Below are 57,671 nucleotides of genomic sequence, written 5' to 3' on the forward strand. Positions count from 1 at the left end.
AAGATGTAATTGAATTTCAATGCCACGGGGGATATGTGGTAAGCAGACTTATATTGGAAGAAGTTTTAAAAGCAGGTGCCAGATTGGCAAATCCGGGAGAATTTAGCAAAAGGGCTTTTTTAAACGGGAAAATTGATGCAACCCAGGCTGAAGCTATAGCCAAATTAATTGAAACAAGAAGTGTTGAGGGGGCGAGGGTTCTTTCACGTCAGTTAGAAGGCGAACTTAAAGAATTTGTGGAGGATATCAGAAACAGGCTTGTGGAAATTATGGCTTATTCTGAGGTGTTTATAGATTATGCCGAAGAGGATTTGCCTGAAAGTCTTGGAGGAGAGATTAGAAAAAAACTAAATGAAATAAAAAATGTTCTGGAAAAAACACTTGAAGCGAGCCAGAGACGCCAAGGTGTCATTAACGGATATAAAGTGTCAATTGTCGGTAAACCAAATGTAGGTAAAAGCTCTATTTTAAATGCTCTTTTAAATAAAAACAGGGCGATAGTAAGCTCCCTCGCAGGGACTACGCGCGATACAATTGAAGAAGATATACAAATAGGTTCACATTTAATTAAAATCATAGACACTGCCGGAATAAGGGTTGCCAAAGACGAAATAGAAAAAATAGGTGTTGAGAGGAGTAAAAAAGCAATTAACGAAAGCGATATTATTTTGGGTGTTTTTGAAGCCAATAATTTCAATAAAGAAGATGAAAAAATATTTGATTTAATTAAAAATTCAAAAAAAGAGGCTATTATAGTGATAAACAAAGTTGATCTGGGTATAAATATAGATTTAAACAGGTTTAAAAACTTTGAAATTGTAAAAATTTCAGCAAAAAAAGATATAAATGAATTAATTGAAGCCATAAAAAAACTTTTGGACAATAAAGAGGGTGAAAATGAGCATATACTCACATCTTTAAGGCAAATTGAAATGATAAAAAAATCACTCAAAGCAATAAATGAAGCGGAAGAATTTTTAGATACCGGCGAACTTGAGCTTTTCAGTTATAATATCCAGGATGCCATAAAAGCTGTAAGTGAAATAACAAGACCTTTTGAATATGACGAAATGCTTGATAAAATGTTTGGAAGTTTTTGTGTCGGAAAATAAATCAAAGGAGAAAAAATGACAATAATTGAACTTAAAAAAATGATGATTAAAGCAAAAAAAGAAGATAAAACAAAAGCCAATGCATTAATGATGCTTGTAGACACTGCCCAAAAACTTGCATAATGAAAAAATGAAGAGATAAGTGAAAAACATATAATTGAAGCTGCCAGGAAACTTGCCAAAATGGCAAAAGAAAGTATCGATGCAGGAATGGAAGAAGCCAAAAAAGAACTTTCAATATACGAGGAATTTTTGCCTAAAATGTTAAGTGAAGAAGAGAGCAAAAAAATTATAGAAGAAATTATTAATGAAATAGGCGGAAAAAATATAGGCGAAATTATGAAAAGATTAAAACAAAGAGGGGATATAGATTTAGGCTTAGCCAATAAAATCATCAAATCTATTTAATAGGTATAGGTTTATTTATATCCTCTTCCAATTTTTCATGCTGACGTTTTAATTTTGAAAAATATTCTGAAACAGGTGTAAAGTAAGAGCTGAGTTTGTTTATGGCGCTTTGTGCTCCGTAAACCAAAACTTCATCGTTTTCTTTTAAACATTCTATTTCGCTTGGATGATACCACTCACCGTTTCTGAATATATATAAAACCCTTAAATCTTTAAATTTTTTAATATATCCTTCTTTTTTTAGTTCTGCATTTTTGTTTATTTTTCCAAAAAACAGATATTTGTTGTTTGGGAGTTTTATAGGAGCTCCGCTTTCAAGCAGTTCAACAATTTCTTCTTTTTCAATTTCAGAAGGATTTAGCTGTAATAAGTCCTGATAGCAAAACAGTATATTTTTTAATGTTTTTATTTGATAAAAAATAGAATAATTTTTATTTAATAACTGTGCTTCATACAAGCTTATGTATTTTACATTAAATACAGAACATATTAATTTATGTGTAATAGAAGAAAAAAATACTGCTAAAATAGTAGCAGGCAACAGTGAATATCCACCAGCCATTTCAACCACTATTACTATTGCGGCAAGTGGTGTTCTTGCCGCCGCTCCAAAAACAGCCGCCATTGCAATAACACTGAAAATTGCACTTGTATTGTGAAAAATTATGGCCAGGAATGTTCCAAGTGTAGCACCTATAAATAATGTAGGTGCAAATACACCACCGGAACCGCCGGAACCGATAGTTAAGGAAAAAGCCAATATTTTACCAGCAAATAATATTATTAAAATTTTTTCAGTAAAATTTCCGTTTATCGCCTGTTGAATCCATCCATATCCACCCCCTAAAACCTGGGGTATGTAAATTCCTATTACTCCTACAAATAATGCTCCGAGCGCAGGTTTAAAATGAGGTTTTATAGGTAAGTTTCTAAAAAAATCTCTTGTATAATAAAATATATTCGGCAGTATTACCGATACTATTCCGCTTATAATTCCAAGAAGAATAATTTCTATATAGGTTTTAATATCCGTTATCTGCAAATTGGAAGGCATTGTGAAAATAGGCTGCCATCCGAAAATATAACCGGAAAATATATAAGCTATTAAAGGCCCGAAAAAAACAAACAACAGTTCTCTTGTTTCATATTCCAGTTCGCTGTAAAGAACTTCTATTGAAAATATTGCCGTTCCCATAGGAGCTTTAAATACTGCAGAAAGTCCCGCAGCCATTCCAATAATCGCAAAAAGTCTTCTTTTTTCAATAGAAGCATGTCTAATATTGGCATAAATGGAACCTATACCCGCGCTAAAAAGTGCTGTAGGACCTTCTCTTCCGGCTGCTCCACCTGTTCCTATGGTTATAGCTGAGGCGATAATTTTAATAGGTGTTACAATAGGCCGCAAATATCCACCAGCCCTATGGTAAGCTCTGATAACAGTGTCTGTTCCATGTCCTTCTGCTTCGGGTGCAAATGTGTAGACTAAAAATCCTGAAATCAATCCCCCTGTTACAATTACAATAATCAAATTTACAGGACTAAAAGGATGATTAATATGCGAGCTGATTATATTTATGGTGTCTGCGGGAATATAACCGGCAATATAACCCAGTGTAAATTTGCTTATTAAATCCAGTAAAAAAATAAATATACTTGCGCAAATTGTCCCTATAAGCCCTATAACAAAGGTGTCTAAAAGTAAAATTAAATATTTTTTAATTTGATTTTGAGTATTCATAATGTTATTTTAGCATATTCAATATAAGAATGTTACTTATATGAGAAATTTCCAGTAACGATTTGCTGTGTTCTTTGCATAGTTCATCAGTTTCATTTATCATATGCTTGTATTCTTCTTTTTTTATTTCTAAAAAACTATTTATTGATTTATTAATTTTGTTTTCATTAAAGCCGGTTTTTAAAATTTCTTCGTTAAATGTTATTACAAAATATTCTATCATTGATTCTATTTCTTCTTTTAAATTTTTTTCTATTCTGCTTTTTGGCTTTATGTGCTTTATGCTGTGTAATAATTTGTTTATTTGGAATTTTTTTATTGTAATTTCAAAAAGTTTCAAAATATTTTCCAGTTTAAAAGAATATTTATGGTTAAAATAAATAATTGCCGGAAGAAATTTAAACAGTTCTTTCCATTCAAGAAAAATACCTATATTTTTTTTATTTTTAAAATTTTTATACTTTTTTGAAAAAATATTTTTAAGTTTTTCTTTGTATGTGATAAGCATCAAAGGCTTGATATTTTCGTTTTCTAATTCTTTAATAAGCCATCTGGAGGCAAATTTTATCGTTTCCTCCAACTCTATAAGCATATCGTATATTTTTTGATATTCGATTTGAAAATTAAGGGAATATATTTCTTCCCTTATGCTGTTTGCATTAATTAAATCGTTTAATATTATATAGGCTGTAATTTTATAAGGAAATTCTTTTTCTTTGAAATTATTTATAAAAGAAATGCCGTAATTGTTTATTATTTCATTAGTTATTTGTGTTGCTATGATTTGATTTTTTAGCAAATGTGAATTTACATATTCGCTGTAAGAGCTGTAAACAGAAGACGGAAAATAGTGTTTTAAAAATGTAGAAGCATATTTGCATTTATAAAAATTTTTTAAAATATAATTTTTTAAGAAAATTTTTGAATATAATAACAATATAGCCAAAACCGGCTTAATTACCCTGTTTTTATAAAAAATTATTTCTATTTCAGAGTTTTTGGGGATAGAAAAATTTTCTCGTTTAAATATTTCGATATGCTTTTCCAATGTTTCTATTATATTTATTAATTTTTCTTTATATATTTTTATTTCATCAAGACTGATTCTTAAAGGCTGTAAATAATTGTTTTTTAAGACTTTGTTTACAACTTCTTCTGTAAGATTTATTAATATTTCATTTTTTTCTTTTTTGGAAATTATATTTTTTTCCACCAAATCGTTTAATAAAATTTTCAGATTTACTTCATAATCACTTATATTTACCCCTGCAGAATTGTCAATACTGTCAAGATGTATTTTGCCCCCGTTTAAAGCGTATTCATATCTGGCTTTTAAAGTCATAGCCAAATTTGCACCTTCACAAATAACTTTTGCCTTTATTTCATCAGCATTAATTCTTATATTTTCATTTTGTTTGTCACTGATATAGATATTGTTTTCTTCGCTTGATTTTATGTAAGTTCCTATTCCTCCGAAATAGAGCATATCGACGTTTGCTTTTAAAAGATATTTTATTAATTCTTCACTTGATAAATAATTTTCGTTTATAGAAAACACCTTTTTCATTTCCGGGGAAATTTTAATTTTTTTTAAACCTTTTTTAAAAACACCCCCGCCTTTTGAAATTAAATTTTTATTATATTCATCCCAGTTTTTTCCCTCTAAAAAAAGTCTTTTTCTTTCGTTATATGAAATTTTTGAATCAGGGGTCGGGTCGATAAAAATTTCATTATGAGAAATAGCCGCAAGAAGTAGGAAGTTTTTATTAAGAAGCATTCCGTTGCCGAATACGTCACCTCTCATACTGCCTATTCCCACTACACTTATTTCATCTTTTAAAACATTTTTGCCCAATTCCAAAAAATGTCTTCCGGCTGAGGTAAGTGCACCTTTTGCTGTAATGCCAAGTTTTTTATGTGAATATCCGTTTTTGCCTCCGCTTGCAAAGGCATCTTTTAAATTAAAATTTCTTTTTAGCGATATTTCATTTGCAATATCACTCATATTGGCCGTACCTCTGTCAGCCGCCACTACGAAATAATTGTCCGTTTCATCATATTTAATTAAATTTGTTGTATCCGCGGTGTCTACTAAATCAAGCAGTGCATCTATAAAAAGTGTATAAATTTTTTTAAATTCAGTTTTTGTCGGATTAAAAAAAATATAAAATCCACCTTTTGCCCCGTCAGGGACAATAATTGCGTTTTTTGCAACTTGCGCTTTCATTAAATCTTTGATTTCTTCCCTGAAATCCTCCCTGTTTGAATATCTTATCCCCCCTCGTGAAATTTTACTCATTCTTAAATGGATTCCGTTAAATTGTTCGTGATAAACAAAACTTTCAATATTGGGTTGAACAGAAAACAGATAAGGTTTTAATTTGGAAGTGTCAATTTTAAAAGAAATTGTTTTTTTATTAAGAAAATAATTTGTCCGAAGTATATTTTTTATAATTAAATAAAATATTTTTAAAATTTTATATTCACTTAATTCATTGACGGTGTTTAATTTTTCTTCAAGTCTGTTCTCAAGATATGAATAATCATCTTTTTTTGAAAATTTTTGAAGAAAATAATTGATAACCGATTCCACCACATCAGAATTTTTAATAAAAGTTTTAATAATTGCACTTTCATTAAATTCATAAAAAAGCTGTTTTTGATATTTTAAAACAGCTCTTAATAAAGCGATTTTTCTTAAATCAAACCCGACCCATGCAAAATAATATAATTTACAGTTGTAAGTTATTTGTTTGTTAATAGCTTTTTTTATAATATCAAAGAAAATTTTTTTATATTTTTCAAAAAAATCCTGATGTGTTATATTAATCTTTAAAATCAGGGTATCGTTATTTTCTTTTACATTGACAATTTCAATATTGAAATTATCAAGAAGCTTTGAAAGAAAAGTTATTGAAGTGTTTAAATTTTTGGATATTAACAGTTCATTTTTTAATTTATCAAATTTTATCACATTTTTTCTCTTTCGAAAAGAAGAATTATCTGGAATATAAAACTCTTCTTCTTTTCCTCTTCATTTTAAATTTACCCTTTGCCATTAACCCTCCTTTTTAAGAAGTGTTAAACTTGTAAATTATAACAAAAAATTATTAGCTTTTTATAAATAAGGCGCTCATATATCCGACAACCTGGCTTTCATCGCCGCTTACATCGGCGCTTGTCCTGTAATCTACAATAAAAGGTGTTAATTTTTCTTCCCTTGCTGCTTCAATAATGGCTGCTATACCTATTTTACCACAGGCTTCACATTTTTCAAGTTCCAATAAATCCAAATCATTAACGGCCTGCAAACAGTGTGAATCAAGTGCATTTGCCGTTTTTATATCATAATAATGACTTAAATCGCTTGAAATTACAATTAAAGAATTCTCATCAATTGCGAATTCTATTATTTCTTTTAATTTATTTGGCGAATAGTTTCCGTAAATTAATTCAACTACAGGAATTTCCCCAAAATAATGATAAATAAAAGGCATTTGAACTTCTGTCGAATGTTCTACATGGACATATTCAAGATTAGCTACATCAAATTTTTCCATAAGTTCAATTGAAAAATTCTTATCTATAGGCAGTATGCCGCAAGGGGTTTCATATGATTCTTCCAATGTTACACTTATTCCTTCAATCGGAAATTTGTGGCTCGGGCCTATTACCAGGATTCTTTTAGGCTTGGTGTTGCTTGCGATTCTATAAGCAAAATTTGCGCTAAATCCGCTGTAAACCCATCCTGCATGCGGAACTATTATAGCTTTTGGTTTTAAGGAAAATATCTCTTTTGCTTTAATTTTATCCACATTTTCATCTATAATTTTATTAAAATGGTTTATATAACCCTCAATTCCTTCGCATGTCACTCCATACCATTCTTTTACTACCGCATTTCTCATAATCACTCCTTTTAATTTTGACTTTTATCACCCCGCCGCTTTTCAAGCGGCCGGGCAAACTCACAATTCACTATTCACTACTTACTATTTATTTCCATATTCCTTCGATAATTTCACCACATTTCGGACAGTGTCCGATTCCATTTTCATCTATTTTTAAAATATTTTTTTCAATTTTGTAAATACTTCTTACAATAAGCTCTTCGCCGCATTTTGGACAGTATGTAATTACAGGCATTGCCACATTACCGAGATATACATATTTTAACCCCGCTTTTTTACCTATTTCATAGGCTTTAAGCATTGTTTCAATAGGAGTAGGGCCTTTGTCTTGGACTTTGTAATCCGGATGGAATCTTGTAATATGCCAGGGAATTTCCACTCCAACTCCGGCAATAAACTCGGCGATTTGTGTTAATTCTTTTTCGCTGTCATTGTCTCCCGGGACTATTAAAGTGGTAATCTCCTGCCAAATTCCGACATCTTTTAATCTTTTGATTGTATCGAGTACATAATCAAGATCGCCTTTTAAAACTTTTTTGTAATAATCTTTTTTAAAACTTTTTAAATCTACATTACATGCATCCACCCAGCTTTTCATATCTTCTATTTCATACACACTTTCAAAACCGTTTGTAACAAAAATATTTTTAAGTCCCTTTTCTTTTGCCAATATACCCACATCTCTTGCATACGGATAAAAAACACTCGGTTCATTATATGTATACGCAATAGAATTGCATTTATATTCAATAGCAAGATTTACCATTTCCTGCGGTGATACGTAAATTTTATCATTTACTTTACTTGTATGGGCAATTTGCCAGTTTTGACAAAACGGGCATTTAAAATTACATCCCACTGTTCCGAAACTTAAAACCGCACTTCCCGGTAAAAAATGAAAAAGCGGTTTTTTCTCAACCGGGTCTACATTTACAGAGGACGGATGCCCGTATACTAAATTTACAAGTTCTCCGTTTTTATTCATATTTATGCCGCAGATTCCAACCTGGCCTTCTTTTAAAATGCAGTGATGTCTGCATAAAAGACATTTTATTTTAGTATTATCTATTTTTTCAAAAAATTTCAATTTCCCCTCCTTAATTTAAGATTAATATATTATATCAAAAAATAGGGGAAAAGTAAAGAAATTTTAGTCTTATTTACTCAACTATTTTGTAATTAATCTTTTTATATGGGCAATTTTTCCCTTTGCTTGCAAAATTTTCGGTATTTATTTCAAATTCGCCTTTTTCAAGGGTAATGTAATCATTTATTTGTATATTAAATAATTTTGCAGGATTAGTGGATATTAAATTTGTGACAGTCTCCTTTTTTAAAGGAAGAGAATAGACAAGCTGGGTAAAAATATCAAGTTTGCTTATTCCGTATTCCGCTTCCTCAATGGGAAGGTCTTTATTGTTTGCAGCGATATGATTTGAAGATATAAAATCTATTATCCCTTTTTCACATGCTTTTAAAAGGGCGTTTTTATCTTCTTCGCTTCTGAGGGGCGGAAAAGTCTTATATACGGTGTTGAATTCTTTTAACATTTCGTCCGTAAAATATAAATTGTCTATTGCCACGTCTATATAAATATTTTTGTTTTTATTTTTTAATATTTCAAGCGATTCTTTTGCTGTTATTGACAAAAACACTATTTTAGCGTCAAAATGACGGGAAAGTTCGTATATTTTAGCGACTTCCGCACTTTCCGCATAATTCGGGATTCCGCTTATACCAAGGGAATATGCTGTTTCACTGTCATTCATAATACCGCTGAGGGACTTGCTGTTACAGTTTACAAAAACAGGTATATCCAGAAATTGTGCATATTCAAAGACTCTTTTTATTAAATTCATATCCTCATCCGAATTTATATAAATTGCACTTGCACCCCTTTTTTTTAGAATTGAAATGTTAGAAAGTCTGTTTTCATGTATTCCCTCAATAGCTATCAAAAGATTAAAATCGGATTCATGTGCCCTTTTTAAATTATAAGCCAAATGAAGTTTGTCAAAAATAGGCTTGTGGGAAGGTATCATCACTGCCGCCGTTATCCCGCCGTTTTTTGCCGCAAAAGAGAGTCTGCTTACACTTTCGGAATTTTTTATGTTGATATCTATTGCTTTTGGGACCTTTATTTTCATTTATGTCCTTTTTTAATTATAATTTTACTAAAAAAAGGCAATATTTATGAAAAATAAATATTTGGAAATTTTAAAAAAGAGTTATTATCACCTTAATGAAAAAGATTTAAAAAAATTTGAAGAAATAATGGGTGAAGATGGTCTTGGAAAATGCAGGGCGAAATTTCATCTTTGGGGATTTTTGTTCGGATGGTTTTATCTGCTGTACAGAAAAGCACTTAACGAAGCTTTCGGAGTGTTGGTTGTCAGTTTAATGGTGGGATATGTTTCCCCTGTGGGTGTTATAATTGTAAATTCGCTGCTGGGCGGTTTTTGTTATTATTATTTATATCTGAACAAATTGGACAGGGATATACAAAACTGTGGGGGCATTCATAATCCTGATATTGAATGTGTAAAGAAAAAAGCCAAACCTAATATCTGGTATGTTGTCGCGGCTGTTGCGGTTATTTTAATATTGGTATGGCCAATTGCTTTTTCATTAATTACAGGACATAATATTAGTGAGTAGTGAGTGGTGAGTGGTGAGTAGGCAGGATTGGCGGGTAATTTGATATAATTTCGTAAAAAAGGCTTATTATGAAAAAAGTTTTAATAATCGGAAGCGGGGGAAGAGAATATGCCATCGGTTATCATTTAAAAAACGAAGCTGAAATCTTTTATGCACCTGGAAATGGGGCGACCGAGGATTTTGCCACAAATATAGATATAAAAGATTTTAATGAACTTGCTGATTTTGCAAAAAACAATAATATTGATTTGACTATAGTGGGGCCTGAAGATCCTTTGGTAAAAGGAATTGTCGATGTTTTTAAATCCCAAGGTCTTAGTGTTTTCGGGCCTAGCAAAGAAGCGGCAAGACTGGAAGGCAGCAAAGTGTATATGAAAAATTTTTTAAAAAAATACAATATTCCCACCGCTAAATATATTGAAACAGATGATAAAGACAAGGCTTATGAATTTATAGATTCAATGCAAAAAACACCGATTGTTGTAAAAGCGGACGGGCTTTGTGCCGGTAAAGGTGTAATTATCGCCAATAGCAAAAACGAAGCAAAAAAAACAGTGGAGGAAATGCTGAGCGGTAAAGCATTTGGGGAAGCGGGTAAAAAAGTCATAATTGAAGAATTTTTAGACGGCTTTGAACTTAGCATGTTTGCGATATGCGACGGGGAAGATTTTGTTTTGCTTCCGGCCGCACAGGATCATAAAAGACTTCTTGACGGAGATAAGGGGCCTAATACAGGCGGTATGGGAGCGTATGCGCCTACCCCTCTTGCCACGGAGGATATATATGAAAAAGTAAAAACAAAAATCATAAAGCCTACACTTGAAGGAATGAAAAATGAAGGCGCACCTTTTGAAGGTGTTTTGTTTACAGGACTTATGATAGTGGATAATGAACCTTATGTTCTTGAATATAATGTAAGATTCGGAGATCCTGAATGTGAGGAACTTATGCCTTTAATTGATAGCTCACTTTATGATATGTTTTATAACGGGGCGACCAAGCAGCTTGATAAAATTGATGTAAAAATAAAAGATACGGTTGCTGTGGGGGTTGTATGTGCAAGTAAAAATTATCCTTATTCAAGAAGCGAGCCTGCCGAAATTACGATAGATAAATTAAACGGGTGTAACGGGTATATAGCCTTTGCCGGAGTTAAAAAAATGAATGGGAAACTTTATGCAACCGGCGGAAGAGTGTTAGTATGTGTCGGGTTTGGAAAAAATGTTCAAAAAGCAAGGGATGAAGCATATAAAATAGTTGAAAAAGTTCATTTTGAAGGTAAAAAATACAGAAGTGACATTGCTTATCAGGCAATAGGAAAATAGATGCTTGGGGAAAAACTCAAAAGGGAAGAGCGGGAAACAGCTTCGATTTGGCAAAGAGCCATTTCCATGAGCATAGATGACTTTTTAATAAGTTTTTTGGTTATTTTGGCCTTTTATGACAGATTTGCCAATGTGAAAACATATGAGGAAATGGTTTTATTAATTGATTCTCTTTTTGTTTATATTTTTTTGGCATATACACTTTATCATTGGATTTTTATTGCACTTTACGGTAAAACAATAGGGAAAATGCTCGTGAAAATAGAAATAATAGATGTAGATTCATTTGACAAACCCAGTTTTTTAAGGGCGTTTATAAGAAGCGTGATGAGAAATTTTGATGAAATGTTTTTTTATTTAGGAATGATTTATGCTGTTTTTGACCCATACAACAGGGCAATTCATGATATTGTAGGAAAATGTGTTGCTGTTAAGAGTAATTAGTTTTTTAATTGTACCTTTTGTTGTATTTGCCTTAAAAATATATTCAACAGATGTAATTGAAAAAAAAGGGAACTATTTTCTTCAAAATCCGCTTATTATATATAAAAACAATATTTTTTTACAGGCTAAAAACGGGGTAATAGAAAAAAATCATATAATAAAACTTTTTGGCAACGTAACTGTTTTTTATCAAAATCAGGATGTTTTGCTTGGCGATTCATTGCTGGCTTATTCAAAAGAAAAAATCACAATAAAAAATATTTTCTTTTATGACAAAAATATAGACGGCTGGGTCAGATCAAATAAAGCCGATTCCAAAAAAAATATATTATATTTCAATAGCCCTTATTTTTCCACATGCTGCAGTGATAAGCCGGACTGGTTTATAAAGGCAAGCAGCGGAAATTATAACAGACTCTCAAAATTATTAAAACTTAAAAATATTGTATTGGTTGTCCACAATGTACCTGTGTTTTATTTCCCTTATTGGCAGGTTAGTTTTAACAAAAAAAGAAGAAGCGGTCTTTTAAGGCCGTATATAGGATATTCAAACAAAGAAGGCTTATTATACTCTCAACCAATTTATTTTGTAACATCACTAAATTCCGATTTGGAAATAATACCTACTGTGCGTACCCAAAGGGGAAAAGGGGTTTATTCTGTTTTTAGGTTTGTTGATTCGCCTTATTCAGAGGGTAAAATAAAATTCGGTTTATTCAGCGACAAAAACAGTTATTATGAAAAAAACAATCTGGCACATAAAAAACATTATTGTTATTCATTGTATTATAAAAGAGATAAACTTTTTGGTGAAGACAAGCTGTATCTTGATTTGAAATATGCAAATGATGTTGATTATTTCTATTTAGATGCTTACAATTACAGATTTGACACTTCTTATCTGACGGATAAAATAATAACTTCTTATTTGAATTATATAAGAGCGTTAAATAAAAATTATTACGGTATGTATTTTAAATATTTTATAGACACCTCACTTCTCAGTAACTCTGCAACCTGGCAGATTCTGCCGCAGATTAATTATCACCGTTTTTTGGAAAAAAGAGGGGTGTTTTTAGATTCACTTGATTTTAATATTTATAATTATTACAGAGCTAAAGGCTCTAATTTTATTTTTTCCGATATTAATTTGCCGGTTTCATTTTATAAAAGTCTGTTTAATGATTATATGAAATTCAAGCTTACAGAAAATTTATATTCTGGATACGGAAAATATTATCAGAAAAATAATCTGGGGGTTTCTAAATATCTGTATTTAACGACCCAGCTTAAATTTTTTACTTCTTTGGCAAAAAGTTATAATAATTTTTATCATATTATAAATCCTTCTTTTTCCATAAATATAAAAAATTATTCACATAAAGAAATCTATTCGGATTTGATAAATGTCCCCAAAATGAAAAATTATCTGCTTTTCAGCCTGTTTCAAATTTTTGAATTTAATAATTTAAACATTGATCATACATTAAATGAAATTTATTATCTTGATGATAGGAAATTTGCCGATTTGGAAAATATTTTAAATTTTTATTATTTAAATTATTATATTAATGAAAACAATAAGTATTCTGTGGATGAGGGGAAAATAGATTATAATAATATAAAATTTGGTTATAATAATGGTAAAATTGATTATTTTATATCGCATCTATATCAAAGGGATAATTTAAAATCCGTTACACTTGGAGGCGGATATAAACCAAATATATATAAAAGATATTATTTTGAATATTCGTTTGATTTAAACGAAAAATATATAAAATACTGGATGTTGGGGGTTAGTATGAATAAAAAATGTTATAAATATGAAATAAGCTTTAAACAAGACAGGGTTCCTGTGCTGGAAACAAGTGGAACAAATTACAGAAAAGACAATATAATTAATCTGTCGGTGGAATTTTATCCGATAGGCGGCGTAAATCAATCATTTATTTTTAAAGGAAACAAATGAAAACAGAAACCAAGGTGGGAATATTTGTTTTTTTGGGAATTTTGTCGATACTCTATCTGACGTTTCAGGTAAAATCCCTTCAGGATTTTAATCAGAAAGGTTATACTCTTTATGCTTATATTAATGATGCAAGCGGGCTTGAAAAAAAAGCAAAAGTAAAATTAAGAGGCGTTGAAATAGGTAAAGTAGAAGATTTAAAACTTAATAATTCTTTAGTGAAATTAAAACTTATAATAAAGCAAGGGGTTAAAATACCAAAAGGAAGCATGGTTACCCTGGCTCAGGATAATATGCTCGGCGGAAAATATGTAAAAATAATCCCTTCTAAAAATCATATTTACTATTCAAAAAACGAAACAATAAAAAAATATTTAAATGCGGCTTCTTTAGATGATTTGATGAATAATGTCAACAGTGCCGTCGATGATGTAAAAGTATTGATCAAAAAATTAAATAAAACTCTCGATAAAAACACTATAAATAATTTTCACCAGATTTTGGCAAATATAAAAGACGCTTCTGTTGATTTGAAATCGGTTATAAAAAATGCAAATAAAAAAATACCGAGTCTGCTTGATAACGCAAATGAATTGATTGCCACTTATAAAGACATAGGGATAAAAATAAACAAAAAAATTCCCGATATTATAAATAAGTCGGACACACTTCTTGCTAAACTCAATAAAACAGGCGATACCCTTAATTCCAAATTAGGCCCCACCATTGACGAATATAAAAAATTAGGGGTTAATGCCAATTCTATTCTTAACGATAATAAAAAAAGTATAAAAACAGCGATAGCTTCGGCTAAAGATTTTTTTGTAAGCGGGGGTGAAAGCTTTAAAAAAATTGACAAACTTCTTTCAAGTGCGACAAAATCCCAAATTGAAGTTGAATTTAACAATAAATTTCTTTCACGTGATAGTTATTCAAAATCTTACGCACAGATTGCTTATTTGCCGACTCCGACAAAATATTATATTCTGGGTGTGACTTCCTCAAAAGATTATTCCAATCTGGATAATATAAATAAAAACCATATTAAAAATAAATCATATATTACTGCCGAATATGGAAAAAGATTTGATAATCTCTTAATAAGAGGCGGTATTATAGAAAGCACGGGAGGAATCGGAGCCGATTATTTCTTAGACCATGACAAAGTAATTTTAAGTTCCGAAATATATGATTTTAACGCCGTAAACGATATAAGGGGCACTAACCCTCATTTAAATTTAGCAGCCAAATATATATATCTAAAACATCTTGAATTTTTAGGCGGATTTGAAAATATTTTAAATTCGCGTGCTGCTTCACTGTTTTTGGGTCTTGGTATAAGGTTCAGAGACAATGATTTAAAAAGTATAATTTCAGGGGGTGCAACATCATTTCTGAAATAAAAAAAGCCTGTAAAATCCTACATATTAAACCTTTAAGCACCGCAAAAGAAATAGAAAAAAATTATAAGAAACTTGCTAAAAAATATCATTCCGACACAGGAGGGAATGAAGAAAAAATGAAAGAAATAAACAAAGCCTATAATATTTTAAAAGATTATATAAAAAACTTTAAATTTACATTCAGCGAAGATGAAATAAAAAAACAGTACCCGGAGGAATTTCATAAAAATTTTAAGGTTTTTGAATGAAATTATCAACGGAAGAGATTATTTATCAGTTAAACAATATTATAGATAAAACTATTTTTAACAATTTGTTAATTTTAAGCATAAATGAAAGGTCAATTTTTCTCTCCCGTGAAATCGGATTAAAAAATTCTTTTGTAGAAGGTGATATGCTGTTTATTGAACCTATTTTTTCCCCTGTGAACAAAGAAACTGTAATAGGTGCCGTGAGTGAGTTTAGAGAATTGGTTATAATAGACGAGCTTAAAAATGCTTTTGATATAACGGATGATTATATTTATAACGAAGCAAATAGAATTTATGAAGAAAAAATAATTCCTAAAATGCATAAATTCCGCTTGGGAGAGAGTATAATTTCAATTGAGAATAAAAATATTTTATTGGTTGATTTAGGCTCTAATACCGCACTTACCCTTTTATGTGCCATTAAAAGCTGTATAAATGCAAAAGTTTTAAAAATAAATGTTGCCGTGCCTTTTATTTCAAAAGAATCAGCCGATAAAATAGAAAAAATTGTAGATAATCTTTTTTATATTCAAAAACTAAAAGATTATATAGATACCGAATTTTATATTAAGGAGAATAAATGAGTTGCAGTGTAGAATTAAAAGTTAATAACAGAGTTCAGAAATTTGTTTTAAATAAGCTAGCTAAACAGGCAAATTCGTCTGTATGGTTTCAAGACGGAAATACGGTAATGATTGCTACGCTTACGTATAATCCGGATGAACTTGTGGAAGAGGATTTTGTGCCTCTTGTGGTTCAATATGTCGAAAAAGCCTATGCGGTTGGAAAAATTCCTGCAGGGTTTGTAAAAAGAGAACAAAAACCGGGGGATTTTGAAACCCTAACAGCCAGAATAGTTGACAGAAGCCTCAGGCCTCTGTTTCCTAAAGAATACGGATACAATACCGTTCTTACTATTATGGCGGTAAGTGCGGATGAAGAGAGTGACCTGCAGGCTGCTGCCATGAATGCCGCCGCATCCTGCATGTATTTAAGTGATTTGCCTTTTTCAAAAATGGTTTACGGGGTAAGACTTACCAGAATAGACGGTAAAATAATTGTGAACCCTACATTAAGTGAGCTTGAAAAAGGAGAATTTAATCTGTTTGTTACCGGAAGCAAAGACGAGCTTTTAATGATAGAATTTGCCGCCCAGGGTCAGGAAGATATTGAGATTATTCCTGTCGAAGATATAATGCTTGACGGGGCGCCTATTGAAAATACAATCGTAAATTATAAAACAAATGAAATAAAAGAAGATGATTTAATAGAAGTTTTAAAAGTTGCTCAAAATGCTATAAAAGAGGGTGTTAAAGCCTATGAGGAAGGTTTAAAAGAATTTAAAAAAGCCCCTGCCGAATTTAAAGAGAGAGTTGAAAAAGACCCGGGTGAATATATTGAAACAATAAAAGAAAAATATATAGATGAATTAAAAGAAATAATAAAATATTTGAGCAAAAGCGAAAGGGATTATTTATTAAAACAATTTGCAAGAAAAATAGCAGGTTTATTGGATAAAGAAGAAGATTATGATGTTATTTTAAAAGCTGTAAAAACAGTTAAAAGAGAAATTGTAAGAGGTATGATTTTATATGAGGGAATCAGGGCAGACGGAAGAAAACTCGATGAAATAAGGCCTATAAGTATAGAGACAAACGTTCTTCCAAGAGCACACGGAAGCTGTCTGTTTACAAGAGGACAGACCCAGGCTTTGGCTGTTGCAACCAGAGGCGGTGATATGGATGCCCAGGTTTACGGAAATTTGACAGATAAAGAAGAAAAGCTTGAAAGATTTATGCTTCATTATAATTTTCCGGCTTTTTCAGTAGGTGAAGCGGAAAGATTGGGACCTCCGAGCAGAAGGGAACTGGGTCATGGAAATTTGGCAAAAAGGGCAATTGAGCCGCTCTTAGACCCGGAATTTGATGAAACAGTAAGGGTTGTAAGTGAAATACTTGAAAGTAACGGAAGTAGCTCAATGGCTACGATCTGTGCAGGTTCTTTGGCATTAAAAGCCGCAAAAGTTCCTCTACTTAAAATGGCGGCGGGAATTGCAATGGGTCTTATAAGTGAAGGTGATAAATATGCGGTACTTACTGATATTATGGGGCTTGAAGATCATGACGGAGATATGGATTTTAAAGTCGGAGGAACTTATGAAGGAATAACCGCTATGCAGATGGATATAAAATTAGGGGGAATTTCTCTTGATGTTTTAAAAGAGGCCCTTTATCAGGCTAGGGACGCAAGATGTTATATACTCGAACTTATGGAAAAAGCCGCAAAAGAGATTAAATATAACGAAGCTGTGCTTCCAAAAGCTATTAGTTTTAAAGTCGAACCGGATAAAATTATAGATATTATAGGTACTGCGGGTAAAACCGTAAAAGATATCATTTCTAAATTCGGAGTAACAATAGATTTGGATAGAGTCAGCGGAAAAGTGAAAATTTTCGGTGAAAGTCATGAGCAGCTTCAAGCAACAAAAGATTATATATTAAATGTGATTTGTAAAGATGACAAACCGAAAATTCCTGATTTTAAAACAGGTGAAATAATAGAAGGAAAAGTAAGTAAAATCGTAGATTTCGGTCTTTTTGTAGAATTGGTACCAGGTGTTGAGGGGCTTTTGCATAAATCAAAACTCAACGGAAAAAATCCGGAAGATTTCAATGTTGGGGATAAAATAAAAGTAAAAGTGCTTTCTCAAAGCGGATTTAAAATAGAGCTTGCTTTAGTGGAGGAGTGATGTTTGAAAAATATCCTTTTGAAAAATTAAATGAATTGTTAAAAGATGTGCCTCATCCAAAGGAGGTGTTTTCTTTGACAATAGGAGAGCCGCAGTTTGAAACACCTGAGTTTATTGAAAAAAGTTTATGTAAAAATGTTAAATATTTAAATAAATATGCCAAAACCGCCGGGGAGGAAATTTTAAAAAAATCCCAAAGAGATTTTATAAAAAGAAGATTTAATGTAGAACTTCGAAAAGATGAACTGATTCCTACATTCGGGACACGGGAAGTTTTATTTAATTTTCCGCTTTTTTTAAAGCCTCGAAAAATGGCTTTTCCGAATCCTTTTTATCAAATTTATGAAGGGGCTGCCGTTGCAGCCGGGAGTAAAATTAACTATTTAGAGCTCAGCGAAAAAAATAATTTTAAACCAAGTCTGTCCCAGCTTGAAGGAGATGAAGATTTTATTATTTTAAATTCTCCTAATAATCCTACTTCAAGTGTTATGAATTTGGACGAATTATGTGAATGGGTGGAATATGCCCTAAAAAAAGATGTTGTGATATTAAATGATGAGTGTTACAGCGAGCTTTATACAAAAAATCCACCACCTTCAATTCTTGAGGCAAGTATGAAAGTGGGAAACAGAAATTTTAAAAATGTACTCGCCATTAATTCCATTTCAAAAAGAAGTTCAGCCCCCGGGCTTAGAAGCGGGTTTATTGCGGGAGACAGGGAAATATTAAAAAAATATCTGCTTTTTAGGACTTATACAGGTTGCGCCATTCCTCTGCCTTTGCAATATGCGGCAAAAGCGGCATGGGAGGATGAAGAATATCCGGAAATTTTCAGAAAAAAATATATTGAAAATTTTGAAGTGGCCAAAGAAATTTTAGGGGTGGATATCCCGGAAGCCACTTTTTATATATGGCTAAAAGTAGACGATGATATAAAATTCACTGTTGAAGCATATAAAAGAGGTGTAAAAGTATTGCCCGGCAGGTTTATGGGAAGAAATAGCGCAGGAGAGTGTTATGTCAGAATAGCTCTTGTTTATGATATGGAAAAAATAAAAACGGCACTCAATATTTTAAAGGAAATTTTATGAGTTTGGTAGAAAAATATAAAAAATTGGATGAATTAGTTAGAAAAAACAGAGAAGATGAGATAGATGAAACATTTAAAAAAATTTTAAAAGAAACTTTTGAAATAATTAATAAAAAAATAGAAGAGCAAAAAACTCTTGATGTTAAAAATCCGGAAGAGAAAATGGCAATCAGGGCGATGATGGAATATATGCTTGAACTTTGGGATGAAGGTGCTGTTAGCGAAGCTAAACAGGTTGGTTATGATATGGTATATTTAATTGAAGATGCTAAACTAAAAGAGATGTTTTCTATGTTTGTAATTGGAATGTTGGCCGGATTCAGTTTAGATAAATTTTTTGAAAAATATGTAGATTTAAGTGAAATTTACGAAGATTATTTTTTTACAGGGTTTAACGATGAAATAGATGATCTTGTTATTAAATATAAAAATCAGTTTGTAAAAGAGTTTCAAGAGTGAGAATACATTTTATCGGTATAGGAGGAATAGGTTTAAGCGCTTTGGCAAGATTTTTAAGCGCAAAAGGCTATAAAATTAGCGGAAGCGACATACATGCCACTCCGTTGACAGAAAAACTAAAGAGTTTAGGTGTAAAAGTTTATATTCCACAAAAAGAAGAAAACATAACCGATGATATCGATTTAATCGTTTTTACTGCTGTTGCTAAAGAAAATAATCCTGAAAGGGTTGCCGCTAAGAAAAAAGGTATAAAAACAATAAGCAGAAGGGAATTTTTGCCTTTTGTTTTAAATAATAAAAAGGTAATTTCAGTCTGCGGTGCCCACGGTAAGAGCACAACAACTTCTATTTTGGCTTCTGTTTTAAAAGATGCCAGTGCCCTGATAGGGGCTGAAAGTAAAGATTTTAATTCCAATGCCAGATTTAGTAATAACGATTTAATGGTGTTTGAAGCGGATGAAAGCGACGGCAGTTTTATAGATTCAAATCCATTTGTTGCAGTTGTTACAAATACCGAACCTGAACATATGGAATTTTATAATCATGATTTAAAACTTTTTTATTCCCATTATGAAAAATTTTTAAAGAGTGCAAAAATCAGGGTTGTAAACGGGAATGATGAATTTATAAAAAGTCTTGATTTGCCTATGAAAAAAGTTTATTTAACTGATGCTAAAAACATACGATATGAATTAAGAGACAATCAGCCAAAAACTATTTTCGAATATAAGACTCGCGAATTTGAAGTTTACGGATTTGGTGAACATTTGGTATTGGATGCTCTCCTTGCAATTGAAGCTGCAAATGAATTTATCTCAATGGAAGAAATTGCTGAAAATATTAAAAATTATAAAGGCATTAAAAAAAGATTTGATATTTTACAAAAAGAGGATAATTTTATATTAATAGACGATTACGGGCATCATCCAACAGAAATAAAAGCAACCATTCATTCGGCACTTTTATATGCAAAATTAAACGGAATAGATAAAATAACGGCCATCTGGCAACCTCACAAATATTCAAGGACGGTTGATAATTTAGAAGGCTTTGTAAACTGTTTTGAAGGGGTGGATGAACTTATAATTTTACCGGTATGGTCAGCGGGGGAAAAAGAAGTAAATATTGATTTTAAAATGCATTTTTCAAAATACAATCCTATATTTGCAGATAAGATAAAAACTAATAGAAATAATATTATGTTAATTAAAGACAATAAAATAATTAAAAAAATAAAAGACGGACTGGTTATAGGCTTCGGAGCGGGGGATATTACTTATCAATTGAGAGGTTTATAATTTTGACATTTTCTTTTTTTAGTTTTATAATAAAAAAAAAGGATTTGTTATGTTAGAAAAGACAATAAACAAATTTATTGAAGAATTCAATAAATATATGCCTGAAAAAATTTATGTGCAATTCCCAGATAAAAAAATGGGGGATGGAAAATTAGGGGTTATTTTGAAAGATTATAAAACAGCAAAAAGAATTTTGATAAATCCAGAGATGGGTTTTGCTGAAGAATATGTAAATGGAAACATAAATATAAACGGTTCTCTTGAAGAATTGTTAATCGGGGGTCTTACATATGTTAATTTAATGGATAAAGAAAAAAAACAGATAGATTTTACGAAACTCTTTTTTAATTTTTTGGGTATGCTGAAAAAAATTGAGGAAAAAGAGGTTCAATATCATTACGATTTAGGTAATGATTTTTATAAATCATGGTTGGATAAATCTATGACTTATTCATGTGCTTTTTTTACAAAAAAAGATATGAGTTTAGAAGAAGCCCAGGAAGAAAAAAGAAATATTATTTATGAAAAATTAAGATTAAAAAATGCAAAAAATTTTTTGGATATTGGATGCGGATGGGGTTCAGTTATAATTAATGCTGCAAAAAAATATAATATACCTTGTATCGGAATTACACTTTCAAAAAACCAGTATGAATATGTCAAAGAAAAAATAAAAGAGGAAAATTTAAATAATTTAGTAGAGGTTTATTTAATGCATTATGAAAATTTACCTAAATTAAATAAAAAATTTGACAGAATCGTATCAATAGGTATGTTTGAACATGTCGGTAAAGAAAGATATAAAAAATTTTTTTCAGTTGTTAATAATATTCTTGAAAAAAAAGGCCTCTTTTTGCTTCATACAATAGGCAAACAACATCCTGCACCTACAAGTAAATGGATTAGAAAATATATTTTTCCCGGCGGCCATTTACCTTGCGTTAGTGAAATATTTGATTCTTCAAAAGAGAGTGATTTATATTTTATGGATATGGATGATTGGAGATTGCATTATTATAAAACATTAATTGAATGGAGAAATAAGTTTCACAATATTAAAGATACTGTTATTAATAAATTTGATGAAAAATTTTACAGAATGTGGGATTTATATCTAATTTCATCTGCGGTTTCTTTTTATATAGGAGAACAGCATTTATATCAAATTTTATATTCAAACGGTGTAAATAATAATTATCCTATAATAAAAAGAACATTTATTGAAGAAAGTTTAATCTGATAGATTTTTTTCAATATATCTCTTAACATCCTCTAAAATTCCCAAATCTTTTGTTTCATCAAAATAGTTAAATTTTTCACCGCTTTGTTTTTTGCCGTCGAGCAGGTCTCCGGCTTTTCTGAATTTCAGATCAAGTTCTGCTATTTTGAATCCGTCAAGCGTTTTTGAAAATTCAATAAGCCTATTGTTGTTTTTATTATTTGTATATAAAAAGCAGTATCCTTTCTGTCCATATCTTCCGACTCTTCCCCTTAGCTGATGCAGTGTTGCGAGTCCGAGCCTTTCGGCTCCGACTATTACAATAGTGGTTAAACGGGGCAAAGAAATTCCAACTTCAATTACGGTTGTTGTTATTAAAATATTTCCTTTTTCCCTGAATTCGACTAAAATATCTTCTTTGTTTTTGTCTTTTCCGTGTGTTATATAGACTCCGCCAAAATATTTAAGCCAGAAATCTTTTCCTTCTTCTATGCTTTGATAATTAAAATTTTGCGATTCTTCTACAAGAGGATAAACAATTACCACCTGATTGCCTAAGCTTATCTCTTTTTGAATATGGGTTATTAAATCCTTAAAATCACTTTTATCTATTATTTTTGTATCAATATCTTTTTTAAAAGGAAGTTCTTTTATCAAACTTACATTTACAAAACTGCTCATAATAAGAGCCTGTGTTCTTGGGATGGGGGTGGCGCTGAATTGAAAAAAGTGAGGTAAGACTTTTCCACTTGAAGTTAGTTTTTCAAGCTTTGCTCTCTGATTGGTTCCGAATCTGTGCTGTTCGTCAACCATTACAGCGTTTAATTTTGGTAAATCCTGATATAAAAGAGCATGCGTGCCTATTAATAAATCTGCGTTTTTTAAATCATATTCAGTGAATTTACTTTTTTGCGTAACCAATACCACTTTAAATAATTTTCCATTTTCCATTGTCCATTTTCCATTTAAGTATTTATCCGCTTCTTCGTAAATCTGATTGGCAAGTATTGATGTAGGAGCCATAATTGCGCTTTTTTTAGCCATAAATGCAGTAGAGAGCATAACGATTGTTTTTCCGCTTCCTACATCGCCAATTATTACCCTTCTTGCCTGAACGGGTTTTGATAAATCGTTTTGTATATCTTTTATAACTTTTAACTGGTCATTGGTAAGTTTGAACGGAAGGGAATCTATAAAAGGCGTCGGCTCTGAAATAATCGGATTTGAAGGAAATATTTTCTTTTTGTTTTGAAGCTTATATAAATATAAAAAAATTTCGCTCCATTTTAGTGCATATTCTATTTTTTTTTCTTCAATATCTTTTAGAGTTGTCGGAAAATGCATTTTTATCAAAGTTTCGGCAATTTCCTGCGGCAGTATTTTTAAATTTTCGAAGCTCAGATGTTTTTTTATTTCATTTTTTATTTTTACAGATGAATATACAGAGGTTATTTCATTTATTCTGCTTATTGGTTTTGGCTGGATTAATTGGTTGTTTCTGATTTCTCCTCTTATATATAGAGTTTTACCTTTTTTAAAAACAGCTTCATGCCATTTTTTAAAAACAAAAAATACTCCCCACATAATCTGATTGATATTTTTTAAAAAAAATTTAATTCTGGTGATTTTAGATGATTTTTGAATATCGAGTATTTCGGCCTCAAATGCCTGGGGTCTGTTTAAAAGATAGGGATATAGATGATTATCTTCCCAATCTTTTGGTTTTATTAATGCGGTTTCAAGTGTTTTTAAATCAGTCATTTGTAAGAATTGAAAAACTTAAATTTTTTATATTTTTATATTTTTTAATAAAATCGTTAATTTCATTTAATTTGGTGTTTTTGATTAAATCAAGTTCTTTTTGATAATAATTTTCAGGTAAATTAAGATATACTTCATTAAATTTTTTAAGAAGTCTCTGACTTAGTGTCTCGTTTCTAAGCGGTTCGCTACCAAGTAAAAATTTTTTTGCGTCGTTTAATTCTTCAGCGGTTATTCCGTTTTGTGTAAAATCGTTAATTATATTTTTTAAAGAATTAATTGCATCCTCAGTATTTTCAAGTTTTGTCTGCATATATCCGCTTAAAATTTTATGGGTCTTTTTGAAAGTGTTAAATGCATATGCCGAATATGCATAACCTTTTTTTACTCTGATTTTTTCCATAATACGGCTTCCAAAGCCCCCGCTTCCCAAAATAAAAGTTGCTATTTTAGCCAAATGAATCTCTTTTTTTTCAATATTGTATTCACTTGCGAAATAGATATAACTTTGTTCTACTTCTTTATTTTCTTTAATGTTTTTTTGAATAGGCTCAAAGAAAGGATATTCTTTTTCTTTTTTTGGAAATAATTTTATAAATTTTTCGTAATCAAATTTTTCTCCTCCGTTGATTATAATTACGTTTTCGCTTAATTCGTTAAAAAAATTTTTTATATCATCTTTAGTGATATTTTCTATATTTTCTCCTATTACGGGAATTGCCAGCGGTGTGTTTTCAAAAATGGCACGATAAAGATTTTTATTTGCAATATAGTCGTTGTTGTTTTTTAAGCTCTCTTTTTTGGCAATAATTTCTCTTTTTGTTTTTTCAAAAGCTTCTTTTGTCAAATTGATATCACTGAACAGCTCTATTAACGAATCGAGGGCTTTTTTTCTTTTATTGTTTAAACATTTAACGGAAACGGTGAAATATTCATGGTTTATTCCGAAATTCAGATTAATGGCGTTTTCATCCAAAAAGGAAAAAAATTTTTCTTTTTTTTTGCTGGTGCCTCTGTTTAATATCTCTTTGGCAAAATTGGCTACTCCGTCTTTAAAAAATATGCTTCCCGAGTTTAAAAAAACTATTTGTAAAAAACTTCTTCCTATGCAATCTTTTTCAAAAATTATCATTGATACCTCCGTTTTAATGTGGAATTTTTAATAAAATTCTTGCAGAATTGTTTAAAATAAAAGCTTTTTTTAAAGCTTCTTTTATATCTCTGCTTATTATAATCACGCTTTTTGCTTTTATAATTGCAATTTCTTCTTTTTCAAGAATGGCTAATAATTTTTTTATATTTGTTTCTGTCATTAAATCTTCGATAATGGTTATATTTTTAAAATATTTTTTTCCGTATGTGTCTATGGGCTGGAATTTTTCGTGGATTATAGAATAAGCAATGGTATTTGGCATATAAAGATTCAATGCAGTTTTTGCAAAAGAGATATTTTTGTAAATTTTTGCATGAAGAGGGGCATCTTCGTTTGCTTCTTTGTATGCGAGTGTTTTGTTTGCAATATTTACAGATATATAAAAATTTTCTTCTAAAATGCAGCTGTTTTTTTTATTTATAAGCATGGTGTCGTTGCCTGTTTTTAAAGAAATGCTACCAAAACCTATATTTAAGATATTTTTTTCTTGCAAAACCCTGGCGGTTAATTTATAATCATCTAAAAACAGTTTTTCAAGCAAATATTACCTTTTTTGCCAAATTATATCAAAAATTTAGTATAATTTTTAAAAAAAAGGTTATTATGCAAATTCCTCATATACCGGTTCTTTTAAATGAAGTAATAAAACTTTTTTCTCCAATGAAAGAAGGTTATTTTGTTGACTGCACATTAGGTTTTGGCGGTCATAGCGTTGCGATACTTAAAAATTTTCCGAATATTAAACTAATTGGAATAGATCAGGACACGGATGCACTTAATTTTGCAAAGAAAAGACTTTTTCCTTTTAAAGACAGAATCCAATTTATCAACAAAAGGGCCAGTGTTGCTTTAAAAGATTTGAAAGATTTGGAAATTGCAGGTATTTTGGCGGATATAGGGGTCAGTTCTTTTCAGCTTGACAATCCCGAGAGGGGATTTAATTTCGAAAGTGAAATTTTGGATATGAGAATGAATAAAAATCAGGATTTAAGTGCATATGAGGTAATTAATTATTATTCAAGAGAGGAAATTGAAAGAATTTTAAAAGAATTTGCCGAAGAGAGAAGGTATAAAAAAATTGCAAAAGCCATAATTTCCAACCGTGTTATTAATTCAAACCGTGAATTTGCCGATATTTTAGGTAAAATCGGTATAAAAGATAAAAAAAGTCTGGCAAGAATATTTCAGGCCGTCCGCATTGAAGTAAACAATGAACTGGGTGAGCTTGAAAATCTGCTTGAAAATGCAAAGAATATTGCAAAACCAGGCACAATTTTAGGTATAATAACCTTTCATTCACTCGAAGACAGAATAGTAAAAAACAAATTTAAAGAGTGGGCGAAAAACTGTATATGCCCTCCCGAAGCTATCAGATGTGAATGCGGCGGCAATCATGCGTTGGGTAAAATTATTACTAAAAAGCCTGTAACTGCTACAAATGATGAAATAAAGACAAATCCAAGAAGCAGAAGTGCAAAACTCAGGGGGTTTTTATTTAAGGAAAAATAATGAATGAAAAAGAACTTTTAATTGAAGAGGTCTCAAAAGTAATCGAAGAAAAGTCGTTATCCATATCAATTATTAAAAATGTTGTATTTGTAATATTTTTTTCATTGGCTGTCTTATTTCCTAAAATATATATTTCAAATCATATTTACATATATTCTTTGCATTTAAATAAATTGTTAAACGAATATTATTCCCTAAAAGCAGAGCAGTCCATACTTTCATCCAAAATAGAAAAAATAAAATTTAAAAACAGACTTCAAAAACTTTCTTTTTAATTCATTTTTTATTTATCTATGATAAAATACCCATAAAAAAGAGGTTTAATGAAAAAATTTATAGGATTTTTTATAAAAAATGCCGCTTTTACCCATACACTGTTTTTTATAATTATAATTACGGCTTTTCTCTCTTACAAACATGTTCCAAAAGAATTGTTTCCGCCATCCGAACTTGATAAAATATTAATTACCGGAGGTTACCCAGGGGCATCTCCGGAAACTCTCAATAAAATGGCCGTGGATGAAATTGAAGATAAAATAAAATCTTTTTCAGAAGTCGATTCCATTGAAAGTGTTATAACTAACGGAAATTTTGTAATTACCGCTAATTTAAAAGAAGGCGTAAATAAAAATGAATTATTAAGCGAATTTCAAAGTGTTGTTTCCAATCTCAAAAAAGATTTGCCAAGCGATATGGATACGCCTTCTGTCAGCATAGCAAAAAAAGCTTTCCCCTTGATGTTTATTTCTGTTGCAAGTAATAAATTAAACAAAGACCAGCTTTTGGATGTTGCCGATGAAATTAAAAAAAAGCTTTTGAAACTGAAAGATTTAACTAAGGTTGATATAAGGGGAAAAAGCGATAAAAATATTTATATATCTTTTGACTCAAAGAAAATAGAAACACTCGGTATAAATAAATCATTATTGGCAAATGTCATATCTTCCCTTTCGACTATTTTTCCTGCCGGTTATATAGAAGGCAGAAATCATTTTTTTATCACTATGGCAAATGTTAATGTTGAAAAATTAAAAAACACTTATATTCAAACAGGCAATAAAAAAATAAGACTTAAAGATATTGCCGATATTAAAATGGAATATGACACGCCTGATCAGATAGGTAAATATGACGGAATACCGAATATAACAATCGATGTAAGAAAAGGCGAAAACGGCGATTCCATAGCTCTTAGTGAAAAAATAAGAAAAATTCTTAAAAATTATCATAAATCCCATCCCGATGTCGTATTCGGAATTTCCACAGATACAAGCAAATGGGTCAGAAACAGGTTTAATACGGTTGTAAGCAATATTGTTTTCGGGCTTATTTTAGTGTTTTTTGTAATGTGGATTTTTTTAAATGCAAGAATTTCTTTTATTGTTACACTTGGGATACCTACTTCTTTTGCCATTGCCTTAATAGCACTTTATTATTTTCATTATTCTCTTAATCTTCTTTCAATGCTTGGTATGCTTATAGCACTTGGTATGATTGTGGATGAAGCGATAGTGGTTGGTGAAAATATTTACAGGCATATGGGACAGGGAAAAGATAAAATAAGCGCTGCGATAGACGGGGCGAGTGAAGTTTTTTGGCCCGTTATGGCCTCTTCAACCACTACTATTTTGGCGTTTTTACCTATGCTGATGATTCAGGGTGAAATAGGTAAATTTATGAAAATTTTGCCTATAATGATTACGGTTTTAATACTTTCTTCTCTTTTTGAAGCTTATGTTTTTTTGCCTCTTCATTCAAAAGAAATACTTAAAGTTACAAAAAATAAAAAAGAAATTTTATGGGAAAAATTTTCATCGGTTTATAAGAAAATGTTGAACTGTTTTTTTAAATTCAGATATATAACATTAATGTTTTTTTTACTTGTAATCCCTTTTTTAACTTTTGAAGGCTTTAAACATTCAAAATTTCAGCTGTTTCCTGATTTTGACACGTCTCAGCTTTATGTAAACGGTAAATTTGATAATAATTTTACAATCGAGCAGAGTGCCAAAGCGCTCACCCCCGTTGAAAATGTTTTAAAAAAATATTTAGGTCCAAATGTGGAAGGCTTTACCACCGCAGTGGGAATGCAGATGAATAATAAAGGAGAGGCAAACAGAGGGGAAAATTATTTTCAGATATTTGTAGATTTAAAAGACAGGGTACCTCATGATTTTTATAACAAATATATTGCCCCCCTTTTTGAACCTGTAAAAGTTACCGGAGAAACAAGAGAGCTAAGTGCAAAGGCTCTGGCATTTAAAATAAAAAAAGATTTATCAAAGTTAAAAATAAAAGGGCTGAAAGAATTAAATGTAATAGTGCCTCAGGCCGGAATTGTAAAAAGCGATATAGTAATTAGTCTCGGCGGGGATAATAAAAAAGTATTAAAAGCCATTAAATTACTTGAAAATGAAATGAAAAAAATAAAAGGGGTATATAATATTTATGACGATGCGCAGATGGGTGCAAGCGAGATTAAAATAAATCTAAATGAATATGGTGAGAAACTGGGATTTAACGAAAGAAATATTTTTCAAGAGATCAGACCTTTTTTTGCAAAAGCCGAGTATGACAAAACATTTAATAAAGACGGAATTGTGAGGCTAAAATTTTATGATAAAAATAAAGATTCTTTAGCGTTTCTTGAAAATTTCAGAGTAAACATTCCAAATACGGATAAATATATTCAACTGAATAAAATCGCCGATTTCAATATAATAAAAAATTTCAAAAAAATCCATAAATATGACGGTATTCCTGCCAAAACGGTATATGCAACGCTTAATAAAAAAATAATAACTGTTAAAGATTTTTATAAAAAAACAAATCCTCTTTTAAATAAATTTAAAAAGCAGGGATTAACAGTATTAATAGGAGGGGCTGCAAAAAAAAGCAGGGAATTTATGCAAAATATTAAAGAATCACTGGTTGTGGCTTTACTTTTAATATTTTTAATTTTGGTTTTGATGTTTAATTCTCTGTTTTTGCCGTTTGTGATTATTTCCGTTATTCCTCTTTCATTTCTGGGGGTGGTGTTTGGGGATATGATAATGGATATGAATCTTACAATGCTTGGAATGATAGGCATAGTCGGACTTTCAGGTGTGGTTGTAAATGACGGGATTGTAATGATAGATTTTATTAAAAATGCAAAAAGTCTTGAAGATATTTTAACATTGGCATCTTTCAGGTTAAGACCGATTCTGCTTACAAGTCTTACTACATTTTTTGGTCTTGCAACACTTATGTTTTTTCCTTACGGACAAGCCCAAATACTTCAGCCTCTGGCAATTGCCCTGGGCTTTGGTATTATGTGGGGAACCGTATTGAATTTATTTTATCTGCCGGTATTTTATTATGTTTTAAGAAAAAGAAAATTAAAGGAGTGATTTGAATATTTTTATTAAAACTTTTGGATGCAGAAGCAATATATATGATTCGGAGCTTATGAAAAATATTTTGAAAAAAAGTCATGTAATCGCTGATAATGAAGAAAAAGCCGATTTAATAATAATAAATTCCTGCACAGTTACCAATTTTGCCGACAGGGACGTAAGAAGTTATATTAACAAATGGCAAAATAAAAAAATTGTTTTTACAGGATGCGGAGCCTATACCCAGGGTGAAAAATTATTTAAAGAAAAAAAAATAAATGCTGTTTTGGGGCATAAATATAAAGAGGAAATTGATAAATATTTAAATTTTGAAGGTATTGAATTAGGGGACTTTGATTTTGTAAATAAAAAAATAATTACCGATATTTCAACTACAAAAGCTTTTGTAAAGATTCAGGAGGGATGCGATTTTGAATGTGCTTACTGTATTTTGCCCAAAGTCAGGGGGCATTCAAGAAGTTTGGATGAAAAAACAATAATAGAGCAGATTAAATATTTATCACAAACAGGAATAAACGAAATTGTTTTAACCGGAATAAATATGGGAAGTTACGGAAAAGATACCGGTTCTTCTTTAGCCAAACTTATAAAAAAAATTTTAAAAATAGGACGGATTAAAAGAATTAGGATAGGCTCTCTTGAACCGACTCAAATAGATGAGGAATTAATTGAGATAGCCAGTGATTCGATACTTGAAAAGCATTTTCATATAGCCCTGCAGCATACAAGTGACACAATGCTTAGAATTATGAAAAGAAGAAACAGAGTTTCCAATACACTGCCTCTTTTTGAAAAACTGGCCACTTACGGTTTTGCACTGGGAACCGATATTATAGTGGGTCATCCGGGTGAAAGTGAAAAAATATGGGAAGAAGCGTTTAATAATTTTAAAAAATATCCGTTGACTCATCTCCATGTTTTCAGATTTACTCCAAGAGATGGTACAATAAGTGCAGCAATGAAACAGCAGCTAAGAGGTGATATAACCAAAAAAAGAGCCAAAATTCTGCATGATTTTGTTCAGAAAACAAATTATAATTTCAGAAAAAGAAAAAATGAACTTTTCGTTCATATAGAAGAGAAAAAAAACGGCTTTTATCAAGGATTTGATGAATATTATAATAAAATGCTAATAAAAAGTGATAAATTTTTAAAAGGAGAATGGGTGAGGGTAAAAGATTATGAGGTTAAGGAAGTTAATTATGCAAAAATCTAAAAAAAATCAGATAATTGTTTCTATTCTTTTTGGCGTTTTATTTGCCCTTGTGGTGGCTTATATGTTTAAAGGAAATTATGAAGAGCTGTTAACCCAGATTGTAGCGGTGGTTATAGTGCTTGCTTTTTTTATTCTGTTTATTTTGCTTTTAAAAAAATCTGTTTCCCAGCAAAATCCCCAGCAGGTTCAGGTTGAAATGAATACGGGAATAGAAAAAGATTTTGTAATAAAACCTACTATTTCCAATGTTACTTTTAAAGATGTTGCTGGTATAAGCGAAGTTAAAGAAGAGCTTGTTGAGATTGTAGATTTTTTAAAAAATCCTGAAAAATATAAATCTTTTGGAATAAATCTCCCAAAAGGTGTTTTACTGGTGGGTCCTCCGGGTGTGGGTAAGACATTGATAGCCAAGGCCCTTGCCGGGGAAGCGGGTGTTCCGTTTTTTTATCAAAGCGGAAGCGGTTTTGTTCAAATGTATGTGGGTGTTGGTGCAAAACGGGTAAGAGATCTGTTTTCTCGTGCAAAAGCAAATGCGCCAAGTATTATTTTTATCGATGAAATTGACGCTATTGGAAAAGCAAGGGGTACTCTTAGAAATGATGAAAGAGAAGCCACATTGAATCAGCTTTTAACCGAAATGGACGGGTTTGAAGGGAGCGAAGGAGTTATAGTAATAGGTGCAACTAATAAAGTGGAACTACTTGATGAAGCCCTTATGAGACCCGGAAGATTTGACAGGCGGGTATTTGTGGAGCTTCCTGGGCTTAACGACAGAATGGAAATACTTAAAGTTCATTTAAGAGGCAGGCCTTTTAAGGGAAATTTGGAAAACATTGCCAAAATGACGGTGGGATTTTCTGGGGCGGCACTTGCAAGTCTGGTTAATGAAGCAAGTATTTATGCACTTAAACATGGTAAAAAATATATAGAAGAAGAAGATTTTTATGCTGTGAAAGATAAGGTTTTAATAGGTAAAAAAAGTGTTGAATTTGAGAGAATTTCGCTTGTAAAAGATGATTTCAAAGAAGAAGACAAGGAGATAATTTCAAAAACGGAGATTATGAATAAAATAATGGTTTATTTAGCCGGGCGCGTGGCTGTGGAAGAGAAGTATAATGAAAAATTTTCAAACGCACATATGGATTTGAGAAAAGCAAAAGAGCTGGCGGTTAAAATGATAAAAGATTATGCTATGGGAGATGATATTGTGGGGGATGAGAGTGAAGTTGCAAAAGTGCTTAAATATTGTGAAGATGAAGTTAAGAATTTATATAAATCCAATGAATTATTAATAGAAAAAGTTTATAATATTTTATTAAAAAATGAAATTATTCATAAAGAAGATGTAATTAAAAACAAAAATGAAATATTTTAACGGGTTTTGTTTAAAAAACGAAAAAAAATTTTTTAAAGATTATTTGGAAGAAAAAGAGTTTATTGTTGCGGGATTCAGCAAAGGTACTTGTAAGGCTCTTGAATATGCACTTGAATGCAGTGAAAGAATAGATAAACTGCAGCTACTCTCCCCCGCATTTTTTGATGTGAGTGAAAAATTTATAGAGTTAAATATAAATGCATTTAAAAAAAGTAAGATTGATTATATTAAAAATTTTTTGACTAAAGCAGGCATTAATCAATGGATAAAGGAAAATGGAAAGTGGAAAATTGATTTAGAGGATATTGAAATTGATTATAGTTGCACGGAAAAAGAATTGTTAGGGCTTTTTACTTTTGATTGGGAAAAAATAAGAAAAGTTAAAAATATAAAAATAGAAGTGTTTTTAGGAGAATATGATAAAATTATTTCTTTAAAAAAAGCTTATAAATTTTTTAAAAATTACGGTGAAGTTTATTTAATAAAAAAATCAAATCATTTTTTAAGGAGTTAAATTGGATACTGAGCCCAAGTCGCATGTTGTTAAAGAGTATTGGGATATAGTCATAGGGTTTGTTTCTTTCTTTTTTGCCATTATTTTTCATTTTGAACATTTAAGTGTTTTAGCAGCTGTTTTTGCCGCAATAGGTATCGGTTCGCTTGCCGTTACAATCTCCGAAATAGCCGAAATTTTGGCTGAAAGGTTTGGGGAACCTTACGGAAGTCTGGTTTTGACATTTTCAGCCGTGCTGGTAGAAATTTTAATTCTTTTTATGGTGGTGTTGGAAGCAAAAGTTCATCCGGATGTTATGGAAACGGTAAAAAACGGTATTGCCGCCACAGTAATTGTTGATTTGAATGCACTTCTGGGACTTGCCGTTTTTGTAGGGGGGCTTAATTTTAAAGAACAGGTCCATAATGAAGATACATCGGCCAGTTATACAACTGTTCTTTTTGTAGCGGTGGCGATGCTTCTTGTGCCGAGCGCAATTTCTCTTCATTCAACCAAAGAAGCGCTACATAACGCAAGTATAATAATTGCCTTACTTTTGTTTGTTTATTATCTGTTTATATTTAAATTCCAAACAGATACACACGTGCATTTTTTTAAATTTAAAAAACGAAGCAGGGTTAAAAGATATCAAAAAGAAGAAGATGACGAAAATTATTTTTTTGATAAAAAAAGTTCTTTGTTCAATGTGATTTTTTTACTTTTTTTATTGATTTTAATAGGATTTTTGTCTGAAATTTTTGCAAACGAAGGCGTGAGGGTATTTAAAAATATGGGCTTAACGGCAGGGTTTGTGGGTATTTTGATAGCTTTTGTAACAGCGGCTCCCGAACTTTTCACCGCAATTAGGGCTGCGAAAAATGATGAAATGCAAAGGGTTGTAAATATTGCAATGGGAGCAAGCACCGTTTCTATACTTTTAACCGTTCCGATACTTATTTTTTTATCTTTGATTTTCGGAATAAAATTTACTTTGGATTTTACCCCTTTGCAGGTCGGAGCGTTAATGATTACAATTTTACTTGTATGGAAAACAACCGAAAACGGTGAAACCAATTATTTAGAAGGGCTATCTCACTTAATGCTGTTTCTAAGTTACGCAATTATGGCTATTTTTTATTAATTTTTTAAACTTCTTTTCTCTTTTGTGCTAAAATTAATTGTAAAAACTAAAAAGGAGAATGTATGAACAGAAGAAAATTTTTAAAAGCTACCGGTGTAGGTGTAGCTGCAAGTGCTGCATTTACAACCAATTTGTATGCAAAAAGTGTAACAAGACTTAAAGTTTGTCTTTCATGGCCAAAAACACTTCCTATCATGGGTGAGGGTGCTTTATGGTTTGCAAAAAGAGTGGATGAGTTAAGCGGTGGAAGTTTGAAAATTCATATATATGGAGCAAATGAATTAGTACCGGCTCTTGGAGTATTTGATGCCTGTTCAAAAGGTTTGATTGACGGCTTTCATTCAGGGCCTTATTACTGGAAGGGTAAAAATATGGCGTTTGCTTTGTTTAGTTCTTTCCCTTTTGGAATGGTTGCCGATGAACTTGAACCTTGGTTTGATTTTGCAGGAGGAATGGATTTATGGAGAGAATTATATGCAAGATATAATTTAATGCCTTTCAAAGGCGGAAATACTGGAAATCAAATGGGAGGATGGTTTAGAAAACCTATTAAATCTTTGGCCGATATGAAAGGCCTTAAAATGAGAATTCCCGGTCTTGGAGGAGAAGTAATGGCAAGACTTGGAGTCAAACCTGTAAATATCCCTGGAGGTGAAATTTATACCGCACTTGAAAGAGGTGTTATTGATGCGACAGAATGGGTGGGGCCAAGCCTTGATACAATTATGGGATTCCAAAAAGTTGCTAGATATTATTATACAGGATGGCATGAGCCTGGAAGTATTCTTGAAATGACATTTAATAAGAAAAAATATGAAAGACTTCCAAAAGAACATCAGGCAATTATTGAAGCTGCAACAAGAGAAATGCATGCAAGAATTTTCTCCGAGTTTCAATATCAAAATGCTCTTAAGCTTCAGGATATTATCAGCGGAAAATATGATGTTAAACTTGGTAATTTCCCTGATGATGTTAATGAAGCAGCAAAAAAAGCTATTATTGAAATTCTTAACGAATATTCCAATAAATCCAAAGATTTTGCAAAAGTTTATGAAAACGTTAAATCATTCTTCCCTAAAATCAGAAAATGGACAGATACACTTCCAAAATGGTATCTTGATATAAGGGACAAAGGAACAATAGTAGATTAAACAAAATCTTTTAAAACTTCGCTGCAGAGGGCAAATCCAAATGCCCCTGTAACTCCTACAAAACTTCCCATCTCACAGTTTATCGGTTTTTCGGTTGAATAAACAGCTTTAAAATCACCTTTAAATTTTTCTTTTTTTAAAAAATCCCTTACTTTTTTGGCAAAAGGGTCTGTGTGTGTTTTCCATATTGAATCTATTCTTATTTTTGTAGGGTCTATTCTTTTTGCCGCTCCCATTGAAGAGATAATTTTTGGGTATGCTTTTTTTATAAGGGAAATTTTTGCTTTTAAATCATCAATTGCATCAATAACCGTGTCATATTCATTTAAATCCATTTCTTTGATATTTTCCGGGGTCAGTTTTAAATCAATTGTTCTAATTCCGGGATATAATCTTTTTAAAACTTCAACTTTTTTTCTTCCTACAAACTCGCTTCCGATTTGTCTGTTTTGATTTGTAATATCAAATATGTCATAATCGACAACGGTTATATTTTTTACACCGGAGCGGTAGAGGCACTCAAGCGCATACCCTCCCACACCCCCGGCTCCGCAAATTAATATATTTAAATTTTGAAGTTTGTGAAATTTTGAAAAAAGTTTTTTGCATCTGTCAAATTTCATTTAACTCCTTTAATTTTTGTGCTAAATTTAAAATATTTATATATTTTTTTGAAAATTCTATTTTACCGCTGTTATTTATAATTTTTTTAAATTTCTCAATAAATAAAGGCTCTTTTGCAATCACTCCGATTAATGAATCTATCTGGGTAAAAGGGTATAAATCAGATATTTCCCGGGTTAATTCCTCAATCTCTTTTTTTTCATAATTTTGATAATTTAATGTTTTATCTCTAAAAAATTTTGGATAATTTATATTATTGTATATTAAATCAACAACCGGATATATTTCGCTGATGGAAGGAATGATTAAATGAATTGCAAAAACACCGCAGCACTTATAGACTTTGAAATATTCTTCTTTTTGAAACACATCATAATGTTTAAAATTCCATTTTCCCTTTTTAAAAAGCGGCTTTTTTAAAAAATTTTTATGTACATTGCCGCTTAAATCTATAAAATGGTTAATTAAATTAAATCTATCTCTAACCTCTTCAATATCATCGATTATTTTACCAAATCTGTTAAGTCCTGTCTGAAGAAGTTCCAAATAGGCTTTTTTTATCGCTTTTTGCTGGTCAATATCGCAGCCAAAAGCTAAAATAATATTATCATCTTTAATATAGCTTGCGGCCATTACGGGATATTTTCCCTCAAGAGAAGCATTGTATATCTGAATATTTTTTGAATTAAAAGGATGGTCTATTTTTGGCAGGGGCAGGGCATATTTTATAACTTCGAATTTTACAAATCTTTCTATTATTTCCGCCTTGGCGTTTTTATAAGCCTTAATAATATCAAAATGTGCCGCCATTCCGTTGCTTGCGTATAAATTTTGAAGCAGGTTAACTGGAAAATATATTTTTTCTTTGGTTGAGCGTTTTATAAAAGGTATTGAAAGTATTTCAAATGAATCAGAGTTAAAATCAATTAATTCCTCTTTTTGAAGAGTGTCTGTTTTATAAAATTTATTGAGTTCGTTATTTAAAAAATTTCCTTCTTTCATATCAGGATATAAACCGTTAATATAATATTCTTCAAAAAAATTTCTGGTTATTAGCCGCTCAGCCATTTCACCCTGTGCACTAAGCAGGGCGTTCTCTGATGTTTCACCTTTGCCAAAAGAAGTAAAAGGTATGTTTTTAAGTTTTAATTCGCATGTAAAAATATTGTTTATTTCTTTAAATTCATAATAATATTCTAAATTTAACTCTTCAAAAAATTTATTATAACCACTCACAACTCACCACTCACTACTCACTATTTTTCACTGTTTTTTAATTTTTCTAATAATTGATAATCGGTAATATCCAATGTAATGGGGGTTATTGAAACATAGCCGTTTTTTACAGCCCAAAAATCGCTTCCTTTTTCTTCTTTAAATTTTAAGGGATGAAGGCCGAGCCAGTAATATTCTTCACCTCTGGGGTTAAGATATTTGTGGGCATCGTTTCCGTAAATTCTGTATGCAAGTTTTGTAAACCGGTATCCTTTTATTTCTTTTGTATTCGGTATGTTTATATTTAACAGTTTTCTGTGAGGAAGCGGAATTTTATTTTCTAAAACCATTAAGGCTATCTCTTTTGCTATTTTTTTTGCTTTTTTCCAGTCAATTTCACTGGGGGGATTATCGAAACTCTTTAAAACCTGAGATATGGCAATGGATTTTATTCCGTGAATTGCCCCTTCGGTTGCTCCTCCAACAGTTCCTGAATAATTTACATCTTCGCCCATATTTGCCCCGTGATTTATTCCGGAAACAATTAAATCCGGTTTTTTGTCTTTAAAAAATTCGTTTATTGCCAGATAAACACAGTCGTCCGGTGTTCCGTCATCAAGTTTATAAAAATTTTCTTTAACTTTTTTAAACATTAAAGGTTTTGTAATTGTAAGAGATTTTGAGCAGGCGCTTTTTGGGGAAGCAGGTGCTACAACAAGAGGTTTTCCTATTTCGCTCATAGCTTCATATAAAACTTTAAGCCCCTTTGCTTCAAAAGAATCGTCATTTGTAATAAGTATTTTTGGCATCTGTGTCCTTTGGTATAATTTTATAAAAAGGCCGGTTATGAAATATATAAGAGATGATATTAATATCAGGATTTTATCAAATTTTGAGATGCCTTTTGGTGAAATTGAAAAAGATTTTAAAAAATTCAAAAAAAAACTTCAAAATTATGACATAGGAGTTTGGAGTAAAAATATTATGTTAAATAGTTTTAATGATATTGATATTTTTAATAATATTGGTGAAAAATTAGGGTGGGTTGATATAGTGCTGAATTATCTAAATTCATTGAACGGATTTTTAAGAGAGCAGATAGGTGTTTGTATAGAAAAAAAGATTCCAAGAATAATTGATAATGATTTGCCTTATTTGATAATTCAGAGAAAAATAAAACCGGATTTTGATGAAAATTATTTTATTGCTTTTGATAAAAAAGTTTATTTTCCCGGTATTTCAAAAAAATTTGATTTAAAATTCAGTATAATTAAGCTGGTTGAGTGGTCTAAAAGAAGCAATAAATTTTTGATAAAATTTCAAAATTAAACTGAAAGGATGAATATGGCAAAATTAGTTCTTGTTAGACACGGAAAAAGCGAATGGAATAAACAAAACCGTTTTACCGGCTGGGTGGATGTGGATTTGGCTCCGGAAGGTATTCAGGAAGCCAAAAAAGCTGGTCAGATATTAAAAGACGCCGGATTTACTTTTGATATATGTTTCTCATCTTTTTTAAAAAGGGCAATTAAAACAGGAATTATTATTTTAGAAGAACTAGATTTACTATGGATTGACCATTTGAAAGACTGGAGATTTAACGAAAGGTTTTACGGTGCCCTTACAGGACTTAATAAAGACGAGGTTAAAAAAGAGCTTGGAGAAGAAAAATTTCTGCTTTACAGAAGAAGCTATGATGTTCCTCCTCCGCCTTTAAGTGAAGATGACCCGAGACATCCGAGATTTGATCCGAAATATAAAAATTTTCCTGTTGAATTAATTCCAAGCACAGAATGTTTAAAAGATAATCAGATACGCTCAATGGCGGCTTTTCATGAAAGAGTTGCGCCTCTTCTTGTGGAAGGCAAAGATGTGTTGATTACAGCGCACGGAAATACAATAAGAGGGATGGTTAAAGAATTTGACAACATAAGCGATGAAGATATTCCAAAATTTGAAATAGCTACAGGAGTGCCGAGAGTTTATGAATTTGATGAGGAGCTTCATATTAAAAAAGTTTATAATTTAGATTAATTTATAAAGAAGTTTACTAAAACTGTTGGCAAAATTTTGAATGTCTTTTTTACTAAAGGGTTTTGGCCCTTTTGTAATTTCCCCGCTCTGTCTAATTTCAGCCATTAAATTTCTGATACTTAAAAAATTTTGAATAGAATTTTCATCATATATTTCACCTCTGTATCCTAAAGCGAGAGCACCTTTTTTAACAATTCTGTCAGCCAAGGGTATATCGGCAGTTATTACTAAATCTTTTTTTTCAGTTAAATTTACTATTTCATCATCCGCTTTGTCTATTCCTTCGTTTACAATAATATATTCGATAAACGGGCTTTTTTCAAAAGAAATTTTTTTATTGGATACCACAATTGTTTTTATTTCGTTTTTATTTACCGCTCTGTAAATTATGGGTTTTACTGCCTTTGGCAAAGCATCCGCATCAATTAAAATTTTCATTTTTTTCTCTTATAAAAAAATAGCTGCCAAAAAGAGCGGAAAATGTATTTATACTTACAAGCATATAAATAATCACTATCTGGTAGCTTACCGCTTTTAGCGGGGATGCACCGGCCAAAAGCATTCCTGTGGTAATACCGGGAATTGCAACAACACCTATGGTTTGAAGCATATTGTTAACAGGTATCAAAGCCGCTTTTATAGCTTCTTTTTGCATTATTTTATAAGCTGATTTTAAATTTGCACCGATGGCAATAAAACTCTCAATTAACTCTTTTTGCAAAAACAGTTCTCTTTTTAATCTTTCTATGGTTAACGTGTAGGTATTCAGAGAATTGCCTATAATCATTCCTGCAACAGGTATAAATTCATATGGTTTAAGAGAAATTATTTTTAAAATTATCATTATACTTAGAATAATTACAGCGGACATACTAATGGAATAAAAAGCCCGTAAGAATAAAAATTGAGTTCTCTTTTTTGCTATGAAAGAAGCGTAAATGAGCATAAACAACACAATAGGTATATACCAAAGAGGATTTTTAATTTTAAATAAAAACCCTAAAATGAATCCCAAAACACTCAGTTGCAGCAGTGCTCTTAGAGAATTGATAAAAAGTTCTTTTTCAATACCGATTTTGTTTTTGTATGAAATAAACAAAGGGATAAGCACTAAAATAAAACTTAAAGCCACTATATTGAATTTCAATTGTTTCCTTTTTAATAAAATTGTATCACATAATTATAAATTTATAATATATAGAAAAAATATTATGTTAATTTATAAATAAATTATATTTCTCTTTTTTGAAACTAATTATTTTGATACAATTATATAAAAAAAGGCAGCTTATGCAAATATTAAAAACAAATGCCGCAAATTTCAGGCTTAAATTTGAAGAAATTTTAAACCGGGGAAAAATGGACATAGAAAATGTTGAAGGAATAGTAAAAAACATTATTAACGAAGTTAAAATTGAAAAAAACAGAGCCTTATTTGAACATATTTCAAAATTTGACAGATGGACTCCTGATAAAGACAGTGATTTGGAAATAACAAAAGATGAAATGAAAAAAGCTTATGATAATTTGGATGAAAAATTAAAATGCGCTTTACATCTTGCGTATGATAGAATAAAGTCCTATCACGAAAAACAGCTCCCTAAAACATGGCTCACGTTTGAAGAAAACGGAACTATTTTAGGGCAAAAAGTAACCCCTGTTGAAAGAGCCGGTGTATATGTTCCAGGAGGAAAAGCTTTTTATCCAAGCTCTTTGCTTATGAATGTAATTCCCGCAATTGTAGCCGGAGTAAAAGAAATTGTTGTCACCACGCCCGTAATTGAAAATAAACCAAATGAACTTTTACTCGCTGCTTTATATATTTGTGGTATGCCAAAGGCTTTTAAAGTAGGTGGTGCAAGTGCAATTGCTGCTATGGCTTACGGAACGGAGAGTATTCCGAAAGTGGATGTAATTACGGGTCCCGGGAATATTTTTGTCGCAACGGCAAAAAAACTGGTTTTCGGGGAAGTAAATATAGACATGATAGCAGGGCCAAGTGAAATTGGTATTATTGCAGATAACACCGCAAAAGCTAATTACATGGCAATAGATTTACTTTCCCAGGCCGAACATGATGAAATGGCAAGTTCAATAATGGTAACAGTTTCGGAAGAGCTGGCAAAAAATACACAAAAAAAAGTTTACGAATTTTTAAATGAGCTTGAAAGAAAAGAAATTGCAAAAAAATCCATTGATGAAAGAGGTGCTATTATTATTGCCCGCAATATTGATGAGGCAGTTGCACTTATGAACGAAATTGCGCCTGAACATCTTGAAATTGTTACAGCTAATCCGTTTGAACTGCTTCCAAAAATTAAAAATGCGGGTGCGATTTTCTTAGGGGAAAATACTCCTGAACCGATTGGTGATTATATAGCAGGACCTAATCATACTTTGCCTACCGGGGGAACGGCAAAATTTTATTCTCCTTTAAATGTTGAAATTTTTATGAAAAAAAGCTCAATTATCTCTTTTTCCAAAGAAGCTATCAAAAAAATGGGAGAAGACTGTGCTATCTTAGCTAAGAGTGAAGGGCTTACGGCCCACCAGAAATCTGTTCTTGAAAGGCTTAAGTGAATTTTGACAAATTTGATTTTATAGAGAATTTTTTACCTGATTCTCCTTTTGTTTATATAATTTTTCTTTTTTTCTTTTTTTTCTTTACAACAATTTTTGTTTTAACAGTTGCAAAATTAACAAAAAATAAAAGTATTCAAAACAACAATAAAAAATTAACTATCGAAGATTTAATAAAAATATCTAAAAACAAAAAATCAAATATTAAAGATTTGGTATTTGCAATTGAATATTTTAATTCTGAATTTAAAGTAAAACACTTTCCTGATAAAGCAGTTAAATTTCTTAAATCTGTTTTAACACATAAAAACAGAGGCAAAATTTTATTTGATATTTTTCATTCAAAAACCGTAAAACTGAATAAAGAATTTAAAGAACGTTTGAATGATTTAGAAAAAGAATGTTTGAATAAATAAGATAGAGTTTAAACTCTATCTCTAAGATTAAGTGCAGAAATCACTTCGAGATATTTGTTATGGTCTTTTCTTTTTAAATATCTCATAAGTCTTTTTCTCTGTCCAACTAATTTAAGTAATCCTAATCTGCTTGAATGGTCGTGTTTGTGTGCTTGTAAATGTTCGTTAATTTGATTGATTCTTTCGCTCAAAAGTGCGATTTGCACCGCCGGGCTTCCGGTATCAGTCTCAGTATTTCCGAATTTAGCGATAATTTCTCTTTTTTTCGCCGAATCCAAAGCCATTTTAGCCTCCTGATTGGTAAATTTTAGTTTTTCAACTAAGACTGAAAGTATATCTTTTTTTATATAAAAAATCAAATTTTGATAAAATTTTAAAAAAAGGTGTTTATGAAGAAAATAATTCTGTTATTATTTACTTCGATACTGTTTAGTTTAAATATATTAATATTGAATTCTTATTCTGCAAAGCTGAAATGGACTCAGAATGAATTAAACGGTATACTTAACGAATTAAATGATCAGAATTTAAATATTTATGTGGAATTTATGGACACCAAACTTTTCAGACCCACTCCTGAAAGATTAAAAAATTTTTATAATTATATATTCAATAAGTATAAAAAAATACCTTTTGATATTATTATAGTTACCGATGACAACGCTTTGAATTTTGTAAGAAAAAATATAAATTCGGCCTTGTTTTCGAATGCAAAAGTTTTTTTTGCAGGGATAAACAATCTAAAATTGGCAAAAATTTTAGATAAAAACAGATTTGCAGGGGTGTTTGAAAAAAAAGAACCGGTGACAAATTTACAATTTGCTTCGAAAATTGTAAATTTAAAAACTTTGTATGTGGTGGGGGATAATTCAAATTCCGCCAAAATAGTAATGAAACAGTATAAAAAAGCATATAAAACATTTAAAAATATAAAATTTGTTTATATAAATGAAAAAGAGTTGACCCATTTATTGTATTTTTTTAAAGACAATTATTCAAATAATTCGGCTATGATGTTAATCAATCCTTTTAGTTTCAATTATGAAAACAGACATATATCTTATAAAAAAGCCGTTCAGCTTCTTTCTAAAGTTTATAAAAGGCCTATAGTTGTACATACGGATATTCTGGTAAATATAAAAAATTCAAATGTTGTAGGGGGAAAAGTTAACGATTCCCATAATCAGGGCAAAATAGCCGCAATAAAAGTAAAAGAATATTTAAACAAAAAACAGATGAAAAATCTTGGTTTTACTTTTGAAAAAGCTAATAAAATGTATTTAAATGTTTTAAATCTTAAAAAATTCGGTGTAAATGCGTATTATCTGGGTTATAAAAATGCCGTTTACGTAAACAAACCACAAACACTCTGGAAAAAATACAAAAATGAAATTATTTTAATGCTTTTATTTTTTCTTTATCTGGTTTTGGTTATTGTTATTTTAATTTATAAAAATGTTCTTTTAAAAGAATTAAACAGAGAAAAAGAAAAATTGAATTTTGAATTACAAAAAAGAATAAATTCAGCTGTAGAAGATATTCAAAAAAAAGACAAACTTTTGGCTAATCATGCAAAACTTTCAGCTATGTCCGATATGATGGGGGCTGTGGCGCATCAATGGAGACAGCCTTTAAACGCTCTTGCAATTAATTTACAGGTTTTACCTGAAATTAGCGATAAAAATAAATACAGCGAAATTATTGATAAAAATTTAAAAATTATAAATTTTATGTCCAATACCATAGACAATTTTATAAAATTTTTTAAAAATGATGAAAATGAACTGAATTTTTCTGTAAAAACTTCCATAAAAGAGACTTTGGATATTTTGGATGCACAGTTGAATGCAAAAAAAATTATAATTGGATTCAAAGGGGATGATTTTTATATTAAAGGGAATAAAAACCAGTTTAGACAAGTGATTTTAAATATTATAAACAATTCAAAAGAAGCCTTTAAAAATCAAAAAAATAAAAAAATTGAAATAATTTTAAAAAATAAATTAAAAAAAATATATATTTTGGACAATGCCGGCGGAATTGAAAAAAATTTGCTGGATAAAATATTTGAACCTTATTTTACAACAAAAGATAAAGGAAGCGGACTTGGGCTTTATATCAGTAAAATCATACTTGAAAAATATTTTAATGCCAATCTGTTGATAAAAAATACAAAAATAGGAGTAATTAATATTATTTCATTTTAATATAAACAGATAATTTAGGTATAATTTTGCAAAAAGGGTTGATATGCTGTTTACAAAATCAAGCGCTTATACTCTGCAGGCTTTGATGGAGCTTTCAAGGTTTGATAAGCCTGTGGATGTTACGAAACTTTCCGAAATAACTTCACTGCCAAAACCGTTTTTGGCAAAACTGCTGCAAACATTGTCAAAAAAAGGTTATGTTAAATCCTTTAAAGGGATACACGGAGGTTTTTTACTTGAAAAAAAACCCAAAGATATAAAAATATTAGAGCTGTTTAAAGTTATTGAAGATAAAGATTCTCTGGTTTTTTACTGCTCCAAAAAGCCTGAAAACTGTGTAAGGAACAGGGCAAATATCTGCTGTGTGAGACCTTTTTTTGTATTTTTGGAAAATAAACTTGATGAAATTATAAAAGATATGACTTTAGAAGATGTTATAAGGATGAAATCTGATAAATAAAATTAAAAATTCACTTAAGTTATTAAGCGAAATAACTGATTTAGGTGTTGTTGCTTTTGTTTTTGCAATACTTTTAATTATTATTATTCCGCTGCCAAACGGAATACTTGATTTTTTTCTCACGATATCTTTATCTGTGGGTATATTAATTTTACTTCTTAGTTTATATATCCCAAAACCTACTGATTTTACAACTTTCCCCACACTGATTTTGATTGTTACGCTTTACAGGCTTTCACTGAATGTTGCAACAACAAGAATGATTCTCTCAAACGGTTATTTAGGGCCTGATGCCGTAAGTAAAATAATCTCCGCTTTTGGAGAATTTGTTGTTGGTGGAAATTATATTATAGGTATTATTGTATTTACAATACTTGTTATTATAAACTTTATGGTAATTACCCAGGGCTCAACCAGGGTTGCTGAAGTGGCGGCAAGATTTACCCTTGATGCGATGCCCGGAAAACAGATGGCTATAGATGCCGATTTGAATGCCGGACTTATTGATGAAAACGAAGCAAAAAGAAGAAGGGCGGAACTTATCCAGGAAGCAAATTTTTACGGTGCAATGGACGGGGCCAGCAAATTTGTAAAAGGTGATGCGATTGCCGGAATTATTATTACACTTGTCAATATTATAGCCGGGCTTTTAATAGGTATTTTTCAGCATAATATGGATATTGCCGAGGCTGCTTCCACATATACCATATTAACGATTGGAGACGGTCTTGTTGGGCAGATTCCGGCACTTATGGTTTCAACAGCTACAGGTATTATAATAACCAGGGCAAGTAAAGATGAAAGTAATTTTGCAGAGGGTGTTATTAAACAGTTAATGAAAGATTACAAGGTTATTTTAATTGTAGGGACATTTCTTTTTTTTATGGCTTTTATCCCCGGATTTCCTAGAGGAAGTATGATATTTTTGGGACTTGTATTTTTAATGACAGGATATTTAATGATGGAAACCCAAAAAGGGGTAGACCCGCTTGCGGCAATTATTGCAAAATTCAGAAAAAAACCGCCTCCAAAGCCTAAAAAATCACCTGAAGAATTTGCGAAAGAAGAAGAGAAGCCTAAAAAATCCCCTGAAGAACTTGCAAAAGAAGAAGAGAGGGTATTGGAAAATATTTTGAAAGTTGAGCTGCTCGAGCTTGATATCGGTTATCAGCTTATTAAAATTGCCGATCCGAATCAGGGAGGGGATTTGCTTGAGAGAATAAAAACAATGAGAAAAAAAATAGCCTCTGATTTTGGGTTTTTGGTACCGCAAATCAGAATAAAAGATAATATTCAGTTAGAACCAAACGAGTATCAGATTTTATTAAAAGGGGTTGAAGTGGCCAAAGGTAAAGTTTATCCAGACAGATATCTTGCTATGTCAACGCCCATGGTGATTGAAGAAATTGAGGGGGAACACGTAAAAGAGCCTGCTTTTGGAATAGATGCCATATGGATAGACGAAGATAAAAAAGAAGAGGCTTTAATGAACGGATATACTGTTGTTGATGCTTCGACTGTAATAGTTACACATCTCAGTGAAATTATAAAAAAATATGCAGAGGAGCTACTTACCCGTCAGGAGACTCAAGCATTGATTGAGAGAATTAAGAAAGATTTCCCGGCAATTACGGACGATACCTTGAAAGTTGCAAATATCGGACTGATTCAGCGTGTTCTTAAATCTCTGCTTCATGAAAAAATTCCAATTAAAGATATGATTACAATTCTTGAAACAATTGCCGATATTGCCGAATATACTAAAAATATTGATACAATAGTTGAGCATGTAAGAAGCAACTTAAGCAGGGTTATAACAAAACTTTATGAAAGTGAGGACGGTACGCTTAAACTTATTACATTTGATACGCAGACTGAACAGTTCTTGCTTTCAAAACTTCAGCAGCAGGGAGATAATAAGCAGTTTATCTTAACGGTTTCTGAGATGAATAAATTAGTTGAGGAAATAAGCAATGCGGCTAGCGAAATTGTAAATAAGGGAATTGCTCCGGTGGTGTTGATAGTGGATCCGTTAATCAGAAAGCCGCTTGCCGAAATACTTGAAAGATTCGGTGTGGATGTGGTAGTATTATCCCATGCGGAAATAGACCCTAATGCTAAATTTGAAGTGCTTGGAAGTATTAGTATAAATTTTAAGGAATAGCATGTTAAAAAGCACGGAAAAAAGTTTAATTAAAAAAATGTTTTTATATCCTGTTTTATTAATAATGTTTTCATTTTTACTGTTAATGATTTCATCATTTATTACTTTGAAAATATTTAAAAAAAATGAAATAAATAAAGATATTGAAAATTTAATAAACAGTAAAAAAAGTTATATTAAAGAACATGTGGTTAGTCTATCGCAAGATGTTGACAATGCTTTAAAATTCAGTATTGATGAAACTAAAAAAAGTGTAAAACACAGGGTTTATCTAATTTATTATACCGTTAAAAGTCTTTATTCTTTGAATAAAAACAAAACATTTATTATAAAATACTTAATAATTTGAATAAATGTTTAAATCAGAATTATATTTTTGCATATGATATCAACGGAATAACAAAAGTCCATAAATTAAATTCTTTTTTAGGAAGAAGCATTAAAACAATTTATTTGTCAAATCATATATCTTTTTATGAAATGAGTAAAAAAATTTTGCAAAAAAGCAGTGAAGGGTTTATTGAAATAAAATTTTTCAAACCAAACCATACAAATAAAAAATATTTAAAAATTGATTTTATCAAATATATACCTGAACTTAATTTGATAATAGGTTCCGGAGAATATGTTGATGAAATAAAGAAAAAAATAGAAAATCAGATTTTTCAAAGAGTAATGATTAAAAAATATGGAAATAATAATTATTTTTTTATAATTAAAAAAGACGGCACATTAATTATAAATCCTACATGTAAAAGAAAATTAGGAAAAATATTTTGAATTTAAAAGATGTTGATGGGAAATATTTTATAAAAGAGATAATAAAAAGAGCATTATCAAGTAAAAACGGGGCTTTTGTGATTTATAAATGGTTAAATCCAAATGATAATAAAATAGAAAAAAAAACTCACATATGTAATATACAATAAAACAATAGATGCTGTAATAGGAAGTGGTTTGTATATTCAGCAGGATATAGATAAGTATGTAAATAAAGAAAAAAGAAGAATAAGCAATGAATTTAAATCATTTTATAAAAGTTTGATTTTTACTTTTTTGGCAGTTTTAATATTTTCGGGTTTATTGGCATATTTTCTTTCTAAAAGATTAGAATTTATTTTTATAAAATATAACAAGTTATTGGAAAAAGAAAAAAATAAAGCGGAATTTGAGGCAATTCACGACCCTTTGACAAAAATACCGAACAGAAGATTTTTTAACCAAAAACTGAAAGAAGAGTTTTTAAGGGCAAAACGATATAATACAACGTTTTCACTGGCAATGATAGATATTGACCATTTTAAAAAAATAAATGATACATACGGTCACGACACAGGGGATATTGTTCTTAAAAAAATGACTTCTTTTATAAGAAAAAATATTAGAAAAAGTGATTTTTTTGCAAGATGGGGCGGGGAAGAGTTTATGCTGATTTTTCCTTATACAGATTTACAAAAAGCTAAACAAATTTGTCAAAAATTAAAAAGAGAACTGCAGGAAAATGAATTTGTCCAAACACCTGTAAAATTCACAATAAGCTGCGGTATTACAGAATTCAGAAATGATGGCGATATAGAAAATATTATAAAAAGGGTTGATGAAGCTTTATATGAGGCTAAAAACAGCGGTAGGGATAAAATTGTAGCTATTTAAAAGCAATAAAAGTTGCAAAATTATTCCATCTGAAAATTACCTCAACCTCTTTAAATCCTGCAGTTTTCAGCATTTCAATATTCTCTTCCATAGTATAGGGAATTAAAACATTTTCGAGAGCCTCTCTCTTCCTAGCTATTTCATATTCTGAATATCCCATTTTCTTTTTATAATCATAATATAAATCTATCATTGTTTTATTTAATTTTTTATCATTTGTAACAAGTTTTTCGCTCATTAAAAATATTCCGTCATTTTTCAGGGAATTGTAAATTTTTTTAATGAGCTTTTCCCTTTTTAGGGGTCTTATGAATTGAATTGTGTAATTTGCAATAATAGCGTTTGAATTTTTAATTTCATAATTTAAAAAATCCGTTTTAATAAATTTAATATCAACTCCAAATGCTTTTGCCTTGTTTTTTGCCCTTTTAATCATAGCGTCTGAATTGTCTATACCTGTCAAATCAAGTTTTTTATCGCTTTTTTTGGCAAGTTCTATTAAAAAAGTTCCGGTTGAACTTCCCAGATCCACAATTTTATCGCTTTCTTTTAAAAAATTTTTTAAAATATCTATTTGTAAATTTAAATTTTCTTTATAAAAAGGGACGCTTCTATTTAGCATATCGTCAAATACACTGGCAACCTCCTCGTCAAATTCGAACTGTTTTTTTATCGGTTTATTGAAAACTTTGTCTTTCAACTCTTTTCCTTATGGTATAATTTTTAATAATTTTACTATAAAAGGCGTTTTTATGAAAGATGCAACTTTAGCCCTACATTTAGGATATGAAAAAGACAATCAAAAAGCGATGCAGGTTCCTATTTATATGACCACGGCTTACGAATATGAAAGCACGGAGCATGCGGCAAGGCTTTTTAATCTGGAAGAAACTGGAAATATTTATACAAGACTTGATAACCCCACTACAAGAGTTTTTGAAAAAAGAATAGCGGCGCTGGAAAGGGGAATAGGGGCTGTTGCAACGGCAAGCGGAATGGCGGCGGTATTTTATTCTCTTACAAATTTAGTGCAAAGCGGGGATAATATAATTATTTCAAATAAATTATACGGGGGAAGTATAACCCTTTCTACCCATACATTGAATAAATTTGGTATTAAAGCTAAATTTTTTGATGTTCACAATCCTGAGATGCTGGAAGATATGATAGATGAGGGAACAAAAGCAATTCTGATTGAGAGTGTTTCAAACCCTGCTCTTGCTGTGCCTGATTTTGAAGGAATAGCCAAAGTGGCAAAAGAAAGAGGTGTTATATTAATTTGTGATAATACAATTGCAACTCCTTACGGTGTAAAGCCTCTTACACTCGGATGCGATATTGTGTTGCACAGTTCAAGCAAATATATAGTGGGAAACGGGAGTGCAATAGGCGGTGTTATAATTGAGGGAAAAAGTGCCAAAGAAAAGCTCTCTTCATACAGATATCCTCAGTTTAACGAGCCGGATGAGAGTTATCACGGACTTGTTTATAATAAAAAATTTGAAACTCCTTTCACAGCAAGGGCCAGATTGGCGCTTCTGAGGGATTTCGGGGCGGTAATGTCGCCTTTTAACGCATGGCTTATGATTTTGGGGCTTGAGCATTTGCATCTTAGAATAAAAGCCCACAGTCAAAACGCACTTGAAATAGCCAGATTTTTAAAATCTCAAAAAAATATAAAAAAAGTAAATTATCCTTTTTTGGAAGATGATATAAATTATAAATATGCCAAAAAATATCTTAAATATGCCGGTGGAATTGTGAGTTTTGTTGTGGAGAGTTATGAAAAGGCAAAAAATATAGCAAATTCTCTTGAAATTTTTTCCCTTGTAACAAATATAGGGGATTCTAAATCCATTGTAACACATCCTGCAAGCACAACACACCAGCAGTTAAACAAAGAAGAGCTGATAAAAGCGGGGGTTGACGAAGGGCTTATAAGACTTAGTATTGGACTTGAGGATGTTGAAGATTTAATTAATGATTTAAAAGAGGCTTTGAATGAAAAAAAAGATTAAAAAACTCTCTTTAATTCCGGTTTTGCTTTTTTTTATTTTTTCAGTATTTTTTTTTGTGATTTTTTACCAGTATATAAGATATATTTTGGAAAAAGATATATATGAAACTGAAAAAAGGGTAATTAATATAGAAAAAATGCATTTAAAACAGGATGTTGATAAATTTAAAAAAACGTTTAATTTGATTTTTGATACATCCTATAGTGTGGCAAATTCAAATTTAGAAATTTTTTTAAAAATATTGCTTGAAAAAAATACAATAAATAATTTTTATATTTCAAAAGACAACAGTTTTATTTATGGAAAAGTGATAAATAAAAAATTAAATTATGAAATATATAAAAACAGATATATTATACTGAATTATAAAAATAATAAATTTTTGGTTTATTTTATAAATAAAGGAAAAAATGTCTATATAGCGGGAATTAATAAAAAATATCTTGATAATCTGGCGTTAAATAAAATAAAAAAATATCTCGATGAAATAAATAAAAACAATCCAAGTTATATAGCTATAGGAAAAATAACTACTTTTTATCCGGATAAAGATGGAATTTTTGGGTATGTATATTATATGCCACCAAAATTAAGAAAAAAGGAAGGAAATGATCTTATCTATAAACAAACCTGATGTAAAAGGTAATTATTTCAGAAAAAAATATCTTGAGTGTTTTAAAAATCATAAAAACTGTTTTATAAAATATTATTTCAAAAATCCAAAGACTGATAAAATTGAAGAAAAAATTAGTTATTTTACACTGATAAAAAATTTTAATTTTACTATCGCAAAAGGTATTTACGCATCCCAGATAAAAAATGAAATAAAAAAAGAGATAGTAGGACAGCAGAAAGAATTTAAAAAAATTTTTTTGATAGGAATTTTTATATATTTTGTTTTATTGATAATTTTGTACATTGTTTTGGCATACTTTATTAAAAAGTTTCAGATTAAAATATTTAAAGAATATGAGGAGTTGATTGAGGAACTGAAAAAAAGATATTATTTTGATTCTCTGACAAATTTGCCAAACAGGCATAAACTGATAGAAAATCTGAAAAATTATAGAAGTTTGATTCTTATTGATATTGATGATTTTTCCGATGTAAACGATGTTTACGGATTTGAAGCTGGAAATGAAATTTTAAAAAGTATTGCTAAAAAATTTTTATCAAAATATAAAAATGTATACAGAGCCGGAAGCGATGAATTTGTAATTGGATTTAAAAGAAAAATCACTGAAAAAGATTTGTGCGAAATTGCAAATAACGAATATGAGTTTAACCTTATAGAAATATCTTTCAGTGTAAGCGGAAGCAATGAAAAGGGAAAACTTTTAAAAACAGCTGAAAGTGCTTTAAAAGAAGCTAAAAAATACAGTGAAAACTGTGTTTTGTTTAATGAAAAAATAGAAAAAGAGCAGAGTGAAAGAATAAAAACAATACAAAAACTTAAAAAAGTTTTGGAATATAAAAAAATAATTCCTTATTATCAGTGTATAAAAGGAGAAAAAGAAAAATACGAAGCGCTTATGAGAGTCGAAATAGACGGTAAAATTATGCCTCCTTTTTATTTTATGGACCTTTTGAAAGAGGCAAAGCTCTATCATAATTTTTCTCAAATAATGATTAAAAAAGTGTTTGACGATGTGAAAAACGGAAAAATAAAAAATGTCTCTATTAATCTCTCTTTTATAGATATAGTAAACGAGGAAACAAACAGAATTTTATTAAACCTTATAAATAATTGTAAAAAAACATCTGAAATAACATTTGAAATACTCGAGAGTGAAAGCATAAAAGATTTTGAGCTTATAAAAAAATTTATTGATTATGTCAAAAGTAAAGGCATAAAAATTTCAATTGATGATTTTGGAAGCGGATATTCAAATTATATAAGAATATTGGAGCTTAAACCGGATTTTATAAAAATAGATGGAACGATTGTAAAAAATATAAATAATGATAAATATTTTGAAATAATAAAACTGATGATAGAATTTGCCAAAAAATTCAATATTAAAACTGTTGCCGAATTTGTTGAGAATGAAGAGATTTACAATAAATTAAAAAATCTCGGAATTGATTATTATCAGGGTTATTATTTTTGTAAGCCGGGACCGCTTGACAAAATAAAGAAATAGTTTGATAAAATTTCGTTTAAAAAGGAAAATATGAAGATTGAAACTAAAATAGCCAAATTTACAAAACCTCTTTATCTTGAAAGCGGTAGAATTCTTGAACCTTGGCAGATTATTTATGAAACATACGGAGAGCTTAATGAAAAAAAAGACAATGTGATTCTTATAACACATGCACTTTCCGGTTCCCATCATGCGGCCGGAATGTATGAGGGTGAGAGAAAACCTGGCTGGTGGGATTCTTTAATCGGCGATGGAAAAGCGGTCGATACCACTAAATATTTTGTTATAGCAACCAATGTAATAGGTAGCTGTTTTGGCTCAACCGGTCCTATCAGTCCGATATATCCCGGAAGCAGTGAAAGATACAGGCTTAAATTTCCTGTAATTACAATAAAAGATATGGTAAAAGCCCAAAAAATTTTATTGGATTTTTTAGGAATTAAACACTTAAAAGCCGTAATAGGCGGAAGTATGGGAGGGATGCAGGCATTAAGATTTGCTGTGGATTATCCGGGATTTGTTGAAAAAATTTTCCCTATTGCCACAACGTATCAGACAAGACCGTATGTAATTGCTATTAATAAATCTATGATTGAGGCAATCAGGAGCGACTGTGAATTTAAAAACGGAAATTACGACCCTAAATTCATCAGAAAAAATGGACTTAAAGGTTTGGCGGCTGCCAGAATGATAGGATATCTGAATTACATTTCCCCTAAAACATTTGATAAAAAATTTGGAAGAGATTATGTAAAAACAGACGGTATGTTTGAACTTTTCGGCAGATTTCAGGTTGAAAGTTATCTTGAATATAACGGAAGCTCTTTTCCAAAATGGTTTGACCCGCTAAGTTATATATATTTGTTAAAAGCTATTTCACTTTTTGATATAGGCAGAGGGTTTATTAATACAAAAGAGGCTTTTTCACAGATTAAAGACAAACTTGTTTTGATTTCCTTTTCAGGGGATACGCTGTTTTTTCCAGAAGAGATGAGGGAAATTAAAAAATATATGGATGATATAAACGGAATTTGCGAGTTTTATGAAATAAAAAGCGATTACGGACATGACAGTTTTTTGGTTGAAGTAGATAAATTTGAAGATATTATTAAAGAGGAGCTAAGTAAATAGTGAAAATGGTGAAAGCCTGTCCGGCCGCTTGCAAAGCGGCGGGGTGGTGAGTAGTGAAAATGGTGAATGTTGGATAATGAATTTTGATAAAGGAGAATTATGCAGGATTTTGAAAAAAAATTAAAAGAGGCAAAAGAGCTTTTGGAAAAATTAAACGACCCTGAACTTACGCTTTTTCAGGCGATGGAATATTATAAAAAAGGTATAAAACTGCTTGAAGAGGCTGCTAAAATGATAGAAGAGGCCAAACTTCAGTTTAAAGAACTTACAAAATGAAAATAGCGGCCCTTCAAAGTGCCGAGCTGCCTATAAATAAAACAAAACTTGATTATTATATAAATATTGCAAAAAAAGAAAAAGTTAAGATTTTTATTCTTCCCGAATATGTTTTAAACAGGTTTTTTAAGGAACTTGAAAAAACACCAAAAAATTTTATTATAGAACAGTCAAGACATCAGTTGGAACTTCTTAAAAAACTATCTAAAATTTATAATATCGTAATCATTGCACCTGTTGTGACATATGAAGATAAAAAATTTTTTAAGATAATCATCAAAGCAAAAAACGGTAGAATTTATAAATATTATCAGCAGATTTTAATGCCATATTCACATTGGAATGAAGAAAAATTTTTTGCTAAAAAAGAAAACAGGCCTTTTATTTTTAATATTCAAAATATACGCTTTGGGATAATGTCTGGATTTGAGAGCCATTTTACTAAATTTTGGGATTATTTTGAAACTAAAAAGGCTGATATTGTTTTAATTCCGAGTATTGGAACTTTTAATTCTTTTAAAAGATGGTTTGAAATGCATAAAACATTTGCTTTTTTAAAAAATATGTATGTATTAAGGGTTAACCGTGTGGGAAACTGGAAAGAATGGGAGTTTTACGGAAAAAGTTATCTTATAAACCCTTTTGGGGAAGCAGAAAATATTTTGGGAAATAAAGAAGAGATGATGATTTGCAAACTTGATAAAAACATTATTAAAGAAGCGAGAAAAGAATGGAAATTTAATAAATTAAGCAGAGGGCTTAATTTAAGTTAAAAGTGAGAAGTTAAAAGTTAAAAATTTTATATTTTCATTAATCAAAAATTTCAAGTATTTCATACGCCGTGTTTCTTTTAGCCGGAATTTCCCCAACGTCTTTAATCAGTTCAATCATTTCCTGCTGATTCATAGCGTTTTGAGCGCCCGCGCTTCTAACCACATTTTCTTCCATCATGGTAGAACCTAAGTCGTTCGCCCCGTATAAAAGTGCAAGCTGTCCGATATAACTGCCCTGTGTTACCCAGGAGCTTTGAATGTTTTTAAAATTATCCAAAAACACTCTTGCAACCGCAAGATACCTTAAATATCTGTTTGAAGAAGCCTTATATTTTACAATACCTTCTTTATAAAGTGCAGTATTGTACGGCTGAAAAGACCACATAATAAAAGCTCTGAATCCTCCTGTTTCGTCTTGCAATTTTCTTATTAAATTCCAGTGTTCCACTATTTCCTCTATTGTTTCCACTGTTCCAAACATCATTGTTGCGGTTGAGCGCATGCCTATTTCGTGTGCGCTTTTATGAACTTCAAGCCATGTGGAAGTATCTATTTTATTGGGTGCTATTATATCCCTTACCCTGTCGCTTAATATTTCCGCCCCGGCTCCCGGAATTGAAAAAAGCCCTTTTTCTTTTAGCCTTATTAAAACTTCTTTTACAGGAATTTTGCTTATTTTGCTTATATATGCAATTTCGGGTGCAGAAAATCCATGTATGGTTATCTCCGGATATTTTTTATGAATGTGCTCCACTAAATTTTCGTAAAAATCAATTCTTAAATTCGGATGAACACCTCCTTGAAAAAGTATCTGTGTTCCACCTATTTTTATCAGTTCATCAATTTTTTTGTCTATTTCTTCAAAACTCAGAATATATGCATCTTCATTTTTTTTATGCCTGTAAAAAGCACAAAATTTGCAGTCAATAAAACATATATTGGTATAATTTATGTTTCGGTCGACAATAAAAGTGGTTATTTTTTCAGGATGAAGCTCTCTTTTCTTTTCAAGCGCCATTTTTCCGAGAGTAATTAAATCCCCATTTTTAATTAAATCTACTGCTTTTTCTTTGGATATTCTCAAAATAACTCCTTTTTTTTGTATAATTGCTTTATAATATCAAAAAAAGGCAAATCATGGAAGAATTGATTGAAAAAATATCCGGGAAAACGATTAATGAGCTTAAAAAAGCAAATAAACCTGCTTATCCGCTCTATTACAGGGATGTTTTTGTAAATATAACAAGAGAAGAGAAAATATTAGACCAGTTAAACCCGAGACTTTTATGTATTGAGCCAAATCTTAGCGAAGAGCTTATAAACAAAACCGCAGATACGGTAAAAAATATAAATCAAACCTCCAACAATATAAAAGAGGAGTCGATTAAACTGCTTGAAAAAATTGAGCCTGTCGAAGCAGAAGAAGTTAAAAGTCTTGTTATTCAATATTCTTCCAAACTGCTTGATCAGATTAATAAAATGCAAAATAAAATAAATGAACTGGAGATGGAACTTGACAGGGCTTACAAGGAACTTTTGGTTGATCCTCTCACAAAAGCATTTAACAGAAAGGCTTTTGAAAAAGATATAAATGAAATTTTAGAGGCGGGAAAAAACAGGGATTTGGATATGGCTCTGGCTATTGTCGATTTGGACCATTTTAAAGAAATAAACGATACCTACGGGCATCTGGTAGGTGATTTTGTGCTTAAAAAACTTGTGGAAATAGTAAGAAGACTTTTAAGAAAAGAGCATAAAATATACAGAATAGGCGGTGATGAATTTGTAATTTTACTAAACAGAACCGATTTGAAAGCAGCGGAAGTTATAATTGAGAGAATAGTGAAAACCATAGAAAAAACAAAAATGAAATACAAAGAGCATTTGATAGACATAACAATATCAGTGGGACTTACAATGCACAAAAGCGGAGACAGTATTGAGGGTATTGTTAAAAGAGCGGATATGGCTTTATATGAGGCAAAAAAAAGCAGAAACAAATATGCGGTAGAGTTATAAGGATAAAAATGTGGTTTGATGCGGTAATTATAGGAATAACGCTTATATTGGCGATAAAAGGTTTTTTTAACGGATTTGTAAAAGAAATTGCAGGACTCATTGGATTAATAGGCGGATTATGGCTTGCAAGAGAATATTTCCACAGTGTCGGAATATATATCGATAAAAATCTTTTTGCAATAAAAAATTATACCGCCATAGATTTGGTGGGTTTTATTGTTGTTTTTGTGGGTTTTTGGATAAGTGTTGTTTTTATAGGATTTTTAATTAATAAAATTTTAAAAATGAGCTCTCTTGGTGCTCTTGATAAAATTTTAGGATTTATTTTTGCCGGGCTTAAGTTTTTTTTATTGATAAGTGTGATTATAGCACTTTTATATAAAGTTGAATTTATTAAAGAAAAAACCCGTAAATATATTAAAAACAGCATTACTTTTCCAATATGTTTAAAAGCCGGAGAAAAAATAATAAACCTTTCTCCCAAAGATTTAGAAAAACTTTCTAAAAATGTTAAAATTTCAAAAAAATAAAGGGAATTAATGTTTAGCAACGAATACGTAAAACAAAGAATGGCAAAAGCTTCCAATTTAAAAGAAGCAGGAATAAACCCGTATGCCCATAATGCTAAAAGAGATACTAAAATTTCTGAATTTTTAGAAAAAAACAAAGATATAGAAAATCTTGAAAACAAAAGGGATGAAAACAGAATATTCACAGTGGCGGGGA

58 protein-coding genes (2 of these 58 only partly in view) are annotated in these 57,671 nt (G+C 30.7%); 42 read left to right on the forward strand and 16 right to left on the reverse strand.

The annotated features are described in order from the left end of the window. Together mnmE and DZ67_RS10955 are read left to right on the forward strand one after the other, a co-directional pair. Positions 1–1,112, forward strand: the 3' portion of a protein-coding gene (gene mnmE, locus DZ67_RS0107660; protein ID WP_024788058.1) for a tRNA uridine-5-carboxymethylaminomethyl(34) synthesis GTPase MnmE. 217 nt of this gene lie to the left of the window's left edge; the window shows 1,112 of its 1,329 coding nt (coding positions 218–1,329); its start codon lies off the left edge, out of view; the stop codon is at positions 1,110–1,112. A gap of 138 nt (positions 1,113–1,250) precedes the next feature. Next, positions 1,251–1,520, forward strand: coding sequence for a GatB/YqeY domain-containing protein (locus DZ67_RS10955; RefSeq protein WP_442911237.1), 270 nt, complete (start codon positions 1,251–1,253; stop codon positions 1,518–1,520). On the opposite strand, the gene DZ67_RS0107670 is transcribed toward DZ67_RS10955, so the two are convergent. From DZ67_RS0107670 to DZ67_RS0107690, 5 genes are all read right to left on the reverse strand, one after another. Further along, positions 1,513–3,258, reverse strand: coding sequence for a chloride channel protein (locus DZ67_RS0107670; RefSeq protein WP_024788060.1), 1,746 nt, complete (start codon positions 3,256–3,258; stop codon positions 1,513–1,515). The genes DZ67_RS10955 and DZ67_RS0107670 overlap by 8 nt on opposite strands. A gap of 4 nt (positions 3,259–3,262) precedes the next feature. Beyond that, positions 3,263–6,232 carry an NAD-glutamate dehydrogenase domain-containing protein gene (locus tag DZ67_RS0107675; RefSeq protein WP_024788061.1) on the reverse strand — a complete coding sequence of 990 codons (2,970 nt, stop codon included), beginning with the start codon at positions 6,230–6,232 and terminating at the stop codon, positions 3,263–3,265. Positions 6,233–6,368: 136 nt separating this feature from the next. Then, positions 6,369–7,166, reverse strand: a complete 798-nt coding sequence (gene amrB / locus DZ67_RS0107680; RefSeq protein ID WP_024788062.1) for an AmmeMemoRadiSam system protein B — start codon at positions 7,164–7,166, stop codon at positions 6,369–6,371. An 88-nt stretch (positions 7,167–7,254) separates the two neighbouring features. Continuing rightward, positions 7,255–8,256, reverse strand: coding sequence for an AmmeMemoRadiSam system radical SAM enzyme (amrS, locus tag DZ67_RS0107685; RefSeq protein WP_024788063.1), 1,002 nt, complete (start codon positions 8,254–8,256; stop codon positions 7,255–7,257). Between the two features lie 73 nt (positions 8,257–8,329). Further along, on the reverse strand, positions 8,330–9,316 hold the full coding sequence (locus DZ67_RS0107690; RefSeq protein WP_024788064.1) for an amidohydrolase family protein: 987 nt from the start codon (positions 9,314–9,316) through the stop codon (positions 8,330–8,332). A gap of 46 nt (positions 9,317–9,362) precedes the next feature. On the opposite strand from DZ67_RS0107690, the gene DZ67_RS0107695 reads away from it, so the two are divergent. The 12 genes from DZ67_RS0107695 to DZ67_RS0107750 all read left to right on the forward strand — a co-directional run bounded on the left by DZ67_RS0107695 (position 9,363) and on the right by DZ67_RS0107750 (position 22,055). Next, positions 9,363–9,827 (forward strand): DUF2628 domain-containing protein, encoded by a 465-nt coding sequence (locus DZ67_RS0107695; RefSeq protein WP_024788065.1) that lies wholly within the window; start codon positions 9,363–9,365, stop codon positions 9,825–9,827. Between the two features lie 68 nt (positions 9,828–9,895). Beyond that, the gene (purD, locus tag DZ67_RS0107700) at positions 9,896–11,152 is read left to right on the forward strand and encodes a phosphoribosylamine--glycine ligase (RefSeq protein WP_024788066.1); all 1,257 of its coding nucleotides are present in this window, start codon (positions 9,896–9,898) and stop codon (positions 11,150–11,152) included. Next, complete coding sequence (locus DZ67_RS0107705; protein ID WP_024788067.1) at positions 11,153–11,596, forward strand: RDD family protein; 444 nt, start codon at positions 11,153–11,155, stop codon at positions 11,594–11,596. Continuing rightward, a complete protein-coding gene (locus DZ67_RS0107710; RefSeq protein WP_024788068.1) occupies positions 11,577–13,568 on the forward strand; it encodes an LPS-assembly protein LptD in 1,992 nt (663 codons plus the stop codon). The genes DZ67_RS0107705 and DZ67_RS0107710 overlap by 20 nt, the downstream gene beginning before the upstream one ends. Next, on the forward strand, positions 13,565–14,968 hold the full coding sequence (locus DZ67_RS0107715; protein WP_024788069.1) for an MlaD family protein: 1,404 nt from the start codon (positions 13,565–13,567) through the stop codon (positions 14,966–14,968). Before DZ67_RS0107710 ends, DZ67_RS0107715 begins: the two co-directional genes overlap by 4 nt. Before the next feature lie 23 nt (positions 14,969–14,991). Then, positions 14,992–15,216: a J domain-containing protein gene (locus tag DZ67_RS11095; RefSeq protein ID WP_255327396.1), complete on the forward strand. Its 225-nt coding sequence runs from the start codon at positions 14,992–14,994 to the stop codon at positions 15,214–15,216. Further along, on the forward strand, positions 15,213–15,803 hold the full coding sequence (locus tag DZ67_RS0107725) for a hypothetical protein (protein WP_024790177.1): 591 nt from the start codon (positions 15,213–15,215) through the stop codon (positions 15,801–15,803). Before DZ67_RS11095 ends, DZ67_RS0107725 begins: the two co-directional genes overlap by 4 nt. After that, entirely contained in the window at positions 15,800–17,968 is a 2,169-nt protein-coding gene (locus DZ67_RS0107730; protein ID WP_024790962.1) for a polyribonucleotide nucleotidyltransferase, read from the forward strand. Before DZ67_RS0107725 ends, DZ67_RS0107730 begins: the two co-directional genes overlap by 4 nt. Beyond that, on the forward strand, positions 17,965–19,059 hold the full coding sequence (locus tag DZ67_RS0107735; RefSeq protein ID WP_024788071.1) for a succinyldiaminopimelate transaminase: 1,095 nt from the start codon (positions 17,965–17,967) through the stop codon (positions 19,057–19,059). Before DZ67_RS0107730 ends, DZ67_RS0107735 begins: the two co-directional genes overlap by 4 nt. Beyond that, complete coding sequence (locus DZ67_RS0107740) at positions 19,056–19,517, forward strand: hypothetical protein (protein ID WP_024788072.1); 462 nt, start codon at positions 19,056–19,058, stop codon at positions 19,515–19,517. The genes DZ67_RS0107735 and DZ67_RS0107740 overlap by 4 nt, the downstream gene beginning before the upstream one ends. Beyond that, on the forward strand, positions 19,514–20,815 hold the full coding sequence (murC, locus tag DZ67_RS0107745) for a UDP-N-acetylmuramate--L-alanine ligase (RefSeq protein ID WP_024788073.1): 1,302 nt from the start codon (positions 19,514–19,516) through the stop codon (positions 20,813–20,815). The genes DZ67_RS0107740 and murC overlap by 4 nt, the downstream gene beginning before the upstream one ends. Before the next feature lie 49 nt (positions 20,816–20,864). Continuing rightward, a complete protein-coding gene (locus DZ67_RS0107750; protein WP_024791501.1) occupies positions 20,865–22,055 on the forward strand; it encodes a class I SAM-dependent methyltransferase in 1,191 nt (396 codons plus the stop codon). Here the strand turns inward: DZ67_RS0107750 and recG are convergent. Genes recG through DZ67_RS0107765 form a run of 3 tightly spaced genes read right to left on the reverse strand, consistent with a single transcriptional unit; the run spans position 22,047 to position 25,489 of the window. Further along, positions 22,047–23,795, reverse strand: coding sequence for an ATP-dependent DNA helicase RecG (recG, locus tag DZ67_RS0107755; protein ID WP_024790965.1), 1,749 nt, complete (start codon positions 23,793–23,795; stop codon positions 22,047–22,049). The two genes, DZ67_RS0107750 and recG, sit on opposite strands and share 9 nt — an antisense overlap. Next, positions 23,788–24,927, reverse strand: a complete 1,140-nt coding sequence (locus tag DZ67_RS0107760; RefSeq protein ID WP_024788075.1) for a M16 family metallopeptidase — start codon at positions 24,925–24,927, stop codon at positions 23,788–23,790. Before DZ67_RS0107760 ends, recG begins: the two co-directional genes overlap by 8 nt. 13 nt (positions 24,928–24,940) lie before the next feature. Further along, a complete protein-coding gene (locus DZ67_RS0107765) occupies positions 24,941–25,489 on the reverse strand; it encodes a class II aldolase/adducin family protein (protein ID WP_024790966.1) in 549 nt (182 codons plus the stop codon). 62 nt (positions 25,490–25,551) lie between these two features. On the opposite strand from DZ67_RS0107765, the gene rsmH reads away from it, so the two are divergent. From rsmH to DZ67_RS0107805, 8 genes are all read left to right on the forward strand, one after another. Next, complete coding sequence (gene rsmH / locus DZ67_RS0107770; protein WP_024788077.1) at positions 25,552–26,457, forward strand: 16S rRNA (cytosine(1402)-N(4))-methyltransferase RsmH; 906 nt, start codon at positions 25,552–25,554, stop codon at positions 26,455–26,457. Then, entirely contained in the window at positions 26,457–26,732 is a 276-nt protein-coding gene (locus tag DZ67_RS0107775; protein ID WP_024788078.1) for a hypothetical protein, read from the forward strand. Before rsmH ends, DZ67_RS0107775 begins: the two co-directional genes overlap by 1 nt. A gap of 48 nt (positions 26,733–26,780) precedes the next feature. Further along, positions 26,781–29,849 carry an efflux RND transporter permease subunit gene (locus DZ67_RS0107780; RefSeq protein WP_024788079.1) on the forward strand — a complete coding sequence of 1,023 codons (3,069 nt, stop codon included), beginning with the start codon at positions 26,781–26,783 and terminating at the stop codon, positions 29,847–29,849. 1 nt (position 29,850) lies between these two features. Beyond that, entirely contained in the window at positions 29,851–31,071 is a 1,221-nt protein-coding gene (gene mtaB / locus DZ67_RS0107785; protein WP_024791971.1) for a tRNA (N(6)-L-threonylcarbamoyladenosine(37)-C(2))-methylthiotransferase MtaB, read from the forward strand. Next, the gene (locus DZ67_RS11195; protein ID WP_024788081.1) at positions 31,058–32,446 is read left to right on the forward strand and encodes an AAA family ATPase; all 1,389 of its coding nucleotides are present in this window, start codon (positions 31,058–31,060) and stop codon (positions 32,444–32,446) included. The genes mtaB and DZ67_RS11195 overlap by 14 nt, the downstream gene beginning before the upstream one ends. Further along, on the forward strand, positions 32,433–32,960 hold the full coding sequence (gene bioV / locus DZ67_RS0107795; protein WP_024788082.1) for a pimelyl-ACP methyl ester esterase BioV: 528 nt from the start codon (positions 32,433–32,435) through the stop codon (positions 32,958–32,960). The genes DZ67_RS11195 and bioV overlap by 14 nt, the downstream gene beginning before the upstream one ends. A 1-nt stretch (position 32,961) precedes the next feature. Next, positions 32,962–34,080: a calcium:proton antiporter gene (locus DZ67_RS0107800; RefSeq protein ID WP_024791972.1), complete on the forward strand. Its 1,119-nt coding sequence runs from the start codon at positions 32,962–32,964 to the stop codon at positions 34,078–34,080. A 62-nt stretch (positions 34,081–34,142) separates the two neighbouring features. Further along, positions 34,143–35,231, forward strand: coding sequence for a TRAP transporter substrate-binding protein (locus DZ67_RS0107805; RefSeq protein ID WP_024788084.1), 1,089 nt, complete (start codon positions 34,143–34,145; stop codon positions 35,229–35,231). Here the strand turns inward: DZ67_RS0107805 and DZ67_RS0107810 are convergent. From DZ67_RS0107810 to surE, 3 genes are read right to left on the reverse strand one after another with little or no spacing between them, the layout of a single operon-like run. Further along, entirely contained in the window at positions 35,228–35,854 is a 627-nt protein-coding gene (locus DZ67_RS0107810; protein ID WP_024788085.1) for a tRNA threonylcarbamoyladenosine dehydratase, read from the reverse strand. The genes DZ67_RS0107805 and DZ67_RS0107810 overlap by 4 nt on opposite strands. Beyond that, entirely contained in the window at positions 35,844–37,091 is a 1,248-nt protein-coding gene (locus tag DZ67_RS0107815) for a YcaO-like family protein (RefSeq protein WP_024788086.1), read from the reverse strand. The genes DZ67_RS0107810 and DZ67_RS0107815 overlap by 11 nt, the downstream gene beginning before the upstream one ends. A gap of 20 nt (positions 37,092–37,111) precedes the next feature. Further along, on the reverse strand, positions 37,112–37,879 hold the full coding sequence (gene surE / locus DZ67_RS0107820) for a 5'/3'-nucleotidase SurE (RefSeq protein ID WP_024788087.1): 768 nt from the start codon (positions 37,877–37,879) through the stop codon (positions 37,112–37,114). Positions 37,880–37,916: 37 nt separating this feature from the next. Here surE and DZ67_RS0107825 point away from each other — a divergent pair, with 37 nt between their 5' ends. Both DZ67_RS0107825 and gpmA read left to right on the forward strand, forming a co-directional pair. Continuing rightward, complete coding sequence (locus tag DZ67_RS0107825) at positions 37,917–38,399, forward strand: hypothetical protein (RefSeq protein WP_024791973.1); 483 nt, start codon at positions 37,917–37,919, stop codon at positions 38,397–38,399. A gap of 15 nt (positions 38,400–38,414) precedes the next feature. Beyond that, positions 38,415–39,104: a 2,3-diphosphoglycerate-dependent phosphoglycerate mutase gene (gpmA, locus tag DZ67_RS0107830; RefSeq protein ID WP_024788089.1), complete on the forward strand. Its 690-nt coding sequence runs from the start codon at positions 38,415–38,417 to the stop codon at positions 39,102–39,104. Here the strand turns inward: gpmA and DZ67_RS0107835 are convergent. Further along, complete coding sequence (locus DZ67_RS0107835) at positions 39,096–39,542, reverse strand: YaiI/YqxD family protein (protein ID WP_024788090.1); 447 nt, start codon at positions 39,540–39,542, stop codon at positions 39,096–39,098. The genes gpmA and DZ67_RS0107835 overlap by 9 nt on opposite strands. After that, positions 39,526–40,251: an ABC transporter permease gene (locus DZ67_RS0107840; RefSeq protein WP_024788091.1), complete on the reverse strand. Its 726-nt coding sequence runs from the start codon at positions 40,249–40,251 to the stop codon at positions 39,526–39,528. Before DZ67_RS0107840 ends, DZ67_RS0107835 begins: the two co-directional genes overlap by 17 nt. 143 nt (positions 40,252–40,394) lie before the next feature. Between DZ67_RS0107840 and hisD the strand changes: the two genes are divergently transcribed. Both hisD and DZ67_RS0107850 read left to right on the forward strand, forming a co-directional pair. Then, a complete protein-coding gene (gene hisD / locus DZ67_RS0107845; RefSeq protein WP_024788092.1) occupies positions 40,395–41,684 on the forward strand; it encodes a histidinol dehydrogenase in 1,290 nt (429 codons plus the stop codon). Next, complete coding sequence (locus DZ67_RS0107850) at positions 41,681–42,100, forward strand: hypothetical protein (RefSeq protein WP_024788093.1); 420 nt, start codon at positions 41,681–41,683, stop codon at positions 42,098–42,100. The genes hisD and DZ67_RS0107850 overlap by 4 nt, the downstream gene beginning before the upstream one ends. Before the next feature lie 8 nt (positions 42,101–42,108). On the opposite strand, the gene rpsO is transcribed toward DZ67_RS0107850, so the two are convergent. Beyond that, complete coding sequence (gene rpsO, locus DZ67_RS0107855; RefSeq protein ID WP_024788094.1) at positions 42,109–42,384, reverse strand: 30S ribosomal protein S15; 276 nt, start codon at positions 42,382–42,384, stop codon at positions 42,109–42,111. A 105-nt stretch (positions 42,385–42,489) separates the two neighbouring features. Between rpsO and DZ67_RS10290 the strand changes: the two genes are divergently transcribed. The 7 genes from DZ67_RS10290 to DZ67_RS10035 are packed head-to-tail and all read left to right on the forward strand — an operon-like array spanning position 42,490 to position 48,584. Beyond that, the gene (locus DZ67_RS10290; protein ID WP_024791974.1) at positions 42,490–44,307 is read left to right on the forward strand and encodes a sensor histidine kinase; all 1,818 of its coding nucleotides are present in this window, start codon (positions 42,490–42,492) and stop codon (positions 44,305–44,307) included. Positions 44,308–44,350: 43 nt separating this feature from the next. Continuing rightward, a complete protein-coding gene (locus tag DZ67_RS0107865) occupies positions 44,351–44,767 on the forward strand; it encodes an Rrf2 family transcriptional regulator (RefSeq protein ID WP_024788096.1) in 417 nt (138 codons plus the stop codon). Then, positions 44,757–46,931, forward strand: coding sequence for a flagellar biosynthesis protein FlhA (gene flhA / locus DZ67_RS0107875; protein WP_035907242.1), 2,175 nt, complete (start codon positions 44,757–44,759; stop codon positions 46,929–46,931). The genes DZ67_RS0107865 and flhA overlap by 11 nt, the downstream gene beginning before the upstream one ends. A gap of 1 nt (position 46,932) precedes the next feature. Further along, positions 46,933–47,280, forward strand: coding sequence for a hypothetical protein (locus DZ67_RS0107880; protein WP_024791975.1), 348 nt, complete (start codon positions 46,933–46,935; stop codon positions 47,278–47,280). Next, positions 47,277–47,711, forward strand: coding sequence for a cache domain-containing protein (locus DZ67_RS0107885; RefSeq protein WP_024791976.1), 435 nt, complete (start codon positions 47,277–47,279; stop codon positions 47,709–47,711). The genes DZ67_RS0107880 and DZ67_RS0107885 overlap by 4 nt, the downstream gene beginning before the upstream one ends. Further along, positions 47,708–47,860 carry a cache domain-containing protein gene (locus DZ67_RS10460; RefSeq protein WP_162147154.1) on the forward strand — a complete coding sequence of 51 codons (153 nt, stop codon included), beginning with the start codon at positions 47,708–47,710 and terminating at the stop codon, positions 47,858–47,860. The genes DZ67_RS0107885 and DZ67_RS10460 overlap by 4 nt, the downstream gene beginning before the upstream one ends. Before the next feature lie 28 nt (positions 47,861–47,888). Further along, positions 47,889–48,584 carry a GGDEF domain-containing protein gene (locus tag DZ67_RS10035; RefSeq protein ID WP_024788099.1) on the forward strand — a complete coding sequence of 232 codons (696 nt, stop codon included), beginning with the start codon at positions 47,889–47,891 and terminating at the stop codon, positions 48,582–48,584. On the opposite strand, the gene cmoA is transcribed toward DZ67_RS10035, so the two are convergent. Further along, positions 48,577–49,284, reverse strand: a complete 708-nt coding sequence (gene cmoA, locus DZ67_RS0107900) for a carboxy-S-adenosyl-L-methionine synthase CmoA (protein WP_024791977.1) — start codon at positions 49,282–49,284, stop codon at positions 48,577–48,579. The genes DZ67_RS10035 and cmoA overlap by 8 nt on opposite strands. A gap of 52 nt (positions 49,285–49,336) precedes the next feature. Here cmoA and DZ67_RS0107905 point away from each other — a divergent pair, with 52 nt between their 5' ends. From DZ67_RS0107905 to DZ67_RS0107930, 6 genes are all read left to right on the forward strand, one after another. Beyond that, positions 49,337–50,602: an O-acetylhomoserine aminocarboxypropyltransferase/cysteine synthase family protein gene (locus DZ67_RS0107905; protein WP_024791978.1), complete on the forward strand. Its 1,266-nt coding sequence runs from the start codon at positions 49,337–49,339 to the stop codon at positions 50,600–50,602. After that, a complete protein-coding gene (locus tag DZ67_RS0107910) occupies positions 50,586–51,236 on the forward strand; it encodes a hypothetical protein (RefSeq protein ID WP_024791979.1) in 651 nt (216 codons plus the stop codon). The genes DZ67_RS0107905 and DZ67_RS0107910 overlap by 17 nt, the downstream gene beginning before the upstream one ends. Further along, complete coding sequence (locus tag DZ67_RS10040; protein ID WP_024791980.1) at positions 51,211–52,746, forward strand: EAL domain-containing protein; 1,536 nt, start codon at positions 51,211–51,213, stop codon at positions 52,744–52,746. The genes DZ67_RS0107910 and DZ67_RS10040 overlap by 26 nt, the downstream gene beginning before the upstream one ends. Positions 52,747–52,776: 30 nt before the next feature. Further along, on the forward strand, positions 52,777–53,877 hold the full coding sequence (gene metX, locus DZ67_RS0107920; protein ID WP_024791981.1) for a homoserine O-acetyltransferase MetX: 1,101 nt from the start codon (positions 52,777–52,779) through the stop codon (positions 53,875–53,877). A 99-nt stretch (positions 53,878–53,976) separates the two neighbouring features. Next, on the forward strand, positions 53,977–54,153 hold the full coding sequence (xseB, locus tag DZ67_RS0107925) for an exodeoxyribonuclease VII small subunit (protein WP_024788105.1): 177 nt from the start codon (positions 53,977–53,979) through the stop codon (positions 54,151–54,153). After that, on the forward strand, positions 54,150–54,926 hold the full coding sequence (locus DZ67_RS0107930) for a carbon-nitrogen hydrolase family protein (RefSeq protein WP_024788106.1): 777 nt from the start codon (positions 54,150–54,152) through the stop codon (positions 54,924–54,926). Before xseB ends, DZ67_RS0107930 begins: the two co-directional genes overlap by 4 nt. A gap of 37 nt (positions 54,927–54,963) precedes the next feature. Here DZ67_RS0107930 and DZ67_RS0107935 read toward each other — a convergent pair whose 3' ends face one another. Beyond that, complete coding sequence (locus DZ67_RS0107935; RefSeq protein ID WP_201767432.1) at positions 54,964–56,010, reverse strand: dehypoxanthine futalosine cyclase; 1,047 nt, start codon at positions 56,008–56,010, stop codon at positions 54,964–54,966. A 53-nt stretch (positions 56,011–56,063) separates the two neighbouring features. Here DZ67_RS0107935 and DZ67_RS0107940 point away from each other — a divergent pair, with 53 nt between their 5' ends. The 3 genes in view from DZ67_RS0107940 to lysS are tightly spaced (at most 9 nt apart) and all read left to right on the forward strand, a layout consistent with a single transcriptional unit that may run on beyond the window. Further along, positions 56,064–56,945: a GGDEF domain-containing protein gene (locus DZ67_RS0107940; protein ID WP_024788108.1), complete on the forward strand. Its 882-nt coding sequence runs from the start codon at positions 56,064–56,066 to the stop codon at positions 56,943–56,945. Positions 56,946–56,953: 8 nt separating this feature from the next. After that, positions 56,954–57,475 carry a CvpA family protein gene (locus tag DZ67_RS0107945; protein ID WP_024788109.1) on the forward strand — a complete coding sequence of 174 codons (522 nt, stop codon included), beginning with the start codon at positions 56,954–56,956 and terminating at the stop codon, positions 57,473–57,475. Positions 57,476–57,484: 9 nt separating this feature from the next. Continuing rightward, positions 57,485–57,671: the 5' portion of a lysine--tRNA ligase gene (gene lysS / locus DZ67_RS0107950; RefSeq protein ID WP_024791982.1), read on the forward strand. It continues 1,322 nt past the right edge of the window; only the first 187 of its 1,509 coding nucleotides appear in the window; it begins with the start codon at positions 57,485–57,487; the stop codon falls past the right edge of the window.

The organism is Lebetimonas sp. JS138 (genome assembly GCF_000523335.1).
Lineage (GTDB): Bacteria > Campylobacterota > Campylobacteria > Campylobacterales > Nautiliaceae > Lebetimonas.

Excerpts from the sequence above, each read along its gene's own strand:
- DZ67_RS10290 (WP_024791974.1), top strand. The coding sequence starts at position 42,490 with ATGAAGAAAATAATTCTGTTATTATTTACTTCGATACTGTTTAGTTTA.
- DZ67_RS0107730 (WP_024790962.1), top strand. The coding sequence starts at position 15,800 with ATGAGTTGCAGTGTAGAATTAAAAGTTAATAACAGAGTTCAGAAATTT.
- bioV (WP_024788082.1), top strand. The coding sequence starts at position 32,433 with ATGAAATATTTTAACGGGTTTTGTTTAAAAAACGAAAAAAAATTTTTT.
- DZ67_RS0107945 (WP_024788109.1), top strand. The coding sequence starts at position 56,954 with ATGTGGTTTGATGCGGTAATTATAGGAATAACGCTTATATTGGCGATA.
- DZ67_RS0107835 (WP_024788090.1), bottom strand. The coding sequence starts at position 39,542 with ATGAAAATTTTAATTGATGCGGATGCTTTGCCAAAGGCAGTAAAACCC.
- DZ67_RS0107750 (WP_024791501.1), top strand. The coding sequence starts at position 20,865 with ATGTTAGAAAAGACAATAAACAAATTTATTGAAGAATTCAATAAATAT.
- recG (WP_024790965.1), bottom strand. The coding sequence starts at position 23,795 with ATGACTGATTTAAAAACACTTGAAACCGCATTAATAAAACCAAAAGAT.
- DZ67_RS0107865 (WP_024788096.1), top strand. The coding sequence starts at position 44,351 with ATGCTGTTTACAAAATCAAGCGCTTATACTCTGCAGGCTTTGATGGAG.
- DZ67_RS0107705 (WP_024788067.1), top strand. The coding sequence starts at position 11,153 with ATGCTTGGGGAAAAACTCAAAAGGGAAGAGCGGGAAACAGCTTCGATT.
- DZ67_RS0107695 (WP_024788065.1), top strand. The coding sequence starts at position 9,363 with ATGAAAAATAAATATTTGGAAATTTTAAAAAAGAGTTATTATCACCTT.
- DZ67_RS11195 (WP_024788081.1), top strand. The coding sequence starts at position 31,058 with ATGCAAAAATCTAAAAAAAATCAGATAATTGTTTCTATTCTTTTTGGC.
- DZ67_RS0107760 (WP_024788075.1), bottom strand. The coding sequence starts at position 24,927 with ATGATAATTTTTGAAAAAGATTGCATAGGAAGAAGTTTTTTACAAATA.
- DZ67_RS0107880 (WP_024791975.1), top strand. The coding sequence starts at position 46,933 with ATGTTAAAAAGCACGGAAAAAAGTTTAATTAAAAAAATGTTTTTATAT.
- DZ67_RS0107825 (WP_024791973.1), top strand. The coding sequence starts at position 37,917 with ATGAAATATATAAGAGATGATATTAATATCAGGATTTTATCAAATTTT.
- DZ67_RS0107810 (WP_024788085.1), bottom strand. The coding sequence starts at position 35,854 with ATGAAATTTGACAGATGCAAAAAACTTTTTTCAAAATTTCACAAACTT.
- rpsO (WP_024788094.1), bottom strand. The coding sequence starts at position 42,384 with ATGGCTTTGGATTCGGCGAAAAAAAGAGAAATTATCGCTAAATTCGGA.
- gpmA (WP_024788089.1), top strand. The coding sequence starts at position 38,415 with ATGGCAAAATTAGTTCTTGTTAGACACGGAAAAAGCGAATGGAATAAA.
- DZ67_RS0107910 (WP_024791979.1), top strand. The coding sequence starts at position 50,586 with ATGAAAAAAAAGATTAAAAAACTCTCTTTAATTCCGGTTTTGCTTTTT.
- surE (WP_024788087.1), bottom strand. The coding sequence starts at position 37,879 with ATGCCAAAAATACTTATTACAAATGACGATTCTTTTGAAGCAAAGGGG.
- DZ67_RS0107775 (WP_024788078.1), top strand. The coding sequence starts at position 26,457 with ATGAATGAAAAAGAACTTTTAATTGAAGAGGTCTCAAAAGTAATCGAA.
- DZ67_RS0107780 (WP_024788079.1), top strand. The coding sequence starts at position 26,781 with ATGAAAAAATTTATAGGATTTTTTATAAAAAATGCCGCTTTTACCCAT.
- DZ67_RS0107725 (WP_024790177.1), top strand. The coding sequence starts at position 15,213 with ATGAAATTATCAACGGAAGAGATTATTTATCAGTTAAACAATATTATA.
- DZ67_RS0107670 (WP_024788060.1), bottom strand. The coding sequence starts at position 3,258 with ATGAATACTCAAAATCAAATTAAAAAATATTTAATTTTACTTTTAGAC.
- hisD (WP_024788092.1), top strand. The coding sequence starts at position 40,395 with ATGCAAATATTAAAAACAAATGCCGCAAATTTCAGGCTTAAATTTGAA.
- xseB (WP_024788105.1), top strand. The coding sequence starts at position 53,977 with ATGCAGGATTTTGAAAAAAAATTAAAAGAGGCAAAAGAGCTTTTGGAA.
- DZ67_RS0107740 (WP_024788072.1), top strand. The coding sequence starts at position 19,056 with ATGAGTTTGGTAGAAAAATATAAAAAATTGGATGAATTAGTTAGAAAA.
- DZ67_RS0107690 (WP_024788064.1), bottom strand. The coding sequence starts at position 9,316 with ATGAAAATAAAGGTCCCAAAAGCAATAGATATCAACATAAAAAATTCC.
- purD (WP_024788066.1), top strand. The coding sequence starts at position 9,896 with ATGAAAAAAGTTTTAATAATCGGAAGCGGGGGAAGAGAATATGCCATC.
- DZ67_RS0107940 (WP_024788108.1), top strand. The coding sequence starts at position 56,064 with ATGGAAGAATTGATTGAAAAAATATCCGGGAAAACGATTAATGAGCTT.
- DZ67_RS0107930 (WP_024788106.1), top strand. The coding sequence starts at position 54,150 with ATGAAAATAGCGGCCCTTCAAAGTGCCGAGCTGCCTATAAATAAAACA.
- rsmH (WP_024788077.1), top strand. The coding sequence starts at position 25,552 with ATGCAAATTCCTCATATACCGGTTCTTTTAAATGAAGTAATAAAACTT.
- metX (WP_024791981.1), top strand. The coding sequence starts at position 52,777 with ATGAAGATTGAAACTAAAATAGCCAAATTTACAAAACCTCTTTATCTT.
- DZ67_RS10040 (WP_024791980.1), top strand. The coding sequence starts at position 51,211 with ATGATCTTATCTATAAACAAACCTGATGTAAAAGGTAATTATTTCAGA.
- DZ67_RS0107905 (WP_024791978.1), top strand. The coding sequence starts at position 49,337 with ATGAAAGATGCAACTTTAGCCCTACATTTAGGATATGAAAAAGACAAT.
- DZ67_RS0107715 (WP_024788069.1), top strand. The coding sequence starts at position 13,565 with ATGAAAACAGAAACCAAGGTGGGAATATTTGTTTTTTTGGGAATTTTG.
- amrB (WP_024788062.1), bottom strand. The coding sequence starts at position 7,166 with ATGAGAAATGCGGTAGTAAAAGAATGGTATGGAGTGACATGCGAAGGA.
- DZ67_RS0107805 (WP_024788084.1), top strand. The coding sequence starts at position 34,143 with ATGAACAGAAGAAAATTTTTAAAAGCTACCGGTGTAGGTGTAGCTGCA.